At 70.0% G+C, this 54,863-nt stretch carries 51 protein-coding genes and 2 pseudogenes (2 of these 53 only partly in view); 24 read left to right on the top strand and 29 right to left on the bottom strand.

What is annotated here, in order from left to right:
• A pseudogene (locus ACQ859_RS19230) lies at positions 1-2,566 on the top strand (efflux RND transporter permease subunit); it begins 663 nt to the left of the window's first position.
• Positions 2,567-2,671: 105 nt separating this feature from the next.
• Here the strand turns inward: ACQ859_RS19230 and ACQ859_RS19225 are convergent.
• The 3 genes from ACQ859_RS19225 to ACQ859_RS19215 all read right to left on the bottom strand — a co-directional run bounded on the left by ACQ859_RS19225 (position 2,672) and on the right by ACQ859_RS19215 (position 7,880).
• Positions 2,672-5,854: a two-component regulator propeller domain-containing protein gene (locus ACQ859_RS19225; RefSeq protein ID WP_431262277.1), complete on the bottom strand. Its 3,183-nt coding sequence runs from the start codon at positions 5,852-5,854 to the stop codon at positions 2,672-2,674.
• 119 nt (positions 5,855-5,973) lie between these two features.
• Positions 5,974-7,386: an FAD-binding oxidoreductase gene (locus ACQ859_RS19220; RefSeq protein ID WP_431262276.1), complete on the bottom strand. Its 1,413-nt coding sequence runs from the start codon at positions 7,384-7,386 to the stop codon at positions 5,974-5,976.
• Positions 7,383-7,880 carry a DUF2069 domain-containing protein gene (locus tag ACQ859_RS19215; RefSeq protein ID WP_431262275.1) on the bottom strand — a complete coding sequence of 166 codons (498 nt, stop codon included), beginning with the start codon at positions 7,878-7,880 and terminating at the stop codon, positions 7,383-7,385. Before ACQ859_RS19215 ends, ACQ859_RS19220 begins: the two co-directional genes overlap by 4 nt.
• Before the next feature lie 19 nt (positions 7,881-7,899).
• Here ACQ859_RS19215 and ACQ859_RS19210 point away from each other — a divergent pair, with 19 nt between their 5' ends.
• Positions 7,900-9,207, top strand: a complete 1,308-nt coding sequence (locus ACQ859_RS19210) for a YihY family inner membrane protein (protein WP_431262274.1) — start codon at positions 7,900-7,902, stop codon at positions 9,205-9,207.
• Between the two features lie 138 nt (positions 9,208-9,345).
• Here the strand turns inward: ACQ859_RS19210 and ACQ859_RS19205 are convergent, their stop codons facing one another.
• Together ACQ859_RS19205 and ACQ859_RS19200 are read right to left on the bottom strand one after the other, a co-directional pair.
• The gene (locus ACQ859_RS19205; protein ID WP_431262273.1) at positions 9,346-9,510 is read right to left on the bottom strand and encodes a hypothetical protein; all 165 of its coding nucleotides are present in this window, start codon (positions 9,508-9,510) and stop codon (positions 9,346-9,348) included.
• A 143-nt stretch (positions 9,511-9,653) separates the two neighbouring features.
• Positions 9,654-10,232 carry a helix-turn-helix domain-containing protein gene (locus ACQ859_RS19200; RefSeq protein ID WP_431262272.1) on the bottom strand — a complete coding sequence of 193 codons (579 nt, stop codon included), beginning with the start codon at positions 10,230-10,232 and terminating at the stop codon, positions 9,654-9,656.
• A gap of 162 nt (positions 10,233-10,394) precedes the next feature.
• On the opposite strand from ACQ859_RS19200, the gene kbl reads away from it, so the two are divergent.
• The 3 genes from kbl (at position 10,395) to ACQ859_RS19185 (ending at position 13,391) form a co-directional block, all read left to right on the top strand.
• The gene (kbl, locus tag ACQ859_RS19195) at positions 10,395-11,636 is read left to right on the top strand and encodes a glycine C-acetyltransferase (protein WP_431262271.1); all 1,242 of its coding nucleotides are present in this window, start codon (positions 10,395-10,397) and stop codon (positions 11,634-11,636) included.
• Between the two features lie 36 nt (positions 11,637-11,672).
• Positions 11,673-12,638 carry an NAD-dependent epimerase/dehydratase family protein gene (locus ACQ859_RS19190; RefSeq protein WP_431262270.1) on the top strand — a complete coding sequence of 322 codons (966 nt, stop codon included), beginning with the start codon at positions 11,673-11,675 and terminating at the stop codon, positions 12,636-12,638.
• Positions 12,639-12,707: 69 nt separating this feature from the next.
• The gene (locus ACQ859_RS19185; protein ID WP_431262269.1) at positions 12,708-13,391 is read left to right on the top strand and encodes a hypothetical protein; all 684 of its coding nucleotides are present in this window, start codon (positions 12,708-12,710) and stop codon (positions 13,389-13,391) included.
• Positions 13,392-13,409: 18 nt separating this feature from the next.
• On the opposite strand, the gene ACQ859_RS19180 is transcribed toward ACQ859_RS19185, so the two are convergent.
• Positions 13,410-14,303 carry a LysR family transcriptional regulator gene (locus tag ACQ859_RS19180; RefSeq protein WP_431262268.1) on the bottom strand — a complete coding sequence of 298 codons (894 nt, stop codon included), beginning with the start codon at positions 14,301-14,303 and terminating at the stop codon, positions 13,410-13,412.
• Between the two features lie 105 nt (positions 14,304-14,408).
• On the opposite strand from ACQ859_RS19180, the gene ACQ859_RS19175 reads away from it, so the two are divergent.
• Together ACQ859_RS19175 and ACQ859_RS19170 are read left to right on the top strand one after the other, a co-directional pair.
• Positions 14,409-15,341 carry an NADP-dependent oxidoreductase gene (locus ACQ859_RS19175; protein ID WP_431262267.1) on the top strand — a complete coding sequence of 311 codons (933 nt, stop codon included), beginning with the start codon at positions 14,409-14,411 and terminating at the stop codon, positions 15,339-15,341.
• Positions 15,342-15,431: 90 nt separating this feature from the next.
• Positions 15,432-16,301, top strand: a complete 870-nt coding sequence (locus ACQ859_RS19170; protein WP_431262266.1) for an SDR family oxidoreductase — start codon at positions 15,432-15,434, stop codon at positions 16,299-16,301.
• Between the two features lie 28 nt (positions 16,302-16,329).
• Here the strand turns inward: ACQ859_RS19170 and ACQ859_RS19165 are convergent, their stop codons facing one another.
• The 3 genes from ACQ859_RS19165 to ACQ859_RS19155 form a co-directional block, all read right to left on the bottom strand.
• Entirely contained in the window at positions 16,330-16,623 is a 294-nt protein-coding gene (locus ACQ859_RS19165) for an Mpo1-like protein (RefSeq protein ID WP_431262265.1), read from the bottom strand.
• Between the two features lie 158 nt (positions 16,624-16,781).
• On the bottom strand, positions 16,782-17,612 hold the full coding sequence (locus ACQ859_RS19160; RefSeq protein WP_431262264.1) for an alpha/beta fold hydrolase: 831 nt from the start codon (positions 17,610-17,612) through the stop codon (positions 16,782-16,784).
• Positions 17,609-18,922 (bottom strand): O-acetylhomoserine aminocarboxypropyltransferase, encoded by a 1,314-nt coding sequence (locus ACQ859_RS19155; protein ID WP_431262263.1) that lies wholly within the window; start codon positions 18,920-18,922, stop codon positions 17,609-17,611. The genes ACQ859_RS19160 and ACQ859_RS19155 overlap by 4 nt, the downstream gene beginning before the upstream one ends.
• 89 nt (positions 18,923-19,011) lie before the next feature.
• Here ACQ859_RS19155 and ACQ859_RS19150 point away from each other — a divergent pair, with 89 nt between their 5' ends.
• Positions 19,012-19,467: a CBS domain-containing protein gene (locus ACQ859_RS19150; RefSeq protein ID WP_088404153.1), complete on the top strand. Its 456-nt coding sequence runs from the start codon at positions 19,012-19,014 to the stop codon at positions 19,465-19,467.
• 126 nt (positions 19,468-19,593) lie between these two features.
• On the opposite strand, the gene ACQ859_RS19145 is transcribed toward ACQ859_RS19150, so the two are convergent.
• The gene (locus ACQ859_RS19145; protein WP_067272510.1) at positions 19,594-19,935 is read right to left on the bottom strand and encodes a PRC-barrel domain-containing protein; all 342 of its coding nucleotides are present in this window, start codon (positions 19,933-19,935) and stop codon (positions 19,594-19,596) included.
• Between the two features lie 206 nt (positions 19,936-20,141).
• On the opposite strand from ACQ859_RS19145, the gene ACQ859_RS19140 reads away from it, so the two are divergent.
• The 5 genes from ACQ859_RS19140 to ACQ859_RS19120 all read left to right on the top strand — a co-directional run bounded on the left by ACQ859_RS19140 (position 20,142) and on the right by ACQ859_RS19120 (position 25,800).
• A complete protein-coding gene (locus ACQ859_RS19140; RefSeq protein WP_431262262.1) occupies positions 20,142-21,056 on the top strand; it encodes a YihY/virulence factor BrkB family protein in 915 nt (304 codons plus the stop codon).
• An 87-nt stretch (positions 21,057-21,143) separates the two neighbouring features.
• Positions 21,144-22,205, top strand: a complete 1,062-nt coding sequence (locus ACQ859_RS19135; RefSeq protein ID WP_431262261.1) for a glycosyltransferase family 9 protein — start codon at positions 21,144-21,146, stop codon at positions 22,203-22,205.
• Between the two features lie 218 nt (positions 22,206-22,423).
• A complete protein-coding gene (locus ACQ859_RS19130) occupies positions 22,424-22,771 on the top strand; it encodes a hypothetical protein (RefSeq protein ID WP_431262260.1) in 348 nt (115 codons plus the stop codon).
• A 280-nt stretch (positions 22,772-23,051) separates the two neighbouring features.
• Positions 23,052-24,515 (top strand): sigma-54-dependent transcriptional regulator, encoded by a 1,464-nt coding sequence (locus tag ACQ859_RS19125; protein ID WP_431262259.1) that lies wholly within the window; start codon positions 23,052-23,054, stop codon positions 24,513-24,515.
• 127 nt (positions 24,516-24,642) lie between these two features.
• On the top strand, positions 24,643-25,800 hold the full coding sequence (locus tag ACQ859_RS19120; protein ID WP_431262258.1) for a DNA topoisomerase IB: 1,158 nt from the start codon (positions 24,643-24,645) through the stop codon (positions 25,798-25,800).
• A 13-nt stretch (positions 25,801-25,813) separates the two neighbouring features.
• Here ACQ859_RS19120 and ACQ859_RS19115 read toward each other — a convergent pair.
• A pseudogene (locus tag ACQ859_RS19115) lies at positions 25,814-26,290 on the bottom strand (D-glycero-alpha-D-manno-heptose-1,7-bisphosphate 7-phosphatase); the annotation flags it as partial.
• A 133-nt stretch (positions 26,291-26,423) separates the two neighbouring features.
• Entirely contained in the window at positions 26,424-26,957 is a 534-nt protein-coding gene (locus tag ACQ859_RS19110) for a response regulator (protein WP_431262257.1), read from the bottom strand.
• Positions 26,958-27,337: 380 nt separating this feature from the next.
• On the opposite strand from ACQ859_RS19110, the gene ACQ859_RS19105 reads away from it, so the two are divergent.
• The 4 genes from ACQ859_RS19105 (at position 27,338) to ACQ859_RS19090 (ending at position 29,315) form a co-directional block, all read left to right on the top strand.
• Complete coding sequence (locus ACQ859_RS19105; RefSeq protein WP_431262256.1) at positions 27,338-27,751, top strand: hypothetical protein; 414 nt, start codon at positions 27,338-27,340, stop codon at positions 27,749-27,751.
• A 116-nt stretch (positions 27,752-27,867) separates the two neighbouring features.
• Entirely contained in the window at positions 27,868-28,233 is a 366-nt protein-coding gene (locus ACQ859_RS19100; RefSeq protein ID WP_431257051.1) for a DUF883 family protein, read from the top strand.
• A 13-nt stretch (positions 28,234-28,246) separates the two neighbouring features.
• Positions 28,247-28,780, top strand: coding sequence for a hypothetical protein (locus tag ACQ859_RS19095; RefSeq protein ID WP_431262255.1), 534 nt, complete (start codon positions 28,247-28,249; stop codon positions 28,778-28,780).
• Positions 28,764-29,315: a hypothetical protein gene (locus tag ACQ859_RS19090; RefSeq protein ID WP_431262254.1), complete on the top strand. Its 552-nt coding sequence runs from the start codon at positions 28,764-28,766 to the stop codon at positions 29,313-29,315. The genes ACQ859_RS19095 and ACQ859_RS19090 overlap by 17 nt, the downstream gene beginning before the upstream one ends.
• A 119-nt stretch (positions 29,316-29,434) precedes the next feature.
• Here ACQ859_RS19090 and ACQ859_RS19085 read toward each other — a convergent pair whose 3' ends face one another.
• The 4 genes from ACQ859_RS19085 to ACQ859_RS19070 all read right to left on the bottom strand — a co-directional run bounded on the left by ACQ859_RS19085 (position 29,435) and on the right by ACQ859_RS19070 (position 33,684).
• Entirely contained in the window at positions 29,435-29,893 is a 459-nt protein-coding gene (locus tag ACQ859_RS19085; RefSeq protein ID WP_431257054.1) for a ferritin-like domain-containing protein, read from the bottom strand.
• A gap of 47 nt (positions 29,894-29,940) precedes the next feature.
• On the bottom strand, positions 29,941-31,815 hold the full coding sequence (locus tag ACQ859_RS19080; RefSeq protein WP_431262253.1) for an ATP-binding protein: 1,875 nt from the start codon (positions 31,813-31,815) through the stop codon (positions 29,941-29,943).
• A complete protein-coding gene (locus ACQ859_RS19075) occupies positions 31,773-32,366 on the bottom strand; it encodes a hypothetical protein (RefSeq protein WP_431262252.1) in 594 nt (197 codons plus the stop codon). The genes ACQ859_RS19080 and ACQ859_RS19075 overlap by 43 nt, the downstream gene beginning before the upstream one ends.
• A gap of 91 nt (positions 32,367-32,457) precedes the next feature.
• A complete protein-coding gene (locus tag ACQ859_RS19070; RefSeq protein WP_431262251.1) occupies positions 32,458-33,684 on the bottom strand; it encodes an AI-2E family transporter in 1,227 nt (408 codons plus the stop codon).
• 743 nt (positions 33,685-34,427) lie between these two features.
• On the opposite strand from ACQ859_RS19070, the gene rpoN reads away from it, so the two are divergent.
• Positions 34,428-35,831, top strand: a complete 1,404-nt coding sequence (gene rpoN / locus ACQ859_RS19065; RefSeq protein ID WP_431262250.1) for an RNA polymerase factor sigma-54 — start codon at positions 34,428-34,430, stop codon at positions 35,829-35,831.
• Positions 35,832-36,021: 190 nt separating this feature from the next.
• On the opposite strand, the gene ACQ859_RS19060 is transcribed toward rpoN, so the two are convergent.
• The gene (locus ACQ859_RS19060; protein WP_431262249.1) at positions 36,022-36,381 is read right to left on the bottom strand and encodes a hypothetical protein; all 360 of its coding nucleotides are present in this window, start codon (positions 36,379-36,381) and stop codon (positions 36,022-36,024) included.
• A 378-nt stretch (positions 36,382-36,759) separates the two neighbouring features.
• Between ACQ859_RS19060 and ACQ859_RS19055 the strand changes: the two genes are divergently transcribed.
• Positions 36,760-36,981, top strand: coding sequence for a hypothetical protein (locus ACQ859_RS19055; protein ID WP_431262248.1), 222 nt, complete (start codon positions 36,760-36,762; stop codon positions 36,979-36,981).
• The gene (locus tag ACQ859_RS19050; protein ID WP_431262247.1) at positions 36,954-37,880 is read left to right on the top strand and encodes a mechanosensitive ion channel family protein; all 927 of its coding nucleotides are present in this window, start codon (positions 36,954-36,956) and stop codon (positions 37,878-37,880) included. Before ACQ859_RS19055 ends, ACQ859_RS19050 begins: the two co-directional genes overlap by 28 nt.
• Positions 37,881-38,108: 228 nt before the next feature.
• Here the strand turns inward: ACQ859_RS19050 and otsB are convergent, their stop codons facing one another.
• On the bottom strand, positions 38,109-38,909 hold the full coding sequence (otsB, locus tag ACQ859_RS19045; RefSeq protein ID WP_431262246.1) for a trehalose-phosphatase: 801 nt from the start codon (positions 38,907-38,909) through the stop codon (positions 38,109-38,111).
• Positions 38,906-41,230, bottom strand: coding sequence for an alpha,alpha-trehalose-phosphate synthase (UDP-forming) (locus tag ACQ859_RS19040; RefSeq protein WP_431262245.1), 2,325 nt, complete (start codon positions 41,228-41,230; stop codon positions 38,906-38,908). Before ACQ859_RS19040 ends, otsB begins: the two co-directional genes overlap by 4 nt.
• Before the next feature lie 31 nt (positions 41,231-41,261).
• Between ACQ859_RS19040 and ACQ859_RS19035 the strand changes: the two genes are divergently transcribed.
• Positions 41,262-41,690 (top strand): hypothetical protein, encoded by a 429-nt coding sequence (locus ACQ859_RS19035; protein ID WP_431262244.1) that lies wholly within the window; start codon positions 41,262-41,264, stop codon positions 41,688-41,690.
• A 161-nt stretch (positions 41,691-41,851) separates the two neighbouring features.
• Here the strand turns inward: ACQ859_RS19035 and ACQ859_RS19030 are convergent, their stop codons facing one another.
• Complete coding sequence (locus ACQ859_RS19030; protein ID WP_431257064.1) at positions 41,852-42,064, bottom strand: hypothetical protein; 213 nt, start codon at positions 42,062-42,064, stop codon at positions 41,852-41,854.
• Positions 42,065-42,411: 347 nt separating this feature from the next.
• Between ACQ859_RS19030 and ACQ859_RS19025 the strand changes: the two genes are divergently transcribed.
• Entirely contained in the window at positions 42,412-43,092 is a 681-nt protein-coding gene (locus tag ACQ859_RS19025; protein WP_431262243.1) for a PAS domain-containing protein, read from the top strand.
• Positions 43,089-43,652 (top strand): hemerythrin domain-containing protein, encoded by a 564-nt coding sequence (locus ACQ859_RS19020; RefSeq protein WP_431262242.1) that lies wholly within the window; start codon positions 43,089-43,091, stop codon positions 43,650-43,652. Before ACQ859_RS19025 ends, ACQ859_RS19020 begins: the two co-directional genes overlap by 4 nt.
• 28 nt (positions 43,653-43,680) lie before the next feature.
• Here the strand turns inward: ACQ859_RS19020 and ACQ859_RS19015 are convergent, their stop codons facing one another.
• The 3 genes from ACQ859_RS19015 to ACQ859_RS19005 form a co-directional block, all read right to left on the bottom strand.
• Positions 43,681-45,132 carry a type II toxin-antitoxin system HipA family toxin gene (locus ACQ859_RS19015; RefSeq protein ID WP_431262241.1) on the bottom strand — a complete coding sequence of 484 codons (1,452 nt, stop codon included), beginning with the start codon at positions 45,130-45,132 and terminating at the stop codon, positions 43,681-43,683.
• On the bottom strand, positions 45,129-45,464 hold the full coding sequence (locus tag ACQ859_RS19010; RefSeq protein WP_431257068.1) for a helix-turn-helix transcriptional regulator: 336 nt from the start codon (positions 45,462-45,464) through the stop codon (positions 45,129-45,131). Before ACQ859_RS19010 ends, ACQ859_RS19015 begins: the two co-directional genes overlap by 4 nt.
• Positions 45,465-45,635: 171 nt before the next feature.
• A complete protein-coding gene (locus ACQ859_RS19005; RefSeq protein ID WP_431262240.1) occupies positions 45,636-47,072 on the bottom strand; it encodes a PQQ-dependent sugar dehydrogenase in 1,437 nt (478 codons plus the stop codon).
• Positions 47,073-47,354: 282 nt separating this feature from the next.
• On the opposite strand from ACQ859_RS19005, the gene ACQ859_RS19000 reads away from it, so the two are divergent.
• Positions 47,355-49,466, top strand: coding sequence for a TonB-dependent receptor family protein (locus ACQ859_RS19000; RefSeq protein ID WP_431262239.1), 2,112 nt, complete (start codon positions 47,355-47,357; stop codon positions 49,464-49,466).
• A gap of 61 nt (positions 49,467-49,527) precedes the next feature.
• Here the strand turns inward: ACQ859_RS19000 and ACQ859_RS18995 are convergent, their stop codons facing one another.
• The 6 genes in view from ACQ859_RS18995 to ACQ859_RS18970 are tightly spaced (at most 11 nt apart) and all read right to left on the bottom strand, a layout consistent with a single transcriptional unit that may run on beyond the window.
• On the bottom strand, positions 49,528-51,528 hold the full coding sequence (locus ACQ859_RS18995) for a response regulator (RefSeq protein WP_431262238.1): 2,001 nt from the start codon (positions 51,526-51,528) through the stop codon (positions 49,528-49,530).
• A complete protein-coding gene (locus ACQ859_RS18990; RefSeq protein WP_431262237.1) occupies positions 51,525-52,484 on the bottom strand; it encodes a sensor histidine kinase in 960 nt (319 codons plus the stop codon). The genes ACQ859_RS18995 and ACQ859_RS18990 overlap by 4 nt, the downstream gene beginning before the upstream one ends.
• On the bottom strand, positions 52,481-53,599 hold the full coding sequence (locus tag ACQ859_RS18985; protein ID WP_431262236.1) for a SpoIIE family protein phosphatase: 1,119 nt from the start codon (positions 53,597-53,599) through the stop codon (positions 52,481-52,483). The genes ACQ859_RS18990 and ACQ859_RS18985 overlap by 4 nt, the downstream gene beginning before the upstream one ends.
• A gap of 2 nt (positions 53,600-53,601) precedes the next feature.
• The gene (locus tag ACQ859_RS18980) at positions 53,602-54,009 is read right to left on the bottom strand and encodes an anti-sigma regulatory factor (protein WP_431262235.1); all 408 of its coding nucleotides are present in this window, start codon (positions 54,007-54,009) and stop codon (positions 53,602-53,604) included.
• Positions 54,010-54,020: 11 nt separating this feature from the next.
• Positions 54,021-54,455 carry an STAS domain-containing protein gene (locus ACQ859_RS18975; protein ID WP_431262234.1) on the bottom strand — a complete coding sequence of 145 codons (435 nt, stop codon included), beginning with the start codon at positions 54,453-54,455 and terminating at the stop codon, positions 54,021-54,023.
• Positions 54,452-54,863, bottom strand: the 3' portion of a protein-coding gene (locus ACQ859_RS18970; protein ID WP_431262233.1) for an STAS domain-containing protein. The gene runs 464 nt beyond the window's last position; only the last 412 of its 876 coding nucleotides appear in the window; the start codon falls outside the window, past its right edge; its stop codon occupies positions 54,452-54,454. The genes ACQ859_RS18975 and ACQ859_RS18970 overlap by 4 nt, the downstream gene beginning before the upstream one ends.

Here is a 54,863-nt window from a genome sequence, read left to right as displayed (position 1 = left end):
CAACTGGAGGACCAGAGCATCCGGCTGCTGGGCCGCATCGAGTCGCCCGCCGACTTCAACCAGATCGTCGTCAAGCGCGCCGGCAGCGAGCTGATCCGCCTGGGCCAGGTGGCCACGGTGCAGGACGGTTTCGCGGAGCAGACCGGCCTGTCGGTGCGCAACGGCCACCCGAACGTCGGCATCATGGTGACCCGCACGCGCGACGCCTCGACGGTGAGCGTGGCCAAGGAGGTCCGCAAGCTGGTCGAGGAGATCGACAAGACGCTGCCCAAGGGCACCAAGCTCGAGGTGGTGCAGGACGGCGGGCAGGACGCGCAGGACAGCCTCAACAACGTGATCCACGCGCTGGTGTTCGGCGCGGGCCTGACGATCTTCGTCGTCTACGTGTTCCTGAACTCCTGGCGCTCGACCATGATCACGGCGCTGTCGCTGCCGACCTCGGTGATCGCGGCCTTCATCGCGGTCTGGCTGTGCGGCTTCACGCTGAACTTCATGAGCCTGCTGGGGCTGTCGCTGGCGATCGGGGTGCTGATCGACGACGCGATCGTGGTGCGCGAGAACATCGTGCGGCACATGGAGCGCGGCGCCGACCGCCGCACCGCCGCGCTGAAGGGCACGGCGGAGATCGGCCTGGCCGTCGCGGCGACGACCTTCTCCATCGTGGCCGTGTTCATCCCGGTGGCCTTCATGCCGGGCGTGTCCGGCGAATGGTTCCGCCCGTTCGGGTTGACGGTGGTGGCCTCGGTGCTGGTGTCGCTGTTCATCTCGTTCACGCTGGATCCGATGCTGTCGGCCTTCTGGGGCGACCCCCGGGGCACCACGAGGCGCCCAAGACCGGCATCTCCAAGAAGCTGCAGGGCTTCAACGAGTGGTTCGACCGGCAGGCCGACCGCTACGGACACGTGATCGCCTGGGCGCTGCACCACCGCAAGTGGATGGCCGCGTTCGCGGTGCTGAGCTTCGTGCTCGCGATCTTCCTGCAGGCCACCTTCGGCGGGACGAGTTTCCTGCCGGCATCCGACTCCGGGACCATCGCCATCGAGGTCCGCACGCCGGCCTCGTCCAGCCTGGAATACGCGCGGCTGAAGATGGGGGCCGCGTCCGCGCTGGCGCGTGAGATCCCCGAGACGGTCGCCACCAACGAGAGCGTCAACGCCAGCGGCGGTCGCGTCTACGTCGACCTGGGCAAGAGCACCAAGCGCAAGCGCAGCGCGGCGGAGATCGCTGCCGACCTGCGCACGCGGGTGGCGCGGCTGGTCGGCGCGGAGTACGTGGTGCTGGACGATCTGAACAACGGCGCGCAGAAGCCGGTGCAGATCCGCTTCTCCGGCGCGGACTCGCGCAAGCTGATGGAGATCACCACCGACTACATGGAGAAGCTGCGCCGCGTGCCGGGCGCGGTCGACGTCGGCCTGTCGGAGCAGGATCCGCAGAACGAGCTGCAGATCGAGCTGAACCGCGGCCTGGCCAACACGCTGGGCATCTCGGTGGGCGATGCGGCGAACTCGCTGCGGGTGGCCTTCGCCGGCGTGGAAGTCGGCGACTGGATCGACCCGAGCAGCGAGACCCGCGACGTGGCGGTGCGCCTGGCCCCGGAGGACCGGGTGGATGCGAGCAACATCGAGCGGCTCCCGATCGCGGTCAGCGGCGCGGGCGTGATGGTACCGCTGGAGCAGATCGCGACGGTCACCATGGGCAAGGGCCCGGCCAAGATCCAGCACGCGGACGGCAAGCGGATGATCGCGGTGTCGGCCAACGCGCACGGCCGTTCGCCCGGCGAGGTGACGAGCGACGCGCTGAAGCTGGCCAAGTCGATCAACTTCCCCCGGGCTACGGCATCGAGCTGGCCGGCGCGGCCAAGGACCAGCAGGAAGTGTTCAGCGCGATGGGCATCGCGCTGATCTCGGGCATCGGCCTGATGTACCTGATCCTGGTGATGCAGTTCGGCAGCTTCACCGCGCCGCTGGGCGTGATGCTGTCGCTGCCGCTGTCGCTGATCGGCGTGGTGGTGGCGCTGCTGCTGACCAAGGGCACGCTGAACCTGATGAGCTTCATCGGCATCATCATGCTGGCCGGCCTGGTGGCGAAGAACGCCATCCTGCTGCTGGACGCGGCGCGCCAGGAGGAGGCCGCCGGCGTGCCGCGCGAGGAGGCGCTGATGCACGCAGGCCGCAAGCGCTTCCGTCCGATCCTGATGACGACCTTCGCGCTGATCGCCGGCATGCTGCCGGTGGCGGTGGGCATCGGCGAGGGCGGCGAGTTCTACCGTCCGATGGCGGTGGCCATCATCGGCGGGACGATCACCTCGACCTTCCTGACCTTGCTGATGGTGCCGAGCTTCTACGACAGCATCGAGATCAAGCGCGACAGCTTCCTGGCGAAGTTCCATCGCCGTGAGGCGCGCTGGACGACGGCGGGCGCGATCGCCGCGGGGCTGGTCGAGATCGTGCTGTTCCTGACCTTCATCCGTTTCGTGTTCCGCGCGGTGATGAGCGGGTGGCACATGGTCAGCGGCAAGCGCCGCCGTCCCGCCGAAGTCGCACCCCACGGCGCGGGCGACGACTGACGCCGGCGTGCTCCCGGGCTCGCTGTCGTGACCGGAGACAAGCGATCGGCGACCGGATGGGCCTAGGAAGGGCGCCTCGATGAGGCGCCCTTTTCCTTTGTCCGTTCAGTCGCGCCGCTGGCGGCGCCACCATGCGCCGCCGCGTGCGCGCGACGGGGTCGTGCCTGACAGGTCGTAGATCTGCGTGGCCGGCGCGCGCAACTCGACCTCCGTGCCTACACCGGCGTGAGAGGTGAGGCGGTAGCCGATGCCCGCAAGTTCCGCGCGCTCGCGCATGCCGGACAGACCCCAGTGGCCGGGCCGCCCGCCGCGGTCCTGCACTTCGTCGGGAACGCCGACGCCGTCGTCGCGGATGAAGAGCGCGAAGGCGGCGTCACCGTAGCTGAGCGTGACCTCGATGCGTTCGGCCTGGGCGTGCTGGAACGCGTTGAAGATCGCCTCGCGCGCGATGAGGCAGATCGATGCCGACAGCGCCGGCGCCAAGGGCCGGCGCGTGCCCTCGACCGTCAGGGTGAAGGCGGCGCCGTGCGTGTGCGACAGCTCCCGTCCGAGGCCCTCCAGCGTGTGCTCGAGCAGCTTGCTGTCGGGCGGCGGCAGGCGCAGGTCGGTGACGCGGTCCCGGCCCTCGACGAGCAGCGCGTCGGCATCGGTCAGCACGCGTTCCATCGCGGCGCGCTCCGTGCCGGGCAGACGGCGAGCGATGGCCTCGAAGCGCAGGATCAATCCGTAGACGCCCTGCAGCAGCGTGTCGTGCAGATCACGCGCGATGCGTTCGCGTTCCTGCACGCGCGCGGCGAGGCGCTCCTGCTCGTGCAGCCGGCGCTGGCGGGCGCGAAGCGCGGCCAGCGCGCCCAATGTCGCGAGGCCCACGAGCACGGCGGCCGCGCGGAACCAGGCGCTCTGAACCAGCGTCGGTGCGATCTCGAAACGGCGAGTCGCGGGCGTGCCGCTCCAGGGACCGCCGTCCTGCGAGGCCTCGACCTGGAAGTCGTAGGTCTTCGGGCCGAGGTTGGTATAGAAGGCGCGCCGACGCGTCCCGGCGTCCTGCCAGTCCCGGTCCTGACCCAGCAGGCGGTAACGGAAACGGGTGCGTTCGGGCTGGGCGAGGCTGATGGCGGTGTAGGCGATCTCCAGGTCGCGCGTGCCGGGCGGCAGACGCTGCAGGCCGCTGTCGCCATTGCCATTGCCATTGCCGTCAGGGCTGCCGGCCGGCACCGGCTCGCCATGGACGAACAGGTGTTGAACCTCCACCGGTGGCGCTGGTGTTTCGCCTTTGGGCAGCCGCTTCGGATCGATGCGGACGACGCCGTTGCTCAGCGAGAACCAGAGCACGCCGTCCGGCGTGCGTGCGGCCGTGCGCAGCGGCCAGGATTGCTCGGCACGGCCAGAGAGCCCGTCGATCAGGTCGAAGCGTCGCCCCGACGGGCGCGAGGCGGCCCTGTCCTTGTCCGAGGCGGCCAGCGCGCGGCGGACTTCCTCGGCGGTGAGCCGCGTGATCCCGTTCGCGCCGTTGAGCCACAGCTCGCCGTCGGGCGTCTCGACGATGCCGGAGACGCCGTCCAGCGCATCGGGATCCGCCAGGCGCAGTACCGGCATGCCAGGCGCGGACACGAGTTGGACGCCGCGCTCCCCGCCGATCCACATCCGGTCGCCCTGTCGCGCGATGACCTTGATCGCGCCGATCTTCAGGCCGTCCGCGGGCGTCAGGGCGACGGTCCGGTCGCCTTCCTGGCGCAGCAGCGTGCCGTCGTCGTAGCCAAGCCAGATCCGGCCGCGCGCATCGGTGCCGATGGCGTCGGGGCCCTTGTACGGAAAGCGCCCGGTGCCCGACAGGCGCGTCACCCGGCCTTCCGCATACCGCATCAGGCCGTAGCGATGGCCGTTGAACCAGATCGCCCCGTCGGCGTCCTCGGCGATCTCGAAGACCGCGGCCATCCAGGGCAGACCGTCGGGCGTCGGCAACTGGACGAAGCGGGGACCGTCCTGTCGCCACAGGCCGGTGCGTCCGCCGACCCAGAGCCGGCCCTGCCGGTCGGTGAAGACGCTGGTGAAGCTCTCCATCCCCGGATCGGTGGGCACGGGTTCGGGGGCAGGGCGGCCCGGCGCGAGGCGCTGCACGGCCCCTCCCGATGCGATCCAGAGGTTGCCGCGCGCATCGGCGGACATAGCGATGCTGGCGCTGCGGTCGGGCAGGTCGATGCGGTCGACGGCGGCACCGCGGAAGCGGTCGAGCCCGCCGTTCGTGCCGACCCAGATCGCGCCGTCGCGGTCCTGGAAGATGCGCGTGACCAGCTCGCCGGACAGGCCCTTGTCGGTGCCGAGGAATTGATGGCTGGCCGCCGCCGCGGCGGGCGTTCCGGAGACGTCGATGCGGTTGAGTCCGTCGCGGGCGCCGTACCAGAGCAGGCCCTGGCGATCGAACGCCGGCATGAAGAAGCTCTTGGCAACCGGGTAAGGGGGCGACGCCGACGAGGCGGCCGGTTCGCCCGGCATCGGCAGCCGGGACAGGCCGCGGACGGTCGGCGACATGTCGTTGGCCCAGGCCCGGCCGTCGGCACCGACGGCGAGCTGAGTGAGACCCAGGGCAGGCACCTCGGTCGCGACGAAACGCGCGCTGCCGGCGGTCTTCACGAACACGGTGCGATCGGTGACGACCCAGAGGTTGTCGCTGCCGTCGACCGCGATCTTGAGCGCGAGCGGCGCGTGGCCGGCGCCGTCGTCATAGCCGGACTCGGGACCGATTGCGATCCAGGCGTCGCCCTGGCGTCTGAGCAGCGAGCGGCCGGTGGCGACCCAGAGCGTGCCGTCGCGTTGCGTCGCGAAGCCGCGGGTCGATGTCGCGAAGTGGCCGCCGGCGGGATCGACATGCAGGATCCGTCCCTGGCGCACCAGCGCGGCCCCGCCTTCGAGCAGGCCCACCCACAGGCCGTTGTCCTTCGTCGCGTGCAGTGACAGCACCTGGCGGCTCGGCAGCTGCGCGCCGGCCAGCGTGTCGAAGCGCTCGAAGCGCACGCCGTCGAAGCGGAAGAGCCCGGCGCCGGTCCCCAGCCACAGATAACCGTCGGTGGTCTGCGCGATCGCCATCACCGGACCCGCGAGGCCGTCCTTGAGTGTCCAGGTCGTGTGCTGCAGATGCACCAGCGGTTGCTCGGAGGGCGTCGACGACTGCGCGTGCGCCAGCGGTGCCGCCAGCACCGCGGTCAGGGCGAGGGTGGAGACGTGCAGGCGGATCGAGCGCGGCGGGCGAGGCGTGCGCAGGGGGCGTGAAGAGAGCGGTGGAAGAATCATCAGGGACGTGCTGGCGCGGAAGCGCGCGGATTGTGCCTGCCGGGCAAGCACGAATCGTGCAAGTCGAGGTGGGGACTCTGTCTGAACGGAAGCGCCTGAGTTGCCTGCAGACGCGGTGCTCAGACCACGCGGCCCGGATTGAGCAGCCCGCGCGGGTCCAGCGCCTGCTTGATCTGCCGCATCAGCTGCATCGCCACCGGGCTCTTGCGCTGCGCGAGTTCCTCGCGCTTGAGCTGGCCGATGCCGTGCTCGGCGGAGATGGAGCCGCCGTGCGCCGTGACCTGGTCGTAGACGACCGCGTTGACCTCGGTCTCGTGCTCGCGCAGGAAGTCCGCGGCCGCGACGCCTTCCGGCGCCTGGAGGTTGTAGTGCAGGTTGCCGTCGCCCAGATGGCCGAAGTCCACCAGCCGCGAGCCCGGGAAACGCACCGCCAGCAGCGCATCGCAGCGCTCGACGAAGTCCGGGATGCGCGACACCGGCAAGGCGATGTCGTGCTTGATGTTCAGGCCTTCCTCGCTCTGCGCCAGCGGGATGGACTCGCGCAGGTGCCACATCGCCTGGCTCTGCGACAGGCTCTCCGCCACCGCCGCGTCGTCGATCGCACCGCGCTCCAGCGCTTCCTCGAGCAGGCCTTCGAACTGCGTGCGGGCGTGCTCCTCGCCCTCGCTGTCCGACAGCTCCAGCAGCACCGTCCACGGACGCGGGCCGAGCGGTTGCGGCAACTGCGGGAAGTGCTTGCGGACCAGGCCCAGCGACAGCGCGTTCATCACCTCGAAGCCGGTCAGCGCCGCGCCGCAGCGCGATCGCGCCAGGTCCAGCAGCGTGACCGCGTCGCGCAGCGTGTCGCAGGCGGCCAGCGCCGTCATCCGCGCGCGCGGCAGCGGGTGCAGCTTCAGCGTCGCCGCGGTGATCACGCCCAGCGTGCCCTCGGAGCCGATGAACAGGTCGCGCAGGTCGTAGCCGGTGTTGTCCTTGCGCAGCCCGGACAGCCCGTCCCAGACCGTGCCGTCGGCGGTCACGACCTCCAGGCCCAGGCACAGCTCACGCGCATTGCCGTAGCGCAGCACCTGCGTGCCGCCGGCGTTCGTCGCGAGGTTGCCGCCGATCGTGCAACTGCCCTCGGCCGCCAGGCTCAGCGGGAACAGCCAGCCCGCCTCGCGGGCCGCCTGCTGCACGGTCTGCAGCACGCAGCCAGCCTCGACGGTCATCGTCAGATTGGAAGGATCGATCTGGCGCACGCGGTTCAGCCGCTGCAGGCTGAGCAGCAGCTGCGTGCCCGAGTCGTCGGGGACACCGCCGCCGACCAGTCCGGTATTGCCGCCTTGCGGCACCAGCGGCACGCCGTGCTCGCGGGCGAGCGTCACGACCGCGGCGACCTGCGCCGTGTCGGCGGGCCGGACCACGGCCAGCGCGCGTCCGACGTAACGCTTGCGCCAGTCGCGCTCGAAACCGGACAGGTCGTGATCGCCGGGCAGCAGCACATGGGCGTCGCCGAGGGCCGCACGCAAGGCCTCGATCAGGGCGGCGCTCATCGCGCGTCCTTGGGCGGCAGGCCCGTCGCCGCGTCGTCATCGGCCGGCCGTGCTTCCGCCTGTCGCGCTTCGGCCAGCCGCTGCCGGATCTGTGCCGCGCAGGCGACGAAGATCGTCACCGACAGCACCACCTCGACCCAGGCGAGCGCCATGCCGGGACCGCCTTCGGACGTGCCCCGCACCAGCCCCTCGGTCACGTAGAGCCAGATCATCAGGCTGACCCAGCGGTAGGTGTACATGCGATAGCGCCACAGCCCGGGCAGCGGCAGCAGCAAGGGCAGCGCCTTGATCGCGAGCGTGCCGCGCCCGGTCGGCGCGAGCCAGAGCTCCCAGGCGAGGCACACCACGGCCAGCGCCAGCGTGGCGAAGAACGCGAGCTGCCGGCTGCCGCGTTCGCGTGCGGTGGGCGCGGAGCGTGACGTCGGGGAGGTCGAGGAGGTCGGACCAGCGGCCGGCGCGGAGCTCATCGAAGGGGCGGCGTCGAGGCTTGACATGGCTGGCATCATAGCCAGCATGATCAGTGAAGTTCAGGCGCAGACGCAGAGCTGGCGCGAGGGAATCCGGGAGCTCGGACGCGAGCTGTTGACGTGGCCGTATGCACGCACGCTGCGCCTGTTCGTGCAGCGCTTCCGCGAGGAACGCCTGGGCCTGACGGCCGGCAGCCTGACCTTCACGACGCTGATCTCGCTGGTGCCGCTGCTGACCGTCGCACTGGCGCTGTTCACGGCGTTCCCGATGTTCTCCAGCTTCCAGTCCGCGCTGGAGAAGTACTTCCTCAAGTCGCTGATCCCGGACAACATCGCGCGCCCGGTGCTGATGTCGCTGACGCAGTTCGCGGCGAAGGCGAACCGGCTCGGTGTCGTCGGCCTGATCGTGCTGGCGGTGACCGCGCTGTCGCTGATGCTGACCATCGACCGCACGCTCAACCAGATCTGGCGCGTGCAGCGCCCGCGGCCGATCGCGCAGCGCGTGCTCGTGTACTGGGCCGCGCTGACGCTGGGCCCGCTGCTGCTGGGCGGCAGCCTGACGGTCACCAGCCTGCTGGTCTCGGCCGGCCGGGACCTCGTCGACAACCTGCCGCGCGGCGTGGTGGTGCTGCTCAACAGCGTGGACCTGCTGGTGCTCTGGGCCGCGATCGCGGGGCTCTTCCATTACGTGCCCAACACCGACGTGCGCTGGCGCCACGCCCTGACCGGCGCGGCCTTCGTCGCCGTGGCCTTCCACCTGGCCAAGCTGGCGCTGGCCTGGTACGTGAAACAGGTGCCGACCTACTCGACGCTCTACGGCGCGTTCGCGGCGGTGCCCATCTTCCTGATCTGGATCTACGTCGGCTGGTCGATCGTGCTGCTGGGCGCGATCCTGGCGGCGAACGCGCCGGCCCTGGCCGGCGGCGTCAGCGTGCGCGGCAACAAGCCCGGCATGCAGATGGCGCTGGCGCTGGACGTGATCCGCGAACTCGACGCCTCGCGCACCGGGGGTGAATCGGGGCTGTCGATGATCGGCCTGTCGCAGCGGATGTCGGTCGACCCGCTGCAGCTGGAACCCGTGATCCAGCATCTTCAGAAGCTGGACTGGCTCGGGCGCCTGGAAGAGGAGGGCGCGCAGCGCCTGGTGCTGCTGTGCGATCCCGCGTCGACGATCGCCGAGCCGCTCATCCGCACGCTGCTGGCGGATCGTCAGCCGGGACTGTCTGACCTGTGGGAGCGGGCCGGCTGGGAGCAGACGACCGTCGGCGCGTTGATCGGGCGCGCGGCGCCCGTCGTGCCCGCGATGTCGTCGGTCGCGAGCGTCTCGACCCCGGCTGCTACCGCAGCCACGTGACGGCCACGCCGCCGATCACGGCCAGCAGCGCGGCCACCGAATAGATGGCGCGCCGGTACGGCGGCTTGGGCCGTGTCGCGCCGGTGGGTTTCATGCCGTACTTCGGCGTGGCGCCGAGCGGTAGCGCGGACTTCTCGATCAGGGGGCCGAGCGGTGCTCACGCGCTCTCTGCTCGGCCACGCGCAGACGCGCCGATCCGTCCAGCAACTGGAGCTGCTTCGCCTGGGTTTCGCTGTCGATCGTGGCCGGTTGGGTCGGGGTGGGAATGTGGGGATGCTTGTCTGAAAACGAGCGTTGCTGCATGTGGACTGCCTTGACTACGCTCCCTCGCCTCCGCGAATCGGGTCGATTGTCACGACCTCGACGCGGGGGTCAAGTAACAGGAGGTGTGGGAGCCTGAAAGAAAAGCCGCGCGCCGGGCCCAGGCCTCGCGCAGGGGCGTGTGTTCAAGCGTGCAGCACGACCAGCAGCGCCGTCGCCGCCTTCTTCGACAGGTTGCGGATCGCATGCGCGCCGTCGACCGCATACCGTGCGGTCTCGCCGGTCTTGACCATCTGACGGCCGCCGCCGGCGGTCACTTCGAGTTCGCCGCCCAGCACGCTCAGGTGCTCGCGCGAGCCGGGTTCATGCGCCGCCGACTCCAGCGCACCGCCGGGCTGCACGGTCAGCTCGTACCACTCGAAGTTGCCCGCCAGGTCGATGGGGCCGAGGATGCGCAACCGGCACAGGCCGTCCGGGCTCGACAGTCCCGGCGTCCCGTGCGAGGCGACGATCTCGATCGGCGGCGCGGCGGGTCTTTCGCCGCCCAGCAGCTCCGACAACTCCACCCGCAGCGCATTGGCCAGCCGCCACACCACGGCCACCGTCGGATTGGCCTGGTTGCGCTCGATCTGCGAGAGCATCGACTTCGAGACCCCCGCTCTTCGCGACAGTTCGTCCAGGGACAGGCCCTGCGATTGCCGCAGCGTCTGCAAGGTCGCACCGACGCGCGGCGGTTCCAGTTTCTCTGAGGGATTGGCGGACATCGGCGGCGGCTGGCGGACGGAGGGATCGGAGAAATCAGGGAGTTCGAGTACGGTCCGGGAGGCGTCGACGCCTTGACCGGCTGCGGCGCTTCCTTGATACTGCACGGCTGTTCGATATAACGAACACGTTCGATTTAACGGATTGTGCCGCAGGAGCACCGCATGACCAACATCGTTCCCCCTTCCATCGCTGCGTCCACGGCGCCGTCCACCGACGACTTCTATCGCCACCTGCAGAACGAACTGCAGGGCATCCGCGACGCGGGCCTCTACAAGAGCGAGCGCATCATCACGGGTCCGCAGGGCGCGATCGTGAAGACGAACGACGGACGCGAGGTGCTCAACCTGTGCGCCAACAACTATTTGGGCCTGTCCTCGCATCCGAAGGTGGTGGAAGCCGCCCATGAGGCGCTGCGCACGCACGGCTACGGGCTGTCGTCGGTGCGTTTCATCTGCGGAACACAGGACATCCACAAGGAACTCGAGCAGCGCCTGGCACGTTTCCTCGGCACCGAGGACACGATCCTGTACGCGGCCGCCTTCGACGCCAACGGCGGGCTGTTCGAGCCGCTGCTCGGAGAGCAGGACGCGATCATCAGCGACGAGTTGAACCACGCGTCCATCATCGACGGCATCCGCCTGTGCAAGGCCAAGCGCTTCCGCTACAAGCACAACGACATGGCCGACCTGGAGGTCCAGCTGACGGCCGCGCGCGCCGCCGGCGCCCGCCACGTCATGGTGTTCACCGACGGTGTGTTCTCGATGGACGGCACGATCGCGCAGCTCGACAAGATCCGCGAGATCACGAACCGGTTCGGCGCGCTGCTCGCGATCGACGAATGCCACGCCAGCGGCTTCATGGGCAAGACCGGCCGCGGCACGCACGAGCACCGCGGCGTGTTCGGCAAGGTCGACATCATCACGGGCACGCTGGGCAAGGCGCTGGGCGGCGCCTCCGGCGGCTTCACGACCGGCCGCAAGGAAGTGATCGAGCTGCTGCGCCAGCGCTCGCGCCCCTACCTGTTCTCCAACACGGTGGCGCCCAGCATCGTCGGCGCGTCGCTCGCCGTGCTGGACCTGCTCGAAGGCAGCACCGCGCTGCGCGACAAGCTCGAGGCCAACACGACCTACTTCCGCGAGGCGATCCAGCAGGCCGGTTTCCAGATCAAGCCGGGCACGCACCCGATCGTGCCGGTGATGCTGTTCGACGCGGTCAAGGCGCAGCAGCTCAGCGCGCGCCTGCTGGAGCTGGGCGTGTACGCGGTCGGCTTCTTCTATCCGGTGGTGCCGAAGGAACAGGCCAGAGTGAGAGTGCAGATCTCCGCCGTGCATGAGCGCGAGCATCTGGAGAAGGCGGTCGCCGCGTTCGCGCAGGCGGGCCGCGAGCTGGGCCTGGTGAAGTAACTGGCAGCGCAAGAAGCAGCCTGAAAAGTAGATCCCATGACGAAGATCCTGTTGATCGGCGCGAACGGCCAGATCGGTTCCGAACTGGCGGTGGAGCTCGCGAAGCGCCACGGCAACGCCAACGTGATCACCAGCGACGTCGCGCCGCAAGGCCGCGTGCCGCAGCTGACGCACGAGATGCTGGACGTGACCGATGCGGCCGCGCTGGCGGCGGTGGTCAAGCGCCACGGCATCACGCAGATCTATCACCTGGCGGCGGCGCTGTCGGCCACCGGCGAGAAGCACCCGATGTGGGCCTGGGACCTGAACATGAAGGGCCTGCTCAACGTGCTGGAGCTGGCGCGCACGGTCAAGCTGGAGCGCGTGTTCTGGCCGAGCTCGATCGCGGCCTTCGGTCCGCAGACGCCCAAGCGCGACACCCCGCAGACGACGGCGATGGACCCGTCGACGATCTACGGCATCTCCAAGCTGGCCGGCGAGGGCTGGTGCCGCTGGTACCACGCCAACCACGGCGTAGACGTGCGCAGCCTGCGCTACCCGGGCCTGATCAGCTGGAAGACGCCTCCGGGCGGCGGCACGACCGACTATGCGGTCGAGATCTTCCACGAGGCCCTCAAGCACGGCCGCTACACCTGCTTCCTGAAGGAAGACCAGGCGCTGCCGATGATGTACATGCCCGACGCGCTGCGCGCGACGCTGGAGCTGATGGAAGCGCCGGCGGAGCGCATCACCGAGTGGGGCAGCTACAACCTGGCGGGCGTGAGCTTCACGCCGGAGCAGATCGCGGCATCGATCCGTCGCCGCATCGCGGGCTTCACGATCGACTACGCACCGGACTTCCGCCAGAACATCGCGGCGAGCTGGCCGCAGTCGATCGACGACTCGGTCGCGCAACGCGACTGGGGCTGGAAGCTCGGCTACGACCTCGACGCGATGGCGGACGACATGCTCGCCTCGCTGAAGGCGCAGGCGGAACAGGCGGCAGCGCCCACGCAAAACTGAACCGAGCCGGGCCGCCATGCCGGCGAGGACGTAGAGTTCAGGCCTGTTCCTTCAGGCCGACTGATCCAAGTGTCCCGACTCGCCACCGAATTCCAACGTCTCTATGCCGCCGGTCCTGAGGGATCGGTGCGCGCGCTTGTGCTCGACGTCGGGCGCCCCTCGGACTGGGAACTGCTCGGCGCCGTCTGGCGCGGCGTCCAGCTCGATCTCTCGCTGCCCGCGCCGGCCATCGCCATCGCAGGGGAGAACAGCTATCAGCTGTGGTTCTCGCTGCAGCAGGGCTGCTCGCCGGACGAGGCGAGGGCATTCGTCGACGGATTGAAGGCGCGCTACCTGAGCGGCGTCGCCGCGCCGCGCGTCCGTTGCCTGACGGAGCCCCCGGTGGTGCCGGCCGAGGTCAAGGAAGGCCAATGGTCCGCCTTCGTCGCCCCGGACCTGGCGCCGGTGTTCGTCGAGGCGACCTGGCTCGACATCCCGCCCGGTGTCGAAGGGCAGGCGGATCTGCTGAAGACATTGAAGAGCATCACGCCCCAGGCGTGGCGGGCGGCGATCGAACTGCTCGCGCCAGTGGAGACGCAAGACCTGACACCTGCGTTCGCGCCGCCATCACACGACGCGTCGGCAGCCGCCGCCTCTGCGCCGGCCACCGGCTTCAACGACCCGCGTGCGTTCCTGCTCCACGTGATGAACGATGCGACGGTGCCGATGGCGCTGAGGATCGAGGCGGCGAAGGCGTTGCTGCCGAACACCTGATCGACCAACGCGGCGTCCTCAGCCAGCCAGCGTCAGCACCCCATCCGGGTACCTGGCGCCCATGAACTCCACGAAGGCCTTGACCTTCGGACTGGCGAGCCGGCGCGAGGTGTGCAGCACCCACAGCTCGACCTCCCTGCCGCGCACCGCGCCCCATTGGACGAGTTCGCCACGCGTGAGCTGGCTCCAGACGATCGACTGAGGCAGCAGCGCGACCCCGGCGCCTGCGATCGTGGCGTCCCGCACCATCAGCATCGACGACAGCCGCAGCACGGGCCGTGGCGCGAGCGTCAGCGTGCCGCCGTCGAGTTCCCAGACGTCGCCGTCGCGCGTGGTGCTCACGACCGCCGGCACGCCCACCGCGGTCTCGCTCGACGCCGCGTGGCCTGCCGCAGGCATCGCGAACGCCGGCGCGGCGACCACCACCAGCCGGTCCTTCGCGAAGCAGCGCCCGACGAGCGCGCTGTCCATGCGCGGGTTCGGCCGGATCGCCACGTCGAAGCGTTCGTCGACCAGATTGACCACCCGATCCTCGCCGACGACGTCGATGGTCACTCCAGGGTAGAGCGCCCGGAACTCCGCGCACAGGCGTCCCATCGCGAGCTGCGAGAACAGCAGCGGCGCGGCGATGCGCAACTGCCCGCGGACCTGATCCGCCCCTTCGCGCGTGGACGCGAACGCGTCGGCCACCTCGTGCATCGGACCTTCCGTGCGGCTCAACAGGGCCTGGCCCGCTTCCGTCAGCTCGAGGCCCTTGGCGCTGCGCTCGATCAGGCGCACGCCGAGCTGCTCCTCCAGATCGGCGACGCGCCGCGACAGGGTGGCCTTCGATCGCCGTCCGGCGCGGCTCGCGCGCCCGAAGCCACCGTGCGTCGCCACCAGGTTGAAGTCGGCCAAAGCGTTCAGATCCATGTGTTCCACCATTGAGACGGTCTGTCTGTATTTTGGCGTCTGTGTTTATTGAATGCAACGTCCTATCGTTCATCCATCGCAACCACCGATGGAAAGCACGGAACCATGACCACCGTCCAAGCCCTGACTCTGAATGCCTACGGCGGCGCCGATGCCGCCACGCTCTCGACGATCGCCGCGCCTGTCGCGCAAGCCGGACAAGTGCTGGTGCGCGTGCGCGCCGCCGGCCTCAACGCCCTCGACTGGAAGCTGCGCGAGGGCTACGTCCGCGACGCCTTCCCGATCGCCTTGCCCGCGGTGCTGGGCATCGAGCTGGCGGGTGTCGTGGAAGCGGTCGGACCGGGCGCCTCGCGTTTCCAGGTCGGCGACCGCGTGATGGGGCCGCTCGGCGGTCTCGGCGCCTACGCGGAACTGGTGGCCGTGAACGAGGCCAACCTCGCCCCGACGCCAGCTTCAATCGATGACCTGACCGCCGCCTCATTGCCCGTCGCCGCATTGGCAGCCTGGCAGAGCCTCCACTTCGCCGGCCCGATCTGGCCCGCGCAACGCGTGCTGATCCACGGCGCGGCTGGTGGCCTCGGGGCTTTCGCGGTCCAGTTCGCCAAGCGCGCCGGCGCCCATGTCATCGCAACCGCCTCCGGCGACGACCTCGAGTCGGTCCGGGCACTCGGCGCCGACCAGGTCATCGACTACCGCGCGCAGCGCTTCGAGTCCGAGGTCCGCGACATCGATCTGGTCCTCGACTACGTCGGCGGCGACGTGCTCGACCGCACGTGGCAGGTCTTGTCCCGCACCGGCGTCGTCGTCGGCACCTCGTCGCCCGGGATCCTCGCCAGCACGCCGTCCGGCCTGCGCGGCCTCTGGTTCGTGATGAAGCCCGACGGCGCGTTGCTGGCGCAACTGGCGAAGCAGGTCGCCGACGGCGAACTGCAGGCGCGCGTCGGCGAGGTGATTCCCTTCGACGAACTGCCCGCCGCCATCGAGCGTCATCGCCTCGGCGGGGTCCACGGCAAGGCCGTCGTCGATTTCAGCGCCTGAATACGCCGGGCGCGCGATTCCTTTCGACTTGCCCGTTCCCCTCGTTCCCTTCCGTTCCCACCCACCCACCTACCTATCCAGGAGATTTCCATGAGCATCCTCGTTACCGGCGCTTCCGGCGCCATCGGTTCCCTCGTCGTCCAAGGCCTGGCGCGTCAAGGCGCTTCGGTGAAGGCGCTGGTCCGCCAAACAGGCAAGGCGACCCTGCCCGCGGGCGTCACCGAGGTCGTCGCCGACATGACCGACATCCCGTCGATGCGCGGCGCGCTGTCGGGTGTGCGCACCCTGTTCCTGCTCAACGCCGTCACGCCGGATGAAGTGACGCAGGGCCTGCAGACGCTGAGCCTGGCGCGAGAGGCCGGCATCGAGCGCATCGTCTATCTCTCGGTGATCCACGCCGATCAGTTCACCGACGTGCCGCACTTCACCGGCAAGCACACGATCGAACGGATGATCGAGCGCCTCGATCTGCCCGTGACGGTGCTGCGCCCGGCCTACTTCATGCAGAACGACCAGCAGGTGAAGGCGGTCATCGAGGGCTACGGCGTCTACCCCATGCCCATCGGCGACGCGGGCGTGTCGATGATCGACACGCGTGACCTGGCGGACGTGGCCGTCGTGGAATTGCTGCGGCGGGATGCCGCGCCCGGACCGCTGCCGCGCGAGGTGCTCGATGTCGTCGGTCCCGACGCACTGTCGGGAACGTCGGCGGCCGAGACCTGGAGCCGCGTGCTGCAGCGTGAGATCCGCTACGGCGGCGACGACCTGGCGGCCTTCGAAGCCCAGCTGGCCCAGGCGATGCCGTCCTGGATGGCCTACGACATGCGGCTGATGATGGCCCGCATCCAGCAGCAGGGGATGAAGCCGGAAGCCGGCACGGTGCAGCGCCTGGAGACCCTGCTTGGTCGGCCGCTGCGGCGCTATGAGGATCTGGTCAAGGCGTTGGTCGGCGCGCAGTAAGCGCCACGCCGGTGGGAAGACCGGTTCATCAGAACCGGATCTTCCCCACCCAGATGTCCTTGTACATGACCCAATCGCCCATGAAGCTGTAAAGCGGGCGCTTGAACGAGGCCGGCCTGTTCTTCTCGAAGCCGAAGTGCCCGATCCATGCGAACGCGTAGCCGCACAGCAGGCCGATCAGCAGGAAACTCCAGGTCTGCGTGACCAGCGCGTAAGCCAGACACAGCAGCCCCAGCGTCGAACCGACGAAGTGCAGCCGGCGGCAGGTCCGGTTGCGGTGCTCGCCGAGGTAGAACGGATAGAACTCGGCGAAGCTCCGCATGGCCTTCACGCGGTCGGCGCCGGCGTCCGATCCCTCGGGCGCGTGGGGCAGGGGCTGGTGCTCATGTCGCTCTCCTGGCGGTCTGCTGGGTCTGGCTGAGTCTGCGGGCGCGGCCCTCGCGGGACCGTCTGCCGGGCCGGGTCGTCGCCGGACGGCGCTCAGCCGAGCGCCGCCTTCAGTGCATTCAACATCCCCTCCGGCGCCTCGGTCATCAGTGAATGTCCGGCCGGCAGGGTCTGCACGCGAGCCCCGAGCATCTCCGCCAGCGGCTTCGCGGCTTTCGGCGGCGTCATCGCGTCCTTCGCACCGAGGATCATCTCAGTCCGGATGCCCGCAGCGGTCACCTTGGCGACAGCCTCCGGCGCGCCCTGGTAGCGATCGCAGACCAGGAAGTCGTGCTCGAAGAGGTTGCCGTGGTCCGCGTAGCCGTCCTGCATGCGCGCCATCAGCGCCAGGTTCCCGCCGTGCATCCACGCGCCCGGTCCCGGATACGACGGCTTGCCGGCCATCGTCGAGTGCGAGAACGCATTGACCATCGCCATCGCCGCCCGCGGTCGCTCGCGTGAGGTGCTCAGCAGCGCTTCCGAGACCTTCATCGGCCACGCCGTACCGACCATCACCAGTCGCGCCACCCGCGACGGACGCCGCGCCGCGGCTTCGAGTCCGATCAGCGATCCCATCGAATGGCCGACCAGCGACACCGCGCCGTCGGCCTTCACGCCGGCAGCGTCGAGCAGGTCGTTGATCCAGTCGCCGAGCGTCTCCACATCGCCCAGCGCGGGACCTTCGCTGCGACCATGTCCCGGCAGATCGACCGCCAGCACGCTGTGCCCGTGGTGGGCGACATGGCGCGCCAGCAGCGTCCACACGCTGTGGTCGTGCAAGGCACCGTGGATGAACACCACGCAGGGCAGGGCCGCGTCGAAGCGCTTGCCGCCGGTGTAGACATAGGCCGGGCGGTCTTGAACCTGGAGCTTGCGTGCACTCATTTCGAAGCCACCTTCAGTGCGGACTTCAGATCGGCGATCAGGTCGTCGGGGTCCTCCAGACCGATCGACAACCGGATCGTCCCCGCACCGATGCCCGACGCCGCGAGCGCCGCGTCGTCCATCCGGAAATGCGTCGTCGACGCCGGATGGATCACCAGCGAGCGCGCATCGCCCACGTTCGCGAGGTGGGAGAACAGCCGCAGCGATTCGATGAAGCGCCGACCCGGTTCGCGTCCGCCGTTCAGGTCGAAGCTGAACACCGCGCCGCTGCCCTTGGGGAGCAGCTTCTGCGCCAGCGCGTGATCGCGATGCGAGGCCAGTCCCGGGTAGTTGACGCGCTCGACGATGTCCTGCGCTTCGAGGAACTCCGCGACCTTCTGGGCGTTGCTCACATGGCGCTGCATCCGCAGCGGCAGGGTCTCGATGCCTTGCAGGATCAGCCACGCGGTGTGCGGGCTCATGCAGGCGCCGAAGTCGCGCAGGCCCTCGCGGCGCGCGCGCAGCAGGAAGGCGCCCACCGTGCTCTCCTCGGCGAACACCATGCCGTGGAAGCCGTCGTACGGTTCGCACAGCTCCGAGAAGCGGCGGCGCTCCCCGCTGGCCGCATGCGCGCGGTCCCAGTCGAAGCGCCCGCCGTCCACCAGCAGCCCGCCGACGACAGTCCCGTGTCCGCACAGGAACTTGGTGGCCGAGTGGTAGACGAGGTCTGCCCCCAGCGCGATCGGCTGCTGCAGGTACGGCGTCGCGAAGGTCGCGTCGACCAGCAGCGGCCGATGCGCCTCATGCGCGATCTGCGCGATCGACGGGATGTCCAGCACGTCCAGGCCGGGATTGCCGAGGCTCTCTCCGAGCAGCAGCTTGGTCTGTGGCCGGATCGCCGCGCGCCAGCCGTCGAGGTCGCCCGGGCGCACGAAGGTCGTCTCGATGCCGAAGCGCTTGAGCGTGTAGTGCAGCAGGTTGTGCGAGCCGCCGTACAGCGCGCTCGAGGCCACGATGTGGTCGCCGGCCGCCGCGATCGTGGCGATCGCCAGATGCAGCGCGGCCTGCCCGCTGGCGGTGGCCAGGCCGCCGATGCCGCCGTCCAGCGCGGCGATGCGTTCCTCCAGCACGGCCGTCGTCGGGTTCGACAGCCGCGAGTACACGTGGCCGCTGCGCTCCATGTTGAACAGGCCCGCGGCCTGTTCGGCGCTCTCGAACACGAACGAGGTCGTCAGATGCAGCGGTACGGCACGCGCGCCGGTGGTGGGATCGGGCGCGGCCCCGGCATGTAGCGCCAAGGTATCAAAGCCCGGGTCGGATGGACCTGACATGGGTGTCTCCTGCTCGTTATGGTGTCCAGTCGTGTCTGGCGCCGGGCATTGTGTGCTATGTTGCCTACCAACATTTTTCTCCCGCGGCCATGAAAGTCTCCGACATCCTGCGCGTCAAGGGCAGCACGCTCTTCACCGTCTCTCCCGACACCCCGCTGGCCCAGGCCGCCGAGACCATGGCCGAGCGCGACATCGGGTCGCTGGTGGTGATGGAGTTCGGCGACCTGGTCGGCATGCTGACCTTCCGCGAGGTCATCCAGGCCGTGGTCGGCAACGGCGGCAGCGTCGGCACGCGGCTGGTGCGCAGCGTCATGGACGACGCCCCGCTGACCTGCACGCCGGAGACCGAGATCGACGAGGTCCGCCGCATGATGCTCGGCCGTCACGCGCGCTACATGCCGGTCCTCAACGGCCGGCAGCTGATGGGCGTGATCTCGTTCTACGACGTCGCCAAGACGGTGGTCGACGCGCAGGACTTCGAGAACCGCATGCTCAAGGCCTACATCCGCGACTGGCCGGCCGAGGACGGGGCGAACGCCGCCTGACGTCCCGATCGACGCCCCAAGAAAAAACGCCCCGATCTACCGGGGCGTTCTTCATTGCAGGTTTGATTCAGATGCTCGGTGACGACGTTCGTCGCGACGCCCAAAGCGGCACTGCGACGAGCGTCATCACATCCAAGCCACTCCGTAATAGTCGTAGACCTTGCGGCCGTATTCATCGGAGTACTCGGGGCGGTCGGTCTGCGCGTAGCGCGGCGCCTTCTCGAGCTGGTCCTCGCGCAGCGGCACGACGTAGCCGTCCAGGCTGGTGTCGTACTTCAGCATGTTCCAGGGGATCGGATACCGGTCGGTGCCGATGCCCAGGAAGCCGCCGAACTCGAGCGCCGCATAACGGACCAGGCCCGAGCGCTTGTCGATGACGAGGTTGTCGATCGAGCCCAGCTTGTCGCCGTTGCCGTTGTAGACCTTGGTGCCTTCGACGCGGTCGGAAGCGATGGTGGTGCTGGCCATGAGGGTCTCCTGGTGGGTTGGGATAGGAGGTTCAAGGCAATCGCCGTGCCGCCGCCGGCGCCACCCGGCCGTCTTGCCTGCGGTTTTCCCGATGACTTCGCGCGCTTGTCCCGCACATCCGCGTCGAGCGGGAATTTCCCTTGCCTCGACAAAGGAAATCCCTTCACCCGCGACCTTCTGACCGCCGCCGTCCGCGGCCGCCCTGCATGCCCAAGCTGCCCCACGCCGTCCAGGAAGCCATCGACATCGTCAGCGAGGCCGCGCAAGGCTGGAGCGACGACAACGCCCCCAGCATGGGCGCGGCGCTGGCGTACTACACGCTGTTCTCGATCGCGCCGCTGCTGCTGATCGTCATCAGCGTGGCCGGTCTGGTGTTCGGCGAACAGGCCGCGCGCGGCGAGGTGATGGAACAGCTCTCCGGCCTGCTCGGCACCGACGGCGCGATGGCGGTCGAGGACCTGCTCAAGCGGGTCAACCGGCCGGAGGAGGGCGGCTGGGCCGCCGCCATCGGCACGATCGTGCTGCTGGTGGGCGCGACCTCGGTGTTCGCCGAACTGCAGAACTCGCTCAACCGCATCTGGAAGGCGCCGACCGTGCGCAGCGGGCCGGTGTGGCAGGGGCTGGTGACTCTGCTGCGCAAGCGTCTGCTGTCGCTGGGGCTCATCCTCGGCCTGGGCTTCCTGTCGATGATCTCGATGGTGGCCAGCGCCGCGCTGGCCGCGATCAGCAAATGGTGGACGCCCTGGCTGGGCACCGAGTTCGTGCTGCTCGCCCAGATCCTGAACGGCACGATGGCCTATGCGCTGATCACGGTGATGTTCGCCGTCATCTACAAGTGGGTGCCCGATGTCCCCGTGCGCTGGCGCGACGTCTGGGTCGGCGCGCTCATCACTTCGGCGCTGTTCAGCCTGGGCAAGTCGCTGATCGGGCTCTACATCGGGCGCAGCGGCGTGAGTTCCGCCTACGGCGCCGCAGCCTCCCTGGTGGTCATGATGCTGTGGGTCTATTACTCGACCCAGGTCTTCCTGATGGGCGCCGAACTCAGCTGGGCCTTCGCCAAGCGCCACAGCCTGCGGGAGGAGGCCGCCGCGACCGCCACGCGAACGTTGCAGACCCGTTGACGCCATCCTGGTGCGAGCGTCCGATCACCCGCAAACCCGCGCCGATCCTCGCGTTGCGTCCGGCATGCCGCTTGCCGCGTCGGCGCCATGATCGCGACATCCCTCGAGCAGCGCGCCCGTCCGCCCGGTCCTCCGGAGTTGGGCGAGGCGCCTGCGCTCGCGATCGACGGACCGTTGCCGATCGACGCGCACACGCTGGCGGAGGAGCGCCACCGCCGCTGGTGCAACGTGCGCCGCGTGCTGCTGGTGCGGCTGGACGGCTTGGCGGGCGTGCTCGCCTCGACGGCCTCGTTCGCGGCCGTGCACGAGACGATGCCCTGGACACAGCTGACACTGCTGGCGGCCCCGGAGGCGCTGGCGATGCGTCCGCACCTGCAGGCGGTGGACGACGTCATCACCTTCAACGCGCCGTGGACCGCCCACGGCGCCGCCGCGCTGGGGGCGGAGCCGCCGACCATGCGCGGCGATGCCGAGATGCATCTGATGCGCCGGCTGCGTCGCAGTCATTTCGATGCGGCCGTGCTGTTCTCGCCGTCATCGCAGAGCGCGCTGCCGGCGGCCCTGCTGTGCCGCATGGCGGGCATCCCGCTGACGCTCGCCCATGTGCGCGAACCGGCGCACGGGCTGCTCAGCGACGAATTGCTGGACGACGACGGCATCCATGACGACACCCGTCGTCAATTGGCACTGGTCGCCCACGTGGGCATGCACACCGCGGACGAACGGCCGCGCCTGCGGCTGCTGCCCAAGGACAGCCACCACATGCGGAATGCCTTGCAGCAAGCGGGCCTGGGCTTCGGTCAGCGCTACGTGTTGGTCTGCCCGGGCGGTGGCGGCGCGCGTCATTGCCCGCCGGCCGCCTTCGCCGCAGCGGCGGAGGTGCTGCTCGACGCCTGGGCCGACGACACCGCCGTCGTGCTGTGCGCGACCCCCGGCGAGGAGGCCGCCCTGGCGGAACTGCGCACCGCGATGCCGGCGCGGGGACAGGTCTTGCCTCCCGTCGCCTCGATCGGCGAACTGGCGGCGCTCGCCGCCGGCGCCCGGGTGGTCGTGGCCACCGACGATCTGCCGCTGACCATCGCGGCGGCGGCCCGCGTCCCGGCGGTCCTGCCGGGCGACGCGCTGCGCCGCGACGTGACCCTGGTCTGACGTCGCCGCCGACGAGGACACGCTGCGAGGCGAACACCTGGCGACAGGTCGGCCCGATGCCAGTCCGCGACGTCCCCCGAACCCGTTCGAAATCGTCACTGAACGTGTACCCGGGCATGGTGCTTGCCTCTCCTGCGAGCCGCGCGTGGACGCTCGGCAAACGCGCAGGCCGGACGGATGTCCGGCCTCGCTCCCGTTTCCATCACAGGAGGTTTCTCATGCACCTGCACAAGCTCGCCTGGGCGATGCCGCTGATGTTGGCCGCGACCGTGGCCCACGCGGACAGCTCCGGCAGTTTCCTGGAGGGTGCCAGGCTCGCGACGCTGGTCCGACCGGAGGCCGCGGCCCCGGCGAACGGCCCGGCCCACCAGACGCCCGCCGGCGTCCGGCCCGCCTCCCAGGGCCAGACGCCGACGTCGACGCCCGCCACGTCGCCGGGTCCGTCCTCCGTCATCGACACCGACATCGAGCCTTCCGGCGCGTCGTTCGAGATCCGCAACTTCCTCACCCTGGTCGTCGCCCTGGCCTTGGTGGGATGGGTCCAGCGCCGCCGTCGGGATGCCTGAGGCCGACGTCCCTCATGGCGGTCCCGTCGACCGCCTGCCGGCACCGGCGTGGTCCTCGGACTGCTGCCGGTGTCGTTTTGTGGAGCGTGCTGTTCGCATGTCGTTTGCGACTGGACGCTGATCGACCGGCTCTCACCGGAATATTTTTCAAATCAAATCCCCAAGGGGCTGGCAAGCGGGCCGCTTGCTGCAAGAATGAGTTAGACGAGTTCGGTTGACCTACTTCACGAATGACCGGCTCTGCAAAAGTGAACATCCCCCAAGAACGAAGGAAGACCCGGTGACCCATGCGTTGATCGTGGATGACGATATCGATTCCGTCGCCACCCTGCAGGAACTGATCGCGAGCGAGAAATTCACCGTGTCGGTGGCCCACACCCTGCGCGATGCCCGGCGGCACATCGCTCTGCAGCAGCCCGACGTGGTGCTGCTCGACCTCCAGCTCCCGGACGGCAACGGCATGGAGCTGTTCCAGGATCCGCAGCTGGTGGCCAATTCCGAGGTGGTGCTGATCACCGGCCACGCCAGCCTGGACACCTCGATCCAGGCGCTGCGCCTGGGCGCGGCCGACTATCTGGTCAAGCCGATCAACATCAAGCAGCTCCAGGGCGTGCTGTCGCGGGTGATGAAGCCCGCCGCGCTGCAGGCCGAGGTGTCCGAGCTGAATGCCAACCTGGCCAACACCGGCCATTTCGGGCTGCTGTGGGGCCGCACGCAGCCGATGCAGCGGATCTACGAACAGATCTCGCGCGTGGCGGGCACCAGCGTGTCGGTGTTCATCAACGGCGAGAGCGGCACCGGCAAGGAGCTGGTGGCGCAGACCGTGCATGACCTGAGCCGGCGCCGCAAGAAGCCGTTCCTGGCGGTCAACTGCGGCGCCATCTCGCCCAACCTGATCGAGAGCGAGATCTTCGGTCACGAGAAGGGCGCCTTCACCGGCGCGGACAAGCAGCACGAAGGCTTCTTCGAGCGCGCCAGCGGCGGGACGCTGTTCCTCGACGAACTGACCGAGATGCCGATGGAGCTGCAGGTCAAGCTGCTGCGGGTGCTCGAGACCGGCCGTTTCATGCGCGTGGGCTCGACGACCACGCTCGACGCCGACGTGCGGGTGATCGCGGCATCCAACCGCCCGCTGCTGCAGGCGGTGCAGGCGGGCAAGCTGCGCGAGGACCTGCTGTACCGCCTCAACGTGTTCCCGATCGAGATGCCGCCGCTGCGCGACCGGCTCGACGACGTGCCGCTGCTGGCCGACCATTTCCTGCGCCAGATCGCGGCCAAGGAAGGCAAGAACAAGCGCTTCACCGCGAAGGCGCTGGCGCAGCTCCAGACCTACCACTGGCCGGGCAACGTGCGTGAACTGCGCAACGCGGTCCAGCGCGCGTACGTGATGGCGGTGGCCGACGTCGTCGACGAGCAATGGCTGCCGAAGGGCGAGGGCGCGGATCCGCAGTCCACGGCCGCCTCCGCCGCCGCGGTGACCAGCCTCGGCGTGGGCGTCCCGGCAGCCGCTCCGGCGGCGGCGTTCGTGACGTCGGCGGAATCGTCCGGCCCCTCGATCACGATGCCGCTCGGCAGCTCGATGGCGCAGGTGGAGAAGGCCTTCATCCTCGCCACGCTGCAGCACTACAAGCACCACAAGGAACAGACGGCGGCCGTACTCGGCATCAGCTTGAAGACGCTCTACAACCGCCTGAAGGAATACGCGGCCGAGGATGCGGCGGCCGCCGACAAGGCCGAACAATAAATGCGTCAAGTGCGGTAAACGCAGTCACCCAGAGGTCCGACTCCCTCTCCCGCTTGCGGGAGAAGGTCGGGATGAGGGCTAGCGGCCTTGGCATGCGGCCTGCCTTGTGAAAGGCAGGAGGACTCGTATGTCGTTGCGTTGGGTGTCCGATTGCGAACCGGGGCTGCGCCGCAAGCGCGCGGCCAAGGGCTTCCGTTATGTCGACGGTCAGGGGCGTCCCGTGCGGGATGCCTCGACGCTGCAGCGCATCCGCGCGCTGGCGATTCCCCCGGCCTACGAGGACGTCTGGATCTGCGCCCGGGACGACGGCCACATCCAGGCCACGGCCCGCGATGCGCGCGGCCGCAAGCAGTACCGCTATCACGCGGACTGGATGGCGCTGCGCGGCGAGAACAAGTTCGGCCTGCTGCTGGACTTCGGCCAGCGCCTCCCCCGACTGCGGCGTCAGGTGCAGGTCCGGTTGCGCGACAGCGGCGTCGACCGCGGACGTGTGATCGCGGCCCTGGTCCGGTTGCTCGACCGCACCTGGATGCGCATCGGCCACCGCGAGTACGCGCGCAGCAACGGCTCCTACGGCCTCAGCACCTTGTTGAGCCGGCACGTGAAGGTCAAGGGCGACGCGTTGCTGCTGAGCTTCCCGGGCAAGAGTGGCGTGCGCCATCAACTGGCCGTGCGCGACGACCGCGTGGCCGCGCTGGTGCGCCGCTGCCGCGATCTGCCCGGCCAGGAACTGTTCGGCTACGAGGACGAGGCCGGCGAGCCGCATCGCATCGATGCTTCCGACGTCAACGACTGGCTGGCCACCGCCGGCGGGCCGACCTGCAGCGCCAAGGTCTTCCGCACCTGGCATGCCAGCGTGCTCGCGCTCGACCTGCTGTCGGACCACGCGCGCGCCGGCACCGCGCCGGTCGATGCGCTGAAGCAGACGATCAAGGACGTGGCCGCCCGGCTGGGCAATACCGTCGCGGTCTGCCGCAAGTCGTACATCCATCCGGAGGTGCTGGCCTGGGGCCAGTCCGACCGGCTGGCGTCCTTGCCCACGCAACGCTGGATGAGCGCGCCGCCCGCCGTTGCCGGCCTGAGCGTCGCGGAGCGGCGGCTGATGGGTCTGCTGCGGACGCAGCCGCGCGTGGAGATCGCTACGCCTGCGCCTGCACCGTTGCCGGCGAAGCGGTCGTCGCGGCCCGCCGCGGCGGGTCGTCGAGCGCGTCGTCCATCGGGGTCGACGTCGATGCCGAGGCCGCCTCGCGCAGCAGGTGATCGGCGAGCGACGGCCAGTCGCTGAAGACCCCGGCCGGCTCGCGCAGCGGCGAGCGCCGCCACACGGTTTCTCCGCCGGTGTCGAGCAGCAGCCCGGTCGCACCGGCGCGGTGACCCGCCTCGACGTCGTCGAGCAGGTCGCCCACCATCCACGAGCGTCGCAGGTCCAGGCCATGCGCCCGCGCCGCGCGCGTGAGCATGCCGGGCGCCGGCTTGCGGCACAGGCAGGCCGGACGGCCTTGTGCATCGGGGGCGTGCGGGCAGACCGCCACGTCGTCGAGCACCACGCCGAACTCGTCCTTCAGGCGCTGGAGCAGCGCGCCCTGCAGCCGCGCGAACTGCACCCGGGTGAAGGCGCCGCGCGCGATGCCGCTTTCGTTGGTGACCAGGACCAGAGCCAGGCCCGCGGCGCTCAGGCGCGCGAGCGCCTCGCCCGCGCCGGGCATCAGCCGCAGGCGCGAGGGATCGTGGATGGCCGCGTCGTCGGGCGCGACCAGCGTGCCGTCCTTGTCCACGAAGACCGCCGGGCGCAACGATCCCGGCGAGGGCCGGTCGGGCCGTTCGCGCGAGAAATCGAGGTCGTGGAGGGAGAGGGTGGTGAGGGGAGCGTCGAGCCAGGCAGTCACAGGGGCAGCCTCCGCGACGCGCTCAGCGCACCCAACCGTAGTCGGTCTGGCGCGGCGCCAGCGACTGTTTGTGCCGGGCCATCAGGCCCGGCTCCCGTCGTGCGCCATCGGCGGCCGGATCGATCACGGCGCCGGTCTGCAGTCCTTCGACCGGCGCGGCGGCCGGGTCCGCCGGACGCGCGCCACGCGGGGGCGGCAGCAGTTCGGCCAGCCGCGCCAGCGTGCGGCGCACGTCCAGCGGCTTGGCCCACATTTCCATGAAGCCGCAGCTCAGGGCGTCGAAATCGGAATCCGCCGTCACGGCGATCGCCGGCACCTGTGCCCAGCCGCGCCGCATGCGCAGCAGCTTCAGCAGGTCGGAGCCGTGGCAGTCGGGCAGGTGCAGATCGACGAGCAGCAGCGAGGGCTGCAGCTGCGCGCTCAGGCGCCAGGCGGGCATGCCGGCTTCGGCGACATGCAGGCGCAGGTCGCGGCGCTGCTCGAACATCGCCTCCATCACGATGACGTTGAGCGGGCTGTCTTCGACGTACAGCACCGACGTGAGACCGTCGTTCATCGTTCGCTCCTTCCCTGTTCGAATCCAGTTGGTCGCGAGATACGGCAATCGCCGTGCCCGGACCTCTCCCCAACCCTGGGGATGTCGCTCGACGGCACCGGGTGATTCGGCTCGTCCGGTGTAACCGGTCGATGACCGGTCCGTCAATCTCGGTGACATGTTGGCGGGCCTTCTTTTTCCGGCGCTTCGCGTGCGGGAAAGACGGTGTACGCAATGGGTATGAGGCTTGCCTTGCGGAGGAGGACTCCCCCTCACTTCCAGGAGCATCCCATGGCCACAAGCATCCGTCCGGGCGCCTCCGGCAGCCCCCAGGCGGCGATCGCGAGGATCGTGACGACCGCCCCACCAGCTTCGGCGTTCACAAACCGGTGGACCATCTGGTGATCAGCTTCCCGGGCGCGGCCGAGGCCGGCCAGGCGCGCGCCGCGCTGAGCGCGCACGGCATCGCCGACGCGGACCTGCATGCGATCGGGGATCGCGAGATGGTCGAGCTCGTCGAGCGCGACCTCAAGCGCGCCAGTCCGCTGGCCGCGATCGGGCAGGAGATCAACCTGCTGCGCAGCCATGGCGAACTGGCCGAGCGCGGCTACCACTTCCTGGTCGTCAAGGCGAAGAACGACGAGCAGGCGCGGGAGATCGCCGAGATCGCGCGCCGCAACCGCGCCGAGCGGGCGCAGTACTACGGGCACTTCATCATCGAGGAGATGCTGGAACCCGAAGGCGGCCGCCCGCAGGTCGCGGAGTCGCCGCATCGCGGCCTCGACACGCATCCGAAGCCGGACCTGCCGCGCTGAACCGGCGGCCGGCGCGCCGCCCGCACGTCTCTCGCGATGGCGGCACGCCGCTTGCCGTTCCGCTCACCACCGACCCCTGTCCCTGCTGCCACCGTGCACACGAAAGGAACCTTCCCATGAGCACCACGCCCAACAACGAGAAGAGCGACAAGACCGTGCCGTTCACGACGGCCGACGATGCCGCCAAGCTGGTCAACGGCACGGCGCCGTCGAGCACCGCGGCCGCCGACCTGGTGAACCGTGCCGCCGACAAGGCCCACGCCACCATCGACCGCCTGGCCACCGCGGCCGCGCCCAAGGCGCAGCAATTGCAGAAAAGCCTGGAGGACACGAACGAGCTGATCCACGACCGCGCGGAACGGCTGCGGATGACCGGCAACGAGTGGTGCGACAGCCTGCGTTCGAACGTCCGCGAACATCCGCTGATGGCCGTGGGCACCGCGCTGGCGGTCGGCCTGCTGATCGCGCGCCTGACGCGCTGACCGCGGCGCGCCCATGAGCGACGTGCCGCACGCTTCGCCGTCCTTCCCGCCTCCGTTCCCGCCGCCACCGCCCCCTCGGCAGCCGCCTTCCTCCGGACCCGCACCCGGATCGGCGGCGGGCCCGGCGCCTTCGGGCGACGGGCCGCCGGCCGGCGCCACCTGGCTCGGCGACGTGCAGGGCATGGCCCGCGCGGCGCGCGGCATGCTGTCCGGGCGCCTGCTGCTGCTGGCGCTGGAGTTGCAGCGCGCCAAGCACGGCCTGGTCAGCCTCGTCATCCTGGGCGTGGTGGCGGCGATCGCCGGCGCCACCGCCTGGCTCGCGCTGTGGGCCTTGCTGGTGGCGATCGCCGTGCATCTCGGCCTGACCTGGCCCTGGGCCTTCGCCGGCGTGCTGGTGATCAACCTGCTGCTGCTGGCGTGGGTCGCCGCCGCGATGAAGGCCCTCACGCCGATGCTGGCGCTGCCGGCCTCCCGCCGCCAGTTCCACTGGCTGTTCAACGATCCGATGGATCCCGAGGAACCGAGTCCCGATGGCCGCCACCCCTGACCGTCCCGACCCCCGTCGCATCCCCGATGTCCCTGACCCCGGGGGCGCGGCCGAGTCGATCGAGGCGTTGACGCTGCGCATCGAGATGGCGGAGCTGCGCGTCGTGCGCCGCGACCTGGAGTTCCAGCTGCATTGGGATTCGCTGCAGCAACGCGGCAAGGCGGTGATGGTGCCCAGCCGCTGGCTGCTGCCGGCGCTGGGCACCGGCGCGAGCTGGCTGTTCTGGCGCCTGGTGCGCGGCAGGCGCCGGCGGCATGAGCGGCATCGCCACGATGAATCGCATGCGCGGGCGTTCCATGCCTCGCGTGACGCCCGTGCGGCGCATGGCGCGCATCGCGGCGATCACGCGGAGACCGGCACCGATCGTGCCGACATGGGCTCGATGCAGCTGCTGACGCTGCTGTGGAGCCTGATGCCGACGCAGATCCGCGGCCGCGTCGGACCCGAGATCACGCAGCTGGTGCTGGGGGTGATCGCCGGGTTCATGCAGGGCCGCAAGAAGCAACGGGAAGAGACGCGCGAGGACGCCCGGTAGGCGACCGACGAACGACGCCGACGGTGCGCCCGCGCCGTCGGCGGACCAGGAAAAGGCGCGCCCTCGGGCGCGCCTTGTCGTTGAGACGGCGCATCCGGAGACGCGCCGTGATCGTCCGCTCAGACCTTCTCGGCGTTGCGCGCCTGATCGCGCAGCAACTTGATCTGGTCGTGGTTACGCAGGGTGCCGGCCAACTGGCGCTGGACGACCTCCAGCACGCCCGCCGGCAGGTCCTTCTGCGCCGCCTTGCGATAGCGCGCGACGGCCGCATCCTCGCCGCGCTCGCATTCCTCGAGCATGGCCTTGTCGCTGTAGCCGGTCAGGGTGCCCTTGACCGCAACCCAGCCGCGGTGCAGCGACCCGGCGGCGCTGCCGTCGTCCTCGGGCGTGCCGCCGTGCTGGCGCACCAGCTGCTGCAGTTCCGAGCAGGCCTGGCGGCAATCCGCCGCACGCTGCGCGAAGACTTCGCGCAGCCCTGCGCTCTTGACGTGTTCGGCGGAGCTCAGGAAGCCGTACTCGCCGTCCTTGCAGGTTTCGATGAGCGTGTTCAACTCGTCGATGACGTCCTTGTTGTCCATGGCAGTCCTTTCCGATCGGGGGAGTGGTGATGCCATGAAACAGCAAGTCACGTACCCGTCGGCAGCCCCATCGCGCGCCGCAGCGCTTCCAGGATCTGCGACGGCGACGCCGGCTTGCGCAGCACGATGAAGGACGACTCCGCGGTGAGCGCCTCGCTGAAGCCGCTGATCAGCACGACGGGCAGGCCCGGCCGGCGCGTGCGCAGCTCGCGGGCCAGCGCCTGGCCGTCCATCGAGCCTGGCATCACCACGTCCGACAGCACGATGTCCACCGCGGCGCCGCTGCCGAACAGCTGCAGCGCCTCGTCCGCGTCCTTGGCGCTGAGCACCTGGCAGGAGAAGCTGCGCAGCAGGCCGGCGGTGACGCGGTTGAGTTCCTCGTTGTCCTCGACCAGCAGCACGCGCACGCCGGCCAGGCTGTTGGTGAGACCATCGTCGCGCGTGCGCTCGGTGCCGTCGAGGCGGGCGCCGTCGGGCACGGGACGCGCGCTCGACTGCGCCGGCAGCAGCAGCGTCACCGTCGTGCCCGCGCCGAGCTGGCTCGCGATGCGCGCCGTCCCGCCTGCCTGGACGCAGAAGCCCAGCACCTGGCTCAGTCCCAGGCCGGTGCCCTTGCCGACAGGCTTGGTGGTGAAGAAGGGCTCGAAGACGCGCGCCAGCAGGTCGTCGGGAATGCCCGGGCCGCGGTCGGTGACGCTGATCGCGACGTACTCGCCCGGCGCCAGGTCCTGCACGTCCCCCGGCGAGGCGCGGCCGGCCTCGACGGTGATCTCGCCCATGCCGTTGGTCGCGTCGCGCGCGTTGAGCGAGATGTTGATCAGCGCGAGTTCCAGCTCCGACGGGTCGACGCGCACGCTCGGCAGGTCCGGCGCCATCGTCATCGCGAGCTGCATGCGCTTGCCCAGCACGGTGACGAGCAGCTCCTTCATCTCGCCGAGCGTCGAGCGCAGGTCCACCACCTGCGGATGCACCGGCTGGCGGCCCGCGACGCGCAGCAGATGCTGGGTCAGGCGGCTGCCGACGTCGACGGAGCGCATGATCGCGCCGAGCGGCATCGCCAGCGATTCGGCGTGCGGGCTGCGCTGGATCAGGTGGGCGCTGTTGCTGATGACGCCCAGCAGGTTGTTGAAGTCGTGCGCCACGCCGCCGGTGAGCCGGCCCAGCGCCGCCGTGCGCTGCGAGCGCGAACTGAGCTGCTCCGCCTCGCGCGTGCGGTCGATCGCCTCGTTGACGCGCTCCTCGAGTTCATAGCGCCCCTGATGGATCGCGGCGCTCGCATCCTCCAGCGCAAGCGCGACCTCGTCGCACTCGACCATGCCGGTCTTGCGCGCGCGCACCGGCTCGCCGGCGCGCAGCTCGTTGGCGATCTCGTTGAGCGCGTGGATGGGGCCGGAGATGCGGCGGCTGATCCACAGCGCGCCGAACATGCCGACCAGCACCAGCAGCAGCGCGCCGATCGCGATCGGCTGCAGCGCGGCGCGGGCGCCGAAGCCGCCCGGACCGCCGTCGCGCGGCACCGCGGTGATGACGGTCCAGCCCTGCGGCGACTTGCTGAAGTAACCCATCACCGGTTTGCCGTCGAGGTTGACGGACTCGAACTGCGCCTCGTCGCGCGTGGCCATCAGGCGCTTGAGGTCGTCGGTGCTGGGACGGCCGGCGTAGCTGATGCCGCCCGGATGGCGGGCGACGACGTTGCCGTGCCCGTCGACGATCGACGCCGTCCAGTCCGCCGGCAGGCGCTGCCCGTCGATGATCTGCTGCAGCTCCTGCGGCAGCACGGTGATGCTCATGTTCAGCCAGACATGGCCGCCACGCTCGATCGGCTGGATGATCTGCGCGCGCAGTTGGCCGGTGGCCGGGTCGGGGGCGAGGTCGCCCATCACGGCCTGCTCGACCAGCGGCACGCCTTCGCGCACGAGCACCGGGCGCGAGGCGGCGGTGGTGGGCAGGCCCGGCGGGGCGTCGCCGCGGCGGGTGTTCCGGGCAGTGCCGCCGTGGATGCTGTGGCGGCCGTCGACGTCGTTGCAGCAGTCGCTCCCGGAGCAGGGAAGACGGGAACCGCCGCGGAGGCCGCACCCATCGCAGGCGCCAGCGTCGACGCCTCCGGCAGGCGGCCCGGTGCCAGGCGGGTGCTGAACAGCGTCCGGTCCGGCGCGTTGAGTTCCACCCAGCCCGACAGTCCCTGCATCGCGCGGCGCGACTGCAGCTCCAGCATGGCCAGGTCGTCGGGCGGGATCTGCGGCGACGCGTCCAGGATCTGGGACAGCGATAACACCCGCGCGATGCCGGCGCGGCGGGCCAGTTCCTTGTCGACCACCATGGACAGCGCGCGCGTGCTGTCGCGCATGTGGCGCACGGTCGCGTCCTGCTCATCGTTCCAGGTCTGCCAGCTGACCCACAGCGCCGCGATGATGCCCGGCAGCATCACGGACAGGACGAGCACGAGCAGGCGGGAACGGATCGGCAGGGGCATGGGCGATGAGGCGGAGGAACGGACGGACCACCGCGGCCGGAGGCCGGCGGCGAGAACGAGCCAGCGCGGGCGGGCGCGTCGAGGCGGCAGATTATGGGCGGTGCTGTTCAAGGGCGTTCGGACGGGCCACCAGGGCCGCGTCGTCGGGAAGGGCGGAGGAAGCCAGGGGCGCTTCCGCAGGCGGGGCGAACGGTGGCGTGAACGGCGGCGCGTGCGGCGGTCGGGGCGGCCGCAGCAAGGTGCTCAGCGGCGTGCAGGGGCGGTCGCTGCCGCGCAGGTAGACGGCGACCGGGCGCATCTGCCGGTTGCGCTGGCTGATGCTGCGCAGGCAGATCAGCAGCGGTACCGCGAGCACCGCGCCGGCCACGCCCCAGAGCCAACCCCAGAACATCACCGACAGCAGCACCGACAGCGGATTCATCGACAGGCGCTTGCCGACGACCATCGGGGTCACGAAGTTGGACTCGATCGCGTGGATGCAGAGGTAGGACGCGACGGGCGCGGCCAGTGCGGTGAACCCGGCGTCGCCGAGCGAGGCGGCCAGCGACGCCGCCAGCAGCAGCCCGCACATGATCAGCGGCCCGAGGTAGGGGATGAAGTTGAACATCGCGGCCAGCGCGCCCCAGAAGCCGGGGTTGGGCAGGTCCACGAACCACATCGTGCCGGACACGACCAGGCCGACGCCGATGTTGATCGCGCTGACCGAGGCGACGTAGCGCGAGATGTCGCGCTGCGCCGCGCGCAGGCCGCCGAGCACCACGGCCCGCAGGCGGGGCCGATGCGGCAGCAGCTCGATGCAGCGCGACAGCACCCAATGCTCGGAGGCGAGCAGGAAGTACAGCAGGATCGTGGTCGCGGCCGTGGACACGAGGAACTTCAGGCCGATGCCCAGCGCCTGCGCGGTCAGCGCCACGCCTTCGCTGGCGATGCGCTCGCGCACCGGGTCCGTCGGCGGCGTCGGCGCCGCGCGACTCGAGCTGCGACGCTCGGCCGGCGGACCGAAGCCCGGAATCGCGGCGCGCCACTTGTCCACCTGGTTCAGCGCCTGGGACACCGCGACGGGCGCGCGCTGCCACCACTGCGCCACCGGCTCGGCCAGCAGCGCCACGCTCAGCACCGTGCAGCCCACCAGCGTCGTCACCAGCATCGCCGCGCTGACCGACTCCGGCATGCCGTGGTGTCGCATCGTCCGCACCGCCGGTGCCAGCACGAAGGTCAGGATCAGCGCCACCAGCACCGGCAGCACGATCGCACTGGCTTCCTTCAACAGGAAGACCAGCGCAATCAACAGCAGGCCTCGCGTCGCCCAGCGGCGCATCGTGGTCGGGGGCAGGGCGGAGGGGCGCAAGATGGTAAGGATGACGGGAGAGGGGACCGGGCAGGCTGTTGAAGCAAGGCCCGGGCCAGCAGGGAGCGCTACCACGACTGCTGGCCCTCACCCCCACCCTCTCCCGCAAGCGGGAGAGGGAGTCCGGCACTGCTCCTCTCACCCCTTTTTCGCTTGTCGAAGAAGGAGTTCCTCTCTCGCTTTTCCCGCTTGCTGAGGAGGGAGTCCGGCGCTCCTCCGCTTACTCCCTCTCCCGCTTGCGGGAGAGGGCAGGGGTGAGGGCCAGCGGCGGTGGAAGGACTGAAGCCCTGGCGCCATTTCCCCGCCGGCGCGGGATTGGGGGGCAGCGTCGGGATGCGCAACCCCCGGCCGTCGGTAAAAGGTGCCGAAAGCCTTGCGGGGATCTGGGGTGGTGGCGGGCTTCGCGGACGTTGGGCGAACCGGCGCGGTGGCATCGAGAGGCATCCAGGGTCTCCGGATGTCGATGCGCACGATTCCCGGCAGGCCCCGTGCCTACTGCGTTTGCGGCATTCGGGCAGGCACGCCGAATGACGCGCGCTCCGCCATATGAAACTTCGGCGGCGAGGTGGCATGGTCCTTGCGCTGATGGCTCCAACAGGCCGGTTCGCCGGCACTGCCTACAACCCGTTCCCGTCCTCGCCGGCGGGGACTCTCCGGAACCGGTTGTCGGCAGCCTCACCCTCTACCGGACAGGAGTCTCACAAGTGGGAGCAATGGAACTCAGGCACGAGCACAGACAGACCCAGACGCTGTCGCCTCGCCTCCAGCACGCCGTGCGTCTGCTGCAGATGTCCTCGCTGGACTTCTCCACCATGGTCACGGACATGCTGGGGCGCAATCCCTTCCTCGAAGTCACCGAGGCCTCGGACGACTCGTCGCCGCTGGACGCGGACGTGCCGGTCGCCGCGTCGCCGGTGATGTCCGACGCGCCGGAACCGTTCCCGGACGACCGCGAGATCTGGCGCGCCGAAAGCTCCGGCTCGATGCGCCGTGCAGAAGACGGCGAACTCAGCGCGCTCGAGATGACCGCGGCGCAGACCTGCCTGCGCGAGCATCTGCGCAGCCAGCTCAACGTGCTGCGGCTGTCGCCGCGCGACCTGGTGCTGGCGACGATCGTGGCCGAGTCGGTGGATGACGACGGCTACCTGCGCAGCTCGCTCGAGGAACTGGCCGTCGTCGCCCAGATGCAGCCGCCGGTGGGCATCGACGAGATGCAGATCGCGCTCAAGCGCGTGCAGGCGCTGGATCCGCTGGGCGTGGGCGCGCGCAGCGTGGCCGAATGCCTGCTGCTGCAGCTGCCCAAGCTGGAGGACGCGCGCAGCCGCAATCTGGCCGAACGCATCATCTCGCAGCACTTGAACCTGCTGGCCTCGCGCGACATCCCGTCGCTGGCGCAGCTGCTGGACGTGAGCGTGGCGGAAGCCGAATCCGTCTGCCTGAAGCTGCGCCGCCTCGACCCGCGTCCGGGCTGGCGTTATGAGACGACGCAGGCCGCCTACATCGTGCCGGACGTGCTGACGACCAAGGTGCGCGGCCAGTGGCGCGTGCAGCTGAATCCGGCGGTGATCCCGAAGGTGCGGATGAACCAGGTGTACGCCGAGCTGTTCCAGCGTCATCGCCAGCAGGGTCATGCGGAAATGGCCAACCATCTGCAGGAGGCGCGCTGGACGATGCGCAACATCGAGCAGCGGTTCTCGACCATCCTCGACGTGGCCAACGCGATCGTGAAGCGGCAGCGCCACTTCCTCGAGTTCGGCGCGATGGCGATGAAGCCGCTGGGCCTGAAGGAGATCGCCGACGAGGTCGGCATCCACGAATCCACGGTCTCGCGCGTGACCAACAACAAGTACCTCGCGACGCCGAGCGGCGTGTATGAGCTGAAGTACTTCTTCTCGCGCGCGATCGTGAGCAGCAATGGCAGCGCGTGCTCGGGCACCGCGATCCGCGGACTGATCAAGGACATCATCGAGGCCGAGCGCGCGGACAACCCGTTCTCCGACGCCGAGATCACCCGCCAGCTCGCCCGCCAGGGCCTGGTGGTGGCGCGCCGCACGGTGACCAAGTACCGCCAGATGCTGCGCATCGACGCGGTCGAACGCCGCCGGCAGCACAGCTGACGACCCTTTTCCCGAGGCGCGATGGAGACAAGGACGAGGCCCCAAGAGGCCTCGTTTTCATTGGGGCGGTCCTTCCGCTGTTCGACGGGATCGCGGCCATCGCCGACCGCCGCCTGTTGCCCGCGCTCGCCCGGCGCCGCGATGGCGCCGCGATGGCCCGCGATGGCCCGCGACCGTACGGGCCTCGCATTCAGCCCTTGCTGCCGTTCCCGCTGTTGCCCTTCGGGTCCTTGACGATCCGGTCCCGTTGCTGGGCATCCAGTCCGGGTGTCGACCGCAGATCGGTGTCCACCTGACCTTGCTTCAGGTCCTCGTGGGCCTGGCCGATGACCGCGCGCTGGTCCTCGCCGGCCGCGCCGCTGCCCATGCCGCCGGTCGAGTCGCCCCCGGTGCTCTGGTCGCGCTCATGCGGCAACTGCACGTCGTCTTCGTGGGTCGGCGCCGGATCGGGCTCGACCGTCCCCGGGGCGACGGGGGACTTGTCCAGCATGCGGCGCGGAGCGCCTGCCGCGGTCGATGTCGGCGCCGGTCTGTTGGTGCTGTTCGTCATCGGGGACTCCAGGTGATTGCGATGCCCTGACAAGGCAATCGGTTCACCCAGGCTCGCTCGCTCGCTCGAGCAGAGCCGAGCCGAGGTGAGCCGAGGTGAGGTGAGGTGAGGTGAGGTGAGGTGAGGTGAGGTGCGGTGAGGTGAGGTGAGGTGAGGTGAGGTGAGGTGAGGTGAGGTGAGGTGAGGTGAGGTGCGGTGAGGTGAGGTGAGGTGAGGTGAGGTGAGGTGAGGTGAGGTGAGGTGAGGTGAGGTGAGGTGAGGTGAGGTGAGGTGAGGTGCGGTGAGGCGCGGTGAGGCGCGGTGAGGCGCGGTGAGGCGCCCGGGCGATCCCCGCGTTGTGCGGTGCAGCGCCGGAACGGCACTTGCCCGCCCGACGCCATGCAAGCCTGGAAATCCCGTTTCTCGCTCCTCGACGCCGATCTCATGATGTGGGGTCAGCTGTTGCTCGGCGCACTGGTGATCGTCGCTGGCGCGCTGCTGCTGCACGCCATCCTGCGACCGGTCGCGCGACGGCTGGCGAGGTTCTCGCCGCTGCTGACCTCGGTGGTGCAGCGCATCGACAACCCGGTCCGATGGGCGCTTCCCTCGTCGGCCTGCTGATCGCCGCGCAGGGCGTGCCCGACACGATGCCGGGCATCAACGGCGTGCAGCATCTGCTGGGCGTCCTGACCATCGTGGCGCTGGCCGCCGTCGGCGCGGGCGCGATCACCGGCGTCGCCAACGGCGTGGCGCTGCTGAATCCGTCGGACGTCGAGGACAACCTCGCCGCACGCCGCATCCAGACGCAGACCAAGGTGCTGGCGCGCGTGGCCAAGGGCGCGGTGATGCTGACCGCGCTGGCCTTCATCCTGATGACCTTCCCGCGTGCGAAGCAGGTCGGCGCCAGCCTGCTGGCATCGGCCGGGATCGCGGGCCTGGTCTTCGGCCTGGCGGCGAAGTCGGTGTTCGGGAACCTGCTCGCCGGGCTGCAGATCGCGATGGCACAGCCGATCCGGCTCGACGACGTGCTCATCATCCAGGGCGAGTGGGGCCGGGTGGAGGAGATCACCTCGACCTATGTCGTGCTCAAGATCTGGGACGAGCGTCGGCTGGTGATCCCGCTGCAATGGTTCATCGAGAACCCGTTCCAGAACTGGACGCGGACCAGTTCCAGCATCCTCGGCACGGTGATGCTGTGGGTCGACTTCACGCTGCCGGTCAACGAGCTGCGCGAGAAGGCCACGACGATGTGCAAGGGCTCGGCGCACTGGGACGGCCGGGTGTGCGGCGTGCAGGTGGTGGAGACGACGGAGCGCACGATGCAGATCCGCGTGCTCGTCAGCGCGAAGGACTCCGGCAAGGCCTTCGACCTGCGCTGCGAGTTGCGTGAAGGGCTGATCGCATGGCTGCAGAAGACGCACCCGCAGTCGCTGCCGCGGGTGAGGGCGCTGGTGGAGGACATCCCCGCGCCCGCGGCGCCGGTGCTGAAGCCGTCGTTGCCACCATCGCCGGCCCCTTGATGGGCTCGGTGGCATGACTCCCTCTCCCGCTTGCGGGAGATGAGGCGTGTCGAGCGCATGCAGCGGTGGAGGTTGCTCCCTCTCCCGCTTGCGGGAGAGGGCAGGGGTGAGGGCCAGCGGCGGTGGAGGTGCTCAGACCCTGCCTGAACCGCGCGCGGTTCGGGCCGACCGGGTCCCCTTTTCTCCATCTCCCCCTTTGTCGGCCGCCCCGGCCGACAAATTCCCTCCTTAAGTTCCGAAAAGGGGACCCGGTCGTCCCTCTCCCGGCTCACCGAGGTGTTCGAGCATCAGGCGGAGCACGTCGTCGATCTCGGCCTGCTCGTTGAGGTAGTAGCGCGCGTGGCTGTGGTCCAGCCTCGGGCCCACGCGCACCGTGACCCAGTCGGCACCGGCGCGTTGGAACGCCGGCTCGTCGTTGGTGTCGTCGCCGACGTAGAACCCCGCGTCGGCACCGTAGCGCGCCGTCAGGCGCGTCATCGCGTCGCCTTTGTCGGGGGCGCCGTCGACGAGGACGTTGACGACGCGTTTTCCGGGCTCGGTGATGATGCCGGCCGGCAGGTCTGCCACCAGCACGGCAATCGCGTTGCGCGCTGCCACCGGATCCTTCGCCATCCGGTAATGGATCGCGATGGACGCGCCCTTGTCCTCGATCGTCGCGCCGGCCTGGTTGAGCTGCGGCTCCATGCGCAGCATGCGTTCCCGGAAAGTCCCCAGCGTCGTCACGACGTGGGGGTCAGGACCGTCGAACTCGTCCTCCGCGCCGTGGTTGCCGACGATGTGCGTGGGCTTGAAGCCCAGCCGGTGCCGCACGTCCAGCACCTGCCGGCCGCTGACGACCGCGACGGGCACGCGCGCGGCGATCCGCTCCAGCAGCTGGGCCGTCGGCTCCGGCAGGCGCGCCTCGTCGGGATGCATGACGATGGGCGCCAGCGTGCCGTCGAAGTCGAAACCCAGCAGCGGGCGGCGTGTCATGAGGCGGGCGACCGCGGCGCGGCCCTCCGCGTCGAGCAGATATCGCACCGGCATCATGGCGTCAGTGTCTCCTCTCCAGCTTCCCTTGAGCGCCGCTGCACGCGCCGCGTGATGCGCTCGCGCAGCCGCCATTGACCGGCGTCGGTCAGCATGCGGCCGGCCCAGCGGTAGACGTTGAACTCCCGCACCGTCATGCGCAGGCTGGCCATGCGTTCGCGCTGCTCCTGCGGCGGCATCAGCGCCGCGCGGTGCAGGGCGTCGGTGGTCTCTTCCACGTGGTACGGGTTGATGACCAGCGCCTCCTGCAGCTCGCGCGCCGCGCCGGCGAAGCGGCTCAGGATCAGCACGCCCTGGTCGTCGTCGCGGGCGGCGATGAACTCCTTGGAGACCAGGTTCATGCCGTCATGCAGGCTGGTCACCACGCACATGTGCGCGGCGCGGTAAAGCGTCATCAGCGCCGCGTGGTCGTGGTGCTCGGCCAGCAGCACCACCGGCTTGTAGCCGGCCTCGCCGAAGCGCAGGTTGATGCGCTCGGTGACGCGATGGATGCGGTCCTGGAATTCGCGGTACTCCTCCAGCGCGTTGCGCGTCGGTGCCGCCACCTGCACGAGCACGAAGCGCCCCTGCCACTGCGGATGCTTCTCCAGCAGGCGCTCCACCGCATGCAGCCGCTCCAGGATGCCCTTGGTGTAGTCGAAGCGGTCCACGCCGACCGCCAGCACGGTGTCGGGCGCGAGCTTGAGCCGCTCGAAGACTGCGGCGCGTGCGTCCGCCGGCGAATCCCAGCCGGCGCGTTCCTCGTCGGTCGGCCAGGCGATCGAGATCGGGTAGCTCTGCACCAGCGTCGGCTCGTCCTGGTAGCTGATCGTCGAGTGTTCGTGCTCTATGCGGGCCTCCAGGTAGCGGTCCACCGTCTCGGTGAAGTTCTTGCAATGGAAACGGGTGTGGAAGCCCAGGATGGTGCTGCCCAGCATGCCCTGCAGCAGTTCGCGCCGCCACGGGCAGATGCCGAAGGACTCGGGGTTGGGCCAGGGGATGTGCCAGAAGGTGATGATGGTCGCCTTGGGCAGCTTCTCGCGGACCATCGCCGGCAGCAGGGCGAAGTGGTAGTCCTGCACCAGCACGACCGGGTCGTCGCCGCGGGCCTCGGCGACGACCGCGTCGGCGAAGCGCTGGTTCACGGCCTTGTATTGCGCCCAGTCCGACTCGCGGAACACCGGCCGCACGTGCGCCACGTGGCACAACGGCCAGAGGCCTTCGTTGGCGAAGCCCTGGTAGTAGCCGCGCTCTTCCTCCTCGCTCAGCCAGACGCGGCGCAGCAGGTAGTCCTGCGTGTCCGGCGGCACGGCGACGCGGTCGTGCGCGTCGACGACGTCCCGGTCGGCGCTGCCGCTGCCATGCGCGATCCAGGTGCCGGAGCAGGCACGCATGACGGGCTCGACGGCGGTGACCAGGCCGCTCGCGGGCCGGCTCACGGTGATGCCGTCCGGGCCGCGCTGGTGGATGTAGGGCTCGCGGTTCGAGACCACGATCACCTGGTCGCCTCGCAGCTGGGTGCGCAGCAGGCTGCGCAGCCGCTCGGGATCCCACGGCGTCAGCGGGCCGTGCTCGCGGTAGAGGTTGTCCTCGAGCTCCCGGATGTGCTGGCGGATCTCGACCTCCAGCGGCTGCAGTTCGGGCGGTGCCGTCTCCGGTCCGCCCCGGAACCCGCCGGTGTTGAGCAGCGGGCGCACCAGGCCTTCGCCGCGCAGGATGGCGCGCATGCCGGAGACCCAGCCGCGCCAGCTCAGTTGCGCCACGATCATCGTGATGCCGGCGATCGCCAGGCCCAGCACCGTGATGAAGATGATCATGTAGCGCCGCGTGTCCAGGCTGCGGCGGTCGGGCAGGCTGAGGTCGTGCAGCAGCACCAGCCGCTCGGCATCGGGCTGTGCCGGGTTGACCGGGAACACGCCGATGTGGACGGCGCCGCTGGTCAGTTCCAGCCGGGGGTCCTTCAGCGCGGCGCTGGCCTCGGCCTCCTTGCAGCTGAGCGAGCCGGGGAAGCCCTTGGTGCTCATGACCTGCGTGCCGTCGGGCGCGCACAGGGCGATGCCCACGAGGCGCTCGTCGAGCACGCCGCGTTCGAGCAGGTTGCGCAGACGTTCGCGCTGGGCGCTCGGATCGATGTCGCTGATCGCGACGGACAGGGTCTTGGCGACCATCGCACCACGCAGGCTCAGGTCGCGCGAGAACCAGCGCAGGGTCATGCGGTCCAGCAGCGGCAGTGCCAGCAGCGCCGCGAGCGTCAAGGTGATCAGCAGCGGGACGAGGAATCGGATCTGGAGGTGCAGCGACTTCATGCCCGGCCCCCGCGCGACGCGGCGCAGGGTCTGCAACGAAGAGCTCCTCGTATCCGTCCTCCCCGTCGTGATCGGCGGCCTCGTCGTCATTCACGCGGTCCGGGTGCTGCTTCAGCGCATGCATGCCGCCCAGCGCCAGTCCCGCCGCGAAGGCGCCGTAGACCAGCAGCAGGCTGGTCACCGAGGGCGGCCGCGTGCCGGAGGCCGTGGCGCGCTTGTCGGCGCCGGGGGTGAGGACGCTCGGCGTGACGACACGGTCGACGCCGACGGCGACGACCGTCAGCAGCAGCGCGTCGGTGATCGCGTTGCCGCGCGTGGGCTGGCGGCGCATCGCGCGCAGCCGGTCGTAGAGGGCGCCCCACACCATGCCGGTGGCGGCGTGCAGCGCGATGTCGGCGGCGGAGGTCTTCAGCGGCGGACGGCCGACGCGGTATTCGGAACGACCGACCAGATGGGCGTGATCGGACCGGCTGCCGCGCAACAGCGCCAGTCCTGAGAACAGGCTGGCCAACACGCCGTCGGCGCATGCCCGGCGCAGCGCCGGGAGCAGCAATGCATTCAAAGGCGACTCCTGTGACAGAGGGAAACAAGCCCCAGGAGATGGCAATCGCCGTGCCGCCCGACCGCCGTGACGGCCGGCATGCGCCCCCGGTGTCCTCAGTTCACGGCGGTGGGGGGCGGCATGTAGGGCGGTTCGCGCACGGGCACCGGGTTCTCGCCGGGGATCGGCGGGTCGATGACCCCGGGCGGATCGTCGCCGGGCTCAGGGGCCGGCCCATGCGGCGGCGGCGGCACGAAGGGCACCTCGGCCGGATGCGGCGGGCTCGGCGGGATCGTGTGGGCCTCGAAAGGCAGCGGCAACTGGTGCATGGCGTTCCTTGTTGTTGCGCAGGCCGTTGCAAGCGGCGCGCCCGATGTGGTCGCGCTGCGGCGGCGCTGCGGCGGCTTTCGCTGCCCGCTTCCTTCCGGAAACGGCATCGCACCGGGAGTTCTGTCGGCAAGCGCTGCCGACGCACGGTGGAGAGACGCTGAGGCTCCGCCGTGGCCCGCCGGACCCGGATCGGCGAGTCCACCCGCCCGATCCGTCGACGATGTCGAGGCCATCAGGATCCAGGGCGGCACCGCATTTGCCGGAGAGGGAGGACGCCGGAGCGCCCGGTCCCGTCCGGACTTCCGACCCGCGATTTCCGCTCCTCGATTTCCAGGAGACCCGCTTCATGAACGACAAGGCATTCGAGACGCCGTGGCATCTGGTCTGGTGCGCCGATGTGGCGAGCCAACGGCTGCTGCACGTCAGCGCCTCGGTCGAACGGCTGCTGGGCCTGAGCCCGCAGGCGTTGCTCGACGACCCGATCCAGTGGAACCATGCGGTGCTGCCGGCGGACGCGGGCGAGCTGCCTCGGCCGTTCTGCGCCGACGATCTGCCGCATGGCGACGGCTTCGTCCGCGAGTACCGGATCATCGGCGCCGACCTGCACCTGTACCGGGTGCGCGACCGGCGCTTCCGCCGGCGCGATCCGCGCAGCGGCGCGTTGCGCACGCTGGGCGTGATCGAGGCGGTGGGCGAGGTGCCGCTGGACCTCGAGTCACCGGCGGAGTCTTCCTGGCAGCAGCTGTGGGACGAGTCGGCCGGGCTCGACGGCCCCGCCGTCACGCCGGTCGGGGCGGCGGTGGCGTCGCTGGAGACCGTGGAGCGGGCGATGGCCGCGTCGCCGAAGACCGGCCAGCCGCGACGCTCCGAGGAGGAACGCCCCGCCGAGCCGCCCGCGCCGGGCCCTGAACAGGCGCCGCACGAGCATCCCGACGACCCCGGCGTGCATCCGGACGGTCCGAAGCGGTATCACGACGATCACGCCGCGCCCGCGCGCCAGGAGCTCGAACAAGGGGAACCCGCATGAGGTCGCATGTCCTGCCGCAGACCGGCTTCCGCGCCGACCTGATGGCGCGCGACGAGGTCGTGGCGCTGCTGGTCGACGACCACCAGCGCGCGCAGCACGCCTTCCACCAGTTCGACCGGCTCTGGGCGCTGGGGGACCACGAGTCCTGCGAGGCGCTGGTGCGCCGCACCTGCGCACTGCTGACGGTGCACGCGACGCTGGAGGAAGAGCTCTTCTACCCCGCGGTCCGCCGGTGCCCGGAGATCGGCGCCGTCGAGCGGCGTCTGATCAACGAGGCCGAGATCGAGCACCTGGTCGTGCGCATCCTGATGTCGCAGCTGCGCCGCATGCGCGCCGACGACACCCAGTTCGCGCCGCTGGTGGGGGTGCTGGGCCGCTACGTCACCCACCATGCGCAGGACGTGGAGCAGGGCATCCTGCCGCGGCTCACGCATGCGTCGTCGGTGGACTGGCGCAGCTTGTCCACCGCGTTGCGCCGGCGTCGCGACGAGCTCGACCGCCAGTGGCGCGACGAACTCAGCCAGGAGAGCTCGGAATACGAGCGTCAGCAGGACGCGTGAGCCGTGGCCCGAACCGTCGCGTGAGACGTCAGGCGGTGGTCGGGTCGGCCGATTCCTGCGTGGCCGCCGCCGTCTGCGCCATCGATCGTGCGGCGGCGCGTTCTGCACGACGCGTCAGCGAGGCGACCAGATCGTGCGACAGGAAGTGCGTCATCAGGCGTTGTTTCTGCTGAGGCAGCAGCGCGGATCCGTCGATCATGGCGGGCCATGCGGCGTGTGCCGCTTTCACGCAGCGCGCGATCGCCGTCTCGGCGGGCTTGATCGGAATGCCTGCCTCCACGCAGAACGCCTTGAGCAGAGACGGCCGGATCGCCTGGCGATCGGCCGGACTGGCGTCGCGCAGATCACCGCGACGCGGCGCCATGCTCTCCGGAACGGTCATCAACGCATGTCCGCGGATCCGGTGATAGACCGAGTACGCCACGAGGTCGTAAGCCGGTGACAGCGTCGGTGTGACGCCGTCGGGATAGCGCACGCCGATGTTCTTGAGGTGCATGTCGGGGTTGCCGATCATCTCGTTGACGACCAGTCGCCTCAGCAGTTCATGCACCGCCGGTTCCCCCATGGCGGGCTGCGTCATCAGCGCCAGCGCGATGTCGACATAGGTGAGGGTCCGCCCGTCCGGACCGCGGCCGTACTTGTCCTCCGGCATGCGTCCGAGGATCTGGCCGAAGTCCTCCACATGGATGCGTCCCTGCGGGGAGCGGTCGAAGCGCGTGACCGCCAGGAAGTTCGTCTGGGGCGTCGTGTCGCCGAGGTCGTAGCCATGGGGCAGGCCGAGTCGCTCCAGGGGCTCCAGCTTCGCGTCGCAGGCATCGACGCCCGCGGCGCGCGCCAGCCGCAGCGTGAGTTCCTCGACCTCGGGCAGCAGGGGCTGCCCGATCACCGGCAGCTTGGCGATGATGTGCGTGTCGTGATCCTTGGTCCGGGCCACATAGCGGTCGCCGTCGCGGATCACACCCAGCTTGGGCTGTACGCCCGACAGCGAGACGCCTTCGTCGAGCGGCTCGGCCGTCACGGACATCTCCAGGGCGTCCTGCCCTTGGGTCACGTAACGGGCGAGTTCGTCCCGAGACAGCTCGACCGGCAAGGCGTAGACATTCCCGGGCAGGTCCTTGCCGCAGGCGGCCAGCATTTCGAAATGATCGGTCGGTGCGCAATCGCGCAGGGCCGCGACGTGGTCGCGGAAGACGCCCTCCGGCAACAGGTTCTGGAAGAAGGCGGGCAACAGCCAGTCGCTCCTCGATGAACGGCGGCCGTTGAAGCTCACCGACTGGATGTCGCGCCACAGTGCCGCCTGTGCCTGCGGCGTCGCCGCGCGCATCGACAGCGAGAGGGTGGGCAGGGGCGCATCGGTGCGTGCGAGCAGGCCCTCGTCGACGACGAAGCGGTTGGTCACGAGGTCTTCCGACAAGGCGTACTGGAACAGGACACCCACGCGCAGGTCGCCCAGATGGATCGCCAAGGCCTTGACGTTCATCCACGCTCCTTGGCCGCACGCGATTCACGGCGTGCATGAGCCGCGTCCAATGCCTCCGTGATCACCGAACGTACCGGCGGGCCGACGGTGTCACCAGCGGCCACGGCGGCCGCAGCCCCTTTGGGTACCACCAGGACCGCCAGTCCCAGGCGGTCCGCCAGGGCCATGAGCGTGGTCAGCCGGAAGTCCTCCTGGCCGCTCAGCACATGGGTGAGCGTCCGGGGAGAGATGCCGGCGACCTCAGCCAGACGCGCCTGGGTGAGACCATTGCGACGAGCTGCCTCCCGCAGGGTTTCGGCGATGTCTGGAATCGTGATGGGCAATGTGAGCATGGCAATAAAGTTCTAATTCGCCATGAAAAGGTACTTTATTGCCAATCGCTCGTCAAGAAAAATGGCAATAAAGTGCCAATTCATGGAAAATTAGAACTATATTGCCATATCGACCATTGTGCGTGTCGATGGTGGGCCGGGTCACGAGACGGCCTCGCGACCCGGCTGGACTCAGCGCGAGGCCGGCGTGCTGGCCGCGCCCGCCGCCGGCGGGAAGGCGGCCTGCGGTCCTGCCGCGCCGGTCGCGGTGACGCGCCAGATCACGTTGCCGACGTCGTCCGCCACCAGCAGCGCGCCCTGGCGGTCGAGCGCCACGCCGACCGGCCGGCCCATGGCCTGTCCCTGGGCGTCGAGGAAGCCCGTCACCACGTCGACCGGCAGCCCGCTGGGCTTGGCGCCGACGAAGGGCACGAACACCACCTTGTAGCCCGCCGGGACCTTGCGATTCCACGAGCCGTGCTGGCCGATGAACATGCCGTGCGCGAAGTCCTGCGTCAGCTTGTTGCCGTCCGAGGACGCCAGGCCCAGCGACGCCGTGTGCGCGCCCACCGCGAAGTCGGGCACCAGCGCCTTCTCGACGAGTTCCGGCCGCTGCGGCTTGACGCGTTCGTCGACGTGGTTGCCGTACCAGCTGTACGGCCAGCCGTAGAAGCCGCCGTCCTGCACCGAGGTGATGTAGTCGGGCACCAGGTCGTCGCCGAGCTCGTCGCGCTCGTTCACCGCGACCCACAGCGCCTTGCTCGTGGGTTCCCACGCCAGGCCGACCGGGTTGCGCAGGCCCGAGGCGAACACGCGCGTCGAGCCGCTCTGCAGGTCGATCTCCAGGATCGCGGCGCGGCGCTGCTCGTTCTCGATGCCGTTCTCGGCGACGTTGCTGTTGGAGCCGATGCCGGCGTAGAGCTTGGTGCCCTCGGCGTTGGCGATCAGGCTCTTGGTCCAGTGGTGGTTGATCGTGCCGCCAGGCAGGTCCGCGACCTTCGTCGGCTGGCCGGCGAGCTTGGTCTGGCCGGTCGCATAGGGGAAGCGCACGATGGCGTCGGTGTTGGCCACGTAGAAGCTGTTGCCGACCAGCGCCATGCCGAACGGCGAGTTCAGGCCCTCCGCGAACGCGAAGCGCTGGTCCGCGACGCCGTCGCCGTTGGTGTCGCGCAGCAGGGTGATGCGGTTGGCGCTCTTGGGCGTGGCGCCGGCCTTCTTCTGGAACTGCTTGGTGATCCAGGCCTTCGGGCCCTTGCCGTCGTCGGGGCGCACCGGCGCGTTGGTCTCGGCGATCAGCACGTCGCCGTTGGGCAGCACGTAGACCCAGCGCGGATGGTCGAGCTTGTCGGCGAAACGCGTCACCGCCAGGCCGGCCGCGGCCTGCGGCTTCGCGCCCGCGGGCCAGCCGACGGCCTTGGCGACGTTGATCGTCGGCACCAGGCTCTTCTGCGGCTCGGGCAGCGCGGGGTTGGGGCCGTAGCCGGGCGGGGTCGCGGGTTGCGCTTCGAGCGCCGTCGCCAGGCGCGCGCCGCCGGCCAGCGCGGTCAACGCGATGACCGTGGCGACCGCCCGGGTGATCCGGCGAGCGCGCTTCGGCGCGCGGGAGGACAGGGGCATCTTCTTGTTCATCGGCTTCTCCATCGAGGAGCCGCCCCGGACGGGACGGCGGCAGCGGGGAAGTCAGCAAGCGGGATGCCCGCGTCCGTGCGTCGCCCGTCCCGGGGCAGGGAGACCTGGCACCTCCCTTGCTCTCTCTGCCGCTGGTCCAGGGTGCCACGGCATCGATACTGCGGGAGAACAATGAACACGAATCGACGACGGTCCGGTGCGAGCCCGGCGTGGCCCTCCACATCAAACGCGCTCTCCGGCGCGATGCCGAGCCCATCGATCCCATCGAGCGCGAGATCGCACGTGGCCCTGCGCGTGATCGCGGGCGCGCTCGCCAGCCTGGGCGGGGTGGCTTTGGCGCAGACGGCGCCCGCGCAGGCGCTGCCCACCGTGGTGGTCTCCGGCAGCGTGGCCGAGCGGCGGCTGGACGAGGCGCCCTACGCGGCCTCCGTCATCGACGCGGACACGCTCCGCGCGGCCGGGCCGATGATCAACCTCTCCGAGGCGCTGACCCGTGTCCCCGGCCTCACCGCCAACAACCGGCAGAACTACGCGCAGGACCTGCAGCTGTCGTCGCGCGGCTTCGGCGCCCGCGCGCCGTTCGGCGTGCGCGGGCTGCGGCTCTACACGGACGGCATTCCGGCGACGATGCCGGACGGGCAGGGTCAGGTCACGCACTTCGACCTCGCGTCCGCCGCGCGTGTCGAAGTCCTGCGCGGACCGTTCTCGGCGCTCTACGGCAACAGTTCGGGCGGTGTCATCGCGCTGGTGAGCGCCCCGGTGCGCGAGCGTTTCGTCGACCTGGACCTCGACGCCGGCAGCTCGGCGCTCCGGCAGGCGCGGCTGACCGCGGGCACGCCGTTCGGCGACGGCTGGGAGGCGCAGGGCGGCGTGTCGCACATGGAGACCGACGGCCTGCGCCCTCACAGCGCCGCGCGGCGCACGCTGGCCAACGGGCGGCTCGCCTGGACCGGCGCGAGCGATCAGGTGCTGCTGCTGGTCAACGACATCGACCAGCGCGCGCAGGATCCGCTGGGACTGACCGCCGCGCAGTTCGCCGCGGATCCGGACCAGACCGCCGCCCAGGCCGAGCAGTTCAACACCCGCAAGAACGCCAGCCAGACGCAGCTCGGCGCGCGCTGGCGCCACCGCTTCGACGACGCCGGCGTGCTGTCCGAAGGCGTGTTGACCGCCTACGGCGGGCGGCGCTCGGTGACGCAGTGGCAGTCGATCGCCGTGGGCGCGCAGACGCCGGCGGGCAGCGGCGGCGGCGTGGTCGATTTCAGCCGGCGCTACGACGGCGTCGACGCGCGCGCGCTGTGGCGCCTCGGACCGGCGACGCTGGTCACCGGCGTGAACCTGGAGCGTCAGAAGGACGACCGCCAGGGCTACGAGAACTTCATCGGCACCGGCGCGTCGCAGCAGCTGGGCGTGACCGGCGCCCTGCGCCGCGACGAGGAGAACGAGGCCGTCACCCGTGAAGCCTATGCGCAGGTGGAATGGCCGCTGACGACGGCGCTTTCCGCCAGTGCCGGCGTGCGGGCGGGACGCGTGACGCTCTCGGCCAGTGACCGTTTCCTCGGCAACGGCGACGACTCCGGATCGCTGCGCTACGACTATGCGAATCCGGCGGTGGGACTCGGATGGAAGCTTACGCCGTCGCTGCTGCTGCATGCGGCGCTGGGACGCGGCTTCGAATCGCCGACGCTCAACGAGCTGGCCTACCGGGCGGACGGGCAGGGCGGCTTCAACACCGCATTGCGGCCGCAGAAGAGCACGCAGCAGGAGCTCGGTGCGAAATGGCGAGCGGGCGGGATCGAACTCGACGCCACCGCGTTCCATGTCGTCACGCGCGATGAGATCGGCGTGCTGACCAACAGCGGCGGGCGATCGAGTTATCAGAATGTCGGCCGCACGCGGCGCAGCGGCGTGGAGCTCTCCGGAGCCTGGGAGTTCGTCCCGCGCTGGCGCGCCCAGATGGCGATCGGCACGCTGAACGCCCGCTACCGCGACGGCTTCCTGACCTGCACCGGCACGCCGTGCCCGACTGCCAACGTGGCGGTGGCGTCCGGCAACCGCATCGCCGGCACGAACGGCGGGAGCGCGTACGCGGAACTGGCGTGGCGGCCCTTCGAGGTCGCGGAGGACGGGGAACTCGCCGTCGAATGGCGCGGTGTGAAACGCACGGCGGTGAACGACATCAACAGCGAATGGGCCGGCGGGTATGGCCTGCTCAACCTGCGCGCCCGTCATGGCTGGTCCTGGGGCGCGATGCGGGCGACGCTCACCGCGCGCATCGACAACGTCGCGGACCGCCGCTACATCGGCAGCGTCATCGTCAACGACGGCAACGGCCGGTTCTACGAGCCGGCGCCGGGAAGGTCGTTCTGGGTGGGGCTGTCGCTGAGGCTGTGATGCGGCGGTGACGACGAGGTGACGTGGGGGCGTAAGGACGCCCCCGGCACGCTCCTCCGGCTCAGCGCGGCGACAGCTGCGCCACCAGCCGCATCAGCAGCTGCGGCTTGAGCGGCTTGGCCAGGTGGGCGTCGAAGCCGGCCTGCAGCGCCTGCTGCCGGTCCAGGTCGCGCGAGAACGCCGTCAGCGCGATCGCCGGCAGGCGCTCGCCCGGGTCCTCCAGCGCGCGGATCTCGCGGATCAGCTCATAGCCGTCGCGGCCCGGCAGGCCGATGTCGCTGACCAGCAGGTCGAACGCGTTACCCGACAGGGCGAGCAGCGCCTCGTCGGCGCTGTGGACCACGGTCGCGCGCACCTCGCGTTCCTCGAGGATCAGCTTGAGCATCGCGCCGGCATCGACGTCGTCCTCGACGACCAGCACGTGCAGTCCCGTCAGCGAGACCGCCGGAGCATCCCCTGACGCGCCGTCACCGAGGGCCCCCAGCGCGCCGAAGGCGCTCAGGCCGCCGGAGCCCGTGTCCGTCTCCAGCGCCACCGGCGCCGCCGCTTCGCCGGGCAGCCAGAAGCGGATCGCCGCGCCGTGGCCGCGGCCTTCGCTGCGCACGTCGACCCAGCCGCCGTGCGCCTCGACCAGGCTCTTGACGATCGCCAGCCCCAGGCCGAGGCCGCCGTGCTGGCGGCTGCTCGCGGCGTCGCTCTGCGTGAAGCGGTCGAAGACATGCGGCAGGAACTCGGGCGCGATGCCCTGGCCCTCGTCGCGGACCTCGACCAGCACACCCGCGTCCTGCGCACGCAGCGACAGCGTGATCGCACTGCCGCGCGGCGAGAACTTGGCCGCATTGCCCATCAGGTTCCAGACCACCTGCTGCAGCCGGCCGCCGTCGGCCAGCAGCACGGTGGACTCGTCGCGCAGGTCGAGCGCGATCCGGTGTCCGCTTTCGTCGAGCGTGTGCTGGATCGCCGCCACAGCGGTGCGCAGCACCTCGCCGGCCTCGACGCGCTCGCGCGTCAGCGGCAGCTTGCCGATGTTCAGGCGTGACATGTCGAGGATGTCCGTGATCATCCGCGCCTGGATGGACACGTTGCGGTCGATCGCCGCCAGGCCCTTGGCCAGCAGCTCCGGCGGGCTGTGCCGCTGCAGCACGTGGGTCCAGCCCATGATCGCGTTCAGCGGGGTGCGCAGCTCGTGGGACAGCACCGCGATCAGGTCGTCCTTCATCCGCGACAGCGCCTCGGCCTCGCTGCGCGCGCTGCGCTCGCGGTCGAGCAGCTCCTGGCGCTGGTGGCCGAGCAGCTGCTGCTGCGAGATGTCCGCGGCCATCGCCATGCACACGCCGGGCTCGATCGGCGGCGAGGCGGTCCATTCCACCGGCACGCTCGCTCCGTCGTTCGACTGCAGCGCGAATTCGGCGTGCAGCCCGTCCATGCCGAGCGCGGCCACGAAGGCCTTCGCCGCGGGCAGGCCGGCCTCGCCGACGAAGTCCGTCAACGGCCGGCCGATCACGGCCTCGCCTTCGTCCGGACCCAGTCCCAGCAGCGCGAGCAGCGCCGGATTGGCGTCCAGCACCGTGCCGTCGCCGGCCTTCAGCAGGCAGATGCCGCCGGGCGCCTGCGCGTAGATGGCGCGGAACTTGGCCTCGCTGCGGCGCATCGCGTCCTCGGCCGTGCGCGTGCGCACCAGTGCCTGGATCGTCGAGACCAGCACCGCCGGTTCCACCGGGTGGGTGAGGTAGGCGTCGGCGCCGGCATCCAGGCCGCGGACCTTGTCCTCGTCGGTCAGGTAGGCCGCGGTCAGGTGGATCACCGGCAGCCGGAAGGTGCTGACCTGCGCGCGCAGCCGCTGGCACAGCTCGAAGCCGTCGATGTCGGGCAGGTGGATGTCGAGCACGACGGCCGAGAGGCCCTGGTCCGCGATCCGGAGCGCCTCCGCGCCGGTCGCTGCTTCCACCGTCGGGAAACCGGCCGCGTTGAGCTGTCGCACCGTCGTGTAGCGGCCGATCGGGTCGTCGTTGACGACCAGCACGCGATGCTGCGAACGGTCGATGAAGCGTGCCTCGCTCATGCGTCGGGCACCTCCGTGGCGACCCCCGGTCCGGCGTCGGCAGCGTCATCGGCCTTGCCCGGCGCGGCATCCGCCGCGCCGGGCAGGCGCAGCGGCAGCGTCACCGAGAACACCGAGCCCACGCCCGGTTCGCTGCGCAGGCCGACGCGGCCGCCGAGCAGCTCCGCCAGCCGCTTGCTCAGCGAGAGGCCGAGGCCGGTGCCGCGCAGCCGCTTCTGGATCGGCGAACCGATCTGGGTGAAGTCCTGGAAGATCGCGTCGTGGAACTCCGACGCGATGCCGATGCCGGTGTCGGCGACGGAGAAGGTGATCTCGTCCTCGCCGTCGGTGCCCGGGGCGGTCACGGCGCTCACGCGGACCTCGCCCTGCGCGGTGAACTTCAGCGCGTTGGAGATGTAGTTGCGCAGGATCTGCGACAGCTTGGCGTCGTCGGTGAACAGTTGGGAGATGTCCTGCGGCTCCTCGAAGATCAGCTGCACGTCCGGGTTGACCAGCACCGGCTTGAACATGCCGCGCAGCGCCGCGAACAGGTCGACCAGCTCGAACCAGGCCGGCGAGACGTCGATGCGGCCGGCCTCGACCTTGGCCAGGTCGAGCAGGTCGTTGACCATGTCGGCAAATTCTTCCGACGTGGTGCGGATGAAGGTGATCTGTTTTTCCTGCTCGTCGGTCAGCGGCCCGTCGACGCGGTCCAGCAGCAGCCGCGTCAGGCTGCGGATGGAGGAGATCGGCGTGCGGAACTCGTGGCTCATGTAGGCCAGGAAGCGGCTCTTGAGCTCGGTCGCCTGGCGCAGCTGCTGCGCCTGCGTGTCGAGCTCCGCGTACAGCGCGAGCACGCCGCGGTTGGTCTCGTCGAGTTCCGCCTGCAGCGCCTCGACCTGCGCCTGCGAGCTGTCCAGCGCGTCGCGCAAGGCGACGGTGTCGTCGATGGGCATCGTGTCCTTCTTGAGCATCATGCGCGATCCTGACGGCGGACCACCACCACCGTCGCATCGTCCCTGCCGCGCAGGTGGTCGCGGAGGATCCAGCCCGCGATCACCGCCGGATCGGCTTGCAGCAGGCCGGGCGTCTCCTCCAGCGACCAGCGGGAAACGATGCCGTCGGAATAGAGCACCAACACCGCGTGCGGCGGCCAATCGTAGACGACATCCTGCAAGCGGCGGATCTGGACGCCGAGCGTGCCGTGCTGGGACAGCAGCGTCCGGTCGGACACGCCCGAGATCAGGCGCCCCGAGATGTTGCCCGCGCCGGCGAACAGCAGTGGGCCGTCCGGCGTGAGCGACAGCGCCGCCGACGCCGCGCCGCGCGTGCTGCGCAGGCTGTCGTGGGAGCGCTCCAGGAAGGCGGCCGGAGAGGTGAGATGCGCGGCGTCGGCGCGAGCCAGCAGCGTCATGAGCTTGTCCGAGGCCTCGGCCGCGTCGACGCCGTGGCCCAGACCGTCGGCCACGGCGAGCGACAAGCGCTCGCGGCCTTGATCGTGATCGCGCCTCAGCGCCCAGGCGTCGCCGCTGACGGTCTCGCCCGGCGCGGCCAGCGACAGGCCGGCGACGTCGAAGGCGAGATCGGCAGCGCTGTTGACTGCCGACGCGACGGCGGTCGGCGCGCCGATGCGGCTTCGATCGGTGCGTGGGCCGAAGCGCGCGGCCAGCACGGTGCCCCGCTGCGGCGCGGAGAACCCGCCGAAGCGGTCCGCCATCCGTCGGATCGCGCCGAGTCCGGTCCCGGCCGTGCCGCCGGTGCTGTATCCGTCCTGCAGGCAGCGCGACAGGTCCATGCCGTTGCCCTGATCGAGCGACAGCACCTGCACGCCGACGCCCTCGGCGGCATTCGCGCCGCCCTGCGCGTCCTGGCGGCCGCGCAGGGCGGTCTCTTCCACGCCGATCAGCAGTGCGGCCTGGCGGCCCGGGCCGACGTGGCGATGGAGATTGGTGCCGAGTTCGGTCACCGCCAGCGCGAGCCGGCCGGCGGATTCCTCGTCGAAGGCGAGTTCGGTCGCGAGCGCCTGCGCGGCACGGCGGGCTTCGCCCACCTGACTCGCGTCGTCGATGGGAAAGCGTCGGAACGCGCGCACGGCTACTTCCAGCGCGTGATCGTCACGCGCGTCCCGCGGCCGGGCGCGGACTCCAGCTCGAAATCGTTGACCAGCCGCTTGCTGCCGGACAGGCCCATGCCCATGCCGCCGCCCGAGGTCCATCCGTCCTTCATCGCCAACTCCAGATCCGGAATGCCGGGTCCCTGGTCGACGAAGGCAAGTCTCAATCCCGAGCGTACGCCGGACTGGACGAGGGCCCATTCCATCGCGCCGCCGCCGCCGTAGACCAGCGTGTTGCGCGACAGCTCGCTGGCCGCTGTGATCATCTTGGTCTGGTCGACCAGCGAGAACTTCAGCTCCTGCGAGAGCTTGCGCACCAGTTGGCGCGACAGGACGATGTCGGCCTCGCTGCGGATCGGCAGGGTGCCGGAGGAAGTGGAGTCGCTCATGGCGGACGCCGTCACCGGATCAGTCCCGGCGCGTCGGCGTCGTCGCCCGCCGCCAGACCGTCATCGGCGACGCCGTCGGCGTCGTTGAGGTCGTCGGCCTGGCGCAGCAATTCCATGCCGCGCTCAACGTTCAGCGCGGTGCGCACGCCGTGCAGCGTCAGGCCCAGTTCCACCAGTGTGATAGCCACCGCCGGCTGCATGCCGACGACGACCGAGTTGGCGCCCAGCACCTTGGCGATGCTGGAGATGCCGGCCAGCATACGGCCGATGAAGGAGTCGACGATCTCCAGCGCGGAGATGTCGATGAGGACGCCGGTCGCGCCGGTGTCCTGGATCTTGTTGGCGAGGTCGTCCTGCAGCGCCAGCGCGGTCTGGTCCTGCAGGTCGACCTGGATGGTGACCAGCAGCGTCCTGCCCATGCGCAGGATGGGGATGCGCGTGGTCATGCGACGCCCAGACCGGCGGCGGCGGGTCGTCCCTTCGTGACCACGAAACCGGTGCGCTTGAGCGCGAGCGACAGCGCGTCGGCCAGCGTCGCCTTGGTCGTGATGCCTTCCAGGTCGATGCCCAGGTGCACGATGGTCTGGGCGATCTGCGGCCGGATGCCGCTGATGATGGCGTCCGCGCCCATCAGCCGGATCGCGGTGACGGTCTTGAGCAGATGCTGCGCGACCAGCGTGTCCACGGTCGGCACGCCGGTGATGTCGATGATGGCCAGTGCGGAACCGGTCTCGACGATGCGCTGGAGCAGCGCTTCCATGACCAGTTGCGTGCGGCCGCTGTCCAGCGTGCCGATCATCGGTACGGCCAGCACGCCTTCCCACAGCTTCACGACCGGCGTCGACAACTCCAGC

Origin of the sequence: Roseateles chitinivorans, assembly GCF_050632235.1 — a bacterium.
GTDB classification, from domain to species: Bacteria; Pseudomonadota; Gammaproteobacteria; order Burkholderiales; family Burkholderiaceae_C; genus Roseateles; species Roseateles chitinivorans_A.
The sequence above is the reverse complement of the archived record's forward strand: the minus strand, read 5'-3'. Positions and strand labels throughout refer to the sequence as shown.

What these genes read in the sequence shown, in the direction of transcription:
- ACQ859_RS19225 (WP_431262277.1), bottom strand. Translation starts at nt 5,854, where the DNA reads ATGATTCTTCCACCGCTCTCTTCACGCCCCCTGCGCACGCCTCGCCCG.
- ACQ859_RS19220 (WP_431262276.1), bottom strand. Translation starts at nt 7,386, where the DNA reads ATGAGCGCCGCCCTGATCGAGGCCTTGCGTGCGGCCCTCGGCGACGCC.
- ACQ859_RS19215 (WP_431262275.1), bottom strand. Translation starts at nt 7,880, where the DNA reads ATGTCAAGCCTCGACGCCGCCCCTTCGATGAGCTCCGCGCCGGCCGCT.
- ACQ859_RS19210 (WP_431262274.1), top strand. Translation starts at nt 7,900, where the DNA reads ATGATCAGTGAAGTTCAGGCGCAGACGCAGAGCTGGCGCGAGGGAATC.
- ACQ859_RS19205 (WP_431262273.1), bottom strand. Translation starts at nt 9,510, where the DNA reads ATGCAGCAACGCTCGTTTTCAGACAAGCATCCCCACATTCCCACCCCG.
- ACQ859_RS19200 (WP_431262272.1), bottom strand. Translation starts at nt 10,232, where the DNA reads ATGTCCGCCAATCCCTCAGAGAAACTGGAACCGCCGCGCGTCGGTGCG.
- kbl (WP_431262271.1), top strand. Translation starts at nt 10,395, where the DNA reads ATGACCAACATCGTTCCCCCTTCCATCGCTGCGTCCACGGCGCCGTCC.
- ACQ859_RS19190 (WP_431262270.1), top strand. Translation starts at nt 11,673, where the DNA reads ATGACGAAGATCCTGTTGATCGGCGCGAACGGCCAGATCGGTTCCGAA.
- ACQ859_RS19180 (WP_431262268.1), bottom strand. Translation starts at nt 14,303, where the DNA reads ATGGATCTGAACGCTTTGGCCGACTTCAACCTGGTGGCGACGCACGGT.
- ACQ859_RS19175 (WP_431262267.1), top strand. Translation starts at nt 14,409, where the DNA reads ATGACCACCGTCCAAGCCCTGACTCTGAATGCCTACGGCGGCGCCGAT.
- ACQ859_RS19170 (WP_431262266.1), top strand. Translation starts at nt 15,432, where the DNA reads ATGAGCATCCTCGTTACCGGCGCTTCCGGCGCCATCGGTTCCCTCGTC.
- ACQ859_RS19165 (WP_431262265.1), bottom strand. Translation starts at nt 16,623, where the DNA reads ATGCGGAGCTTCGCCGAGTTCTATCCGTTCTACCTCGGCGAGCACCGC.
- ACQ859_RS19160 (WP_431262264.1), bottom strand. Translation starts at nt 17,612, where the DNA reads ATGAGTGCACGCAAGCTCCAGGTTCAAGACCGCCCGGCCTATGTCTAC.
- ACQ859_RS19155 (WP_431262263.1), bottom strand. Translation starts at nt 18,922, where the DNA reads ATGTCAGGTCCATCCGACCCGGGCTTTGATACCTTGGCGCTACATGCC.
- ACQ859_RS19150 (WP_088404153.1), top strand. Translation starts at nt 19,012, where the DNA reads ATGAAAGTCTCCGACATCCTGCGCGTCAAGGGCAGCACGCTCTTCACC.
- ACQ859_RS19145 (WP_067272510.1), bottom strand. Translation starts at nt 19,935, where the DNA reads ATGGCCAGCACCACCATCGCTTCCGACCGCGTCGAAGGCACCAAGGTC.
- ACQ859_RS19140 (WP_431262262.1), top strand. Translation starts at nt 20,142, where the DNA reads ATGCCCAAGCTGCCCCACGCCGTCCAGGAAGCCATCGACATCGTCAGC.
- ACQ859_RS19135 (WP_431262261.1), top strand. Translation starts at nt 21,144, where the DNA reads ATGATCGCGACATCCCTCGAGCAGCGCGCCCGTCCGCCCGGTCCTCCG.
- ACQ859_RS19130 (WP_431262260.1), top strand. Translation starts at nt 22,424, where the DNA reads ATGCACCTGCACAAGCTCGCCTGGGCGATGCCGCTGATGTTGGCCGCG.
- ACQ859_RS19120 (WP_431262258.1), top strand. Translation starts at nt 24,643, where the DNA reads ATGTCGTTGCGTTGGGTGTCCGATTGCGAACCGGGGCTGCGCCGCAAG.
- ACQ859_RS19110 (WP_431262257.1), bottom strand. Translation starts at nt 26,957, where the DNA reads ATGAACGACGGTCTCACGTCGGTGCTGTACGTCGAAGACAGCCCGCTC.
- ACQ859_RS19100 (WP_431257051.1), top strand. Translation starts at nt 27,868, where the DNA reads ATGAGCACCACGCCCAACAACGAGAAGAGCGACAAGACCGTGCCGTTC.
- ACQ859_RS19095 (WP_431262255.1), top strand. Translation starts at nt 28,247, where the DNA reads ATGAGCGACGTGCCGCACGCTTCGCCGTCCTTCCCGCCTCCGTTCCCG.
- ACQ859_RS19090 (WP_431262254.1), top strand. Translation starts at nt 28,764, where the DNA reads ATGGCCGCCACCCCTGACCGTCCCGACCCCCGTCGCATCCCCGATGTC.
- ACQ859_RS19085 (WP_431257054.1), bottom strand. Translation starts at nt 29,893, where the DNA reads ATGGACAACAAGGACGTCATCGACGAGTTGAACACGCTCATCGAAACC.
- ACQ859_RS19075 (WP_431262252.1), bottom strand. Translation starts at nt 32,366, where the DNA reads ATGCCCCTGCCGATCCGTTCCCGCCTGCTCGTGCTCGTCCTGTCCGTG.
- ACQ859_RS19070 (WP_431262251.1), bottom strand. Translation starts at nt 33,684, where the DNA reads ATGCGCCGCTGGGCGACGCGAGGCCTGCTGTTGATTGCGCTGGTCTTC.
- rpoN (WP_431262250.1), top strand. Translation starts at nt 34,428, where the DNA reads ATGGAACTCAGGCACGAGCACAGACAGACCCAGACGCTGTCGCCTCGC.
- ACQ859_RS19060 (WP_431262249.1), bottom strand. Translation starts at nt 36,381, where the DNA reads ATGACGAACAGCACCAACAGACCGGCGCCGACATCGACCGCGGCAGGC.
- ACQ859_RS19055 (WP_431262248.1), top strand. Translation starts at nt 36,760, where the DNA reads ATGCAAGCCTGGAAATCCCGTTTCTCGCTCCTCGACGCCGATCTCATG.
- ACQ859_RS19050 (WP_431262247.1), top strand. Translation starts at nt 36,954, where the DNA reads ATGGGCGCTTCCCTCGTCGGCCTGCTGATCGCCGCGCAGGGCGTGCCC.
- otsB (WP_431262246.1), bottom strand. Translation starts at nt 38,909, where the DNA reads ATGATGCCGGTGCGATATCTGCTCGACGCGGAGGGCCGCGCCGCGGTC.
- ACQ859_RS19030 (WP_431257064.1), bottom strand. Translation starts at nt 42,064, where the DNA reads ATGCACCAGTTGCCGCTGCCTTTCGAGGCCCACACGATCCCGCCGAGC.
- ACQ859_RS19025 (WP_431262243.1), top strand. Translation starts at nt 42,412, where the DNA reads ATGAACGACAAGGCATTCGAGACGCCGTGGCATCTGGTCTGGTGCGCC.
- ACQ859_RS19020 (WP_431262242.1), top strand. Translation starts at nt 43,089, where the DNA reads ATGAGGTCGCATGTCCTGCCGCAGACCGGCTTCCGCGCCGACCTGATG.
- ACQ859_RS19015 (WP_431262241.1), bottom strand. Translation starts at nt 45,132, where the DNA reads ATGAACGTCAAGGCCTTGGCGATCCATCTGGGCGACCTGCGCGTGGGT.
- ACQ859_RS19010 (WP_431257068.1), bottom strand. Translation starts at nt 45,464, where the DNA reads ATGCTCACATTGCCCATCACGATTCCAGACATCGCCGAAACCCTGCGG.
- ACQ859_RS19005 (WP_431262240.1), bottom strand. Translation starts at nt 47,072, where the DNA reads ATGAACAAGAAGATGCCCCTGTCCTCCCGCGCGCCGAAGCGCGCTCGC.
- ACQ859_RS18995 (WP_431262238.1), bottom strand. Translation starts at nt 51,528, where the DNA reads ATGAGCGAGGCACGCTTCATCGACCGTTCGCAGCATCGCGTGCTGGTC.
- ACQ859_RS18990 (WP_431262237.1), bottom strand. Translation starts at nt 52,484, where the DNA reads ATGATGCTCAAGAAGGACACGATGCCCATCGACGACACCGTCGCCTTG.
- ACQ859_RS18980 (WP_431262235.1), bottom strand. Translation starts at nt 54,009, where the DNA reads ATGAGCGACTCCACTTCCTCCGGCACCCTGCCGATCCGCAGCGAGGCC.
- ACQ859_RS18975 (WP_431262234.1), bottom strand. Translation starts at nt 54,455, where the DNA reads ATGACCACGCGCATCCCCATCCTGCGCATGGGCAGGACGCTGCTGGTC.